Source organism: Colwellia sp. NW0002-52-1 (genome assembly GCF_057550865.1).
Genome location: NZ_BAAJLU010000018.1, coordinates 1 through 57,671 on the forward strand (window position 1 = coordinate 1; position 57,671 = coordinate 57,671).

38 protein-coding genes, 5 tRNA genes and 1 pseudogene (1 of these 44 running past the window's edge) are annotated in these 57,671 nt (G+C 37.7%); 15 read left to right on the forward strand and 29 right to left on the reverse strand.

Annotated elements, in window-relative coordinates; translation table 11 throughout:
• The first annotated feature begins 12 nt into the window (after nucleotides 1-12).
• The 3 genes from AC27H3_RS15180 to AC27H3_RS15190 all read left to right on the forward strand — a co-directional run bounded on the left by AC27H3_RS15180 (nucleotide 13) and on the right by AC27H3_RS15190 (nucleotide 2,744).
• Nucleotides 13-1,224, forward strand: a complete 1,212-nt coding sequence (locus tag AC27H3_RS15180; protein ID WP_487107566.1) for a NupC/NupG family nucleoside CNT transporter — start codon at nucleotides 13-15, stop codon at nucleotides 1,222-1,224.
• 86 nt (nucleotides 1,225-1,310) lie between these two features.
• On the forward strand, nucleotides 1,311-2,084 hold the full coding sequence (deoC, locus tag AC27H3_RS15185) for a deoxyribose-phosphate aldolase (protein WP_487107471.1): 774 nt from the start codon (nucleotides 1,311-1,313) through the stop codon (nucleotides 2,082-2,084).
• A 72-nt stretch (nucleotides 2,085-2,156) separates the two neighbouring features.
• Complete coding sequence (locus AC27H3_RS15190) at nucleotides 2,157-2,744, forward strand: thymidine kinase (protein WP_487107473.1); 588 nt, start codon at nucleotides 2,157-2,159, stop codon at nucleotides 2,742-2,744.
• A 101-nt stretch (nucleotides 2,745-2,845) separates the two neighbouring features.
• Here the strand turns inward: AC27H3_RS15190 and AC27H3_RS15195 are convergent, their stop codons facing one another.
• The 11 genes from AC27H3_RS15195 to AC27H3_RS15245 form a co-directional block, all read right to left on the reverse strand.
• Nucleotides 2,846-11,998: a choice-of-anchor L domain-containing protein gene (locus AC27H3_RS15195; protein WP_487107475.1), complete on the reverse strand. Its 9,153-nt coding sequence runs from the start codon at nucleotides 11,996-11,998 to the stop codon at nucleotides 2,846-2,848.
• Between the two features lie 807 nt (nucleotides 11,999-12,805).
• Nucleotides 12,806-14,791 (reverse strand): cytochrome c/FTR1 family iron permease, encoded by a 1,986-nt coding sequence (locus tag AC27H3_RS15200; protein WP_487107477.1) that lies wholly within the window; start codon nucleotides 14,789-14,791, stop codon nucleotides 12,806-12,808.
• 419 nt (nucleotides 14,792-15,210) lie between these two features.
• On the reverse strand, nucleotides 15,211-15,594 hold the full coding sequence (locus AC27H3_RS15205) for a cupredoxin domain-containing protein (protein WP_487107479.1): 384 nt from the start codon (nucleotides 15,592-15,594) through the stop codon (nucleotides 15,211-15,213).
• 21 nt (nucleotides 15,595-15,615) lie between these two features.
• A complete protein-coding gene (locus AC27H3_RS15210) occupies nucleotides 15,616-17,859 on the reverse strand; it encodes a heavy metal translocating P-type ATPase (RefSeq protein ID WP_487107481.1) in 2,244 nt (747 codons plus the stop codon).
• Between the two features lie 19 nt (nucleotides 17,860-17,878).
• Nucleotides 17,879-18,283 (reverse strand): MerR family transcriptional regulator, encoded by a 405-nt coding sequence (locus AC27H3_RS15215; protein WP_487107483.1) that lies wholly within the window; start codon nucleotides 18,281-18,283, stop codon nucleotides 17,879-17,881.
• A 203-nt stretch (nucleotides 18,284-18,486) separates the two neighbouring features.
• Nucleotides 18,487-19,305, reverse strand: coding sequence for a formyltransferase family protein (locus tag AC27H3_RS15220; protein WP_487107485.1), 819 nt, complete (start codon nucleotides 19,303-19,305; stop codon nucleotides 18,487-18,489).
• A gap of 317 nt (nucleotides 19,306-19,622) precedes the next feature.
• Nucleotides 19,623-22,763: an efflux RND transporter permease subunit gene (locus tag AC27H3_RS15225; protein ID WP_487107487.1), complete on the reverse strand. Its 3,141-nt coding sequence runs from the start codon at nucleotides 22,761-22,763 to the stop codon at nucleotides 19,623-19,625.
• A gap of 17 nt (nucleotides 22,764-22,780) precedes the next feature.
• On the reverse strand, nucleotides 22,781-24,673 hold the full coding sequence (locus tag AC27H3_RS15230) for an efflux RND transporter periplasmic adaptor subunit (RefSeq protein ID WP_487107489.1): 1,893 nt from the start codon (nucleotides 24,671-24,673) through the stop codon (nucleotides 22,781-22,783).
• On the reverse strand, nucleotides 24,666-26,129 hold the full coding sequence (locus tag AC27H3_RS15235; RefSeq protein WP_487107491.1) for a TolC family protein: 1,464 nt from the start codon (nucleotides 26,127-26,129) through the stop codon (nucleotides 24,666-24,668). Before AC27H3_RS15235 ends, AC27H3_RS15230 begins: the two co-directional genes overlap by 8 nt.
• A complete protein-coding gene (locus AC27H3_RS15240; RefSeq protein ID WP_487107493.1) occupies nucleotides 26,129-26,725 on the reverse strand; it encodes a DUF411 domain-containing protein in 597 nt (198 codons plus the stop codon). Before AC27H3_RS15240 ends, AC27H3_RS15235 begins: the two co-directional genes overlap by 1 nt.
• 183 nt (nucleotides 26,726-26,908) lie before the next feature.
• Complete coding sequence (locus tag AC27H3_RS15245) at nucleotides 26,909-27,271, reverse strand: hypothetical protein (protein ID WP_487107495.1); 363 nt, start codon at nucleotides 27,269-27,271, stop codon at nucleotides 26,909-26,911.
• 496 nt (nucleotides 27,272-27,767) lie between these two features.
• On the opposite strand from AC27H3_RS15245, the gene AC27H3_RS15250 reads away from it, so the two are divergent.
• From AC27H3_RS15250 to AC27H3_RS15280, 7 genes are all read left to right on the forward strand, one after another.
• Nucleotides 27,768-28,307: a manganese efflux pump MntP gene (locus AC27H3_RS15250; RefSeq protein WP_487107497.1), complete on the forward strand. Its 540-nt coding sequence runs from the start codon at nucleotides 27,768-27,770 to the stop codon at nucleotides 28,305-28,307.
• 137 nt (nucleotides 28,308-28,444) lie between these two features.
• Nucleotides 28,445-29,110 carry a response regulator transcription factor gene (locus AC27H3_RS15255; protein WP_487107499.1) on the forward strand — a complete coding sequence of 222 codons (666 nt, stop codon included), beginning with the start codon at nucleotides 28,445-28,447 and terminating at the stop codon, nucleotides 29,108-29,110.
• A 9-nt stretch (nucleotides 29,111-29,119) separates the two neighbouring features.
• Nucleotides 29,120-30,550: a sensor histidine kinase gene (locus tag AC27H3_RS15260; RefSeq protein WP_487107501.1), complete on the forward strand. Its 1,431-nt coding sequence runs from the start codon at nucleotides 29,120-29,122 to the stop codon at nucleotides 30,548-30,550.
• Nucleotides 30,551-30,711: 161 nt separating this feature from the next.
• Nucleotides 30,712-32,400: a phosphoethanolamine transferase gene (locus AC27H3_RS15265; protein WP_487107503.1), complete on the forward strand. Its 1,689-nt coding sequence runs from the start codon at nucleotides 30,712-30,714 to the stop codon at nucleotides 32,398-32,400.
• Nucleotides 32,400-32,765: a diacylglycerol kinase gene (locus tag AC27H3_RS15270; protein WP_487107505.1), complete on the forward strand. Its 366-nt coding sequence runs from the start codon at nucleotides 32,400-32,402 to the stop codon at nucleotides 32,763-32,765. Before AC27H3_RS15265 ends, AC27H3_RS15270 begins: the two co-directional genes overlap by 1 nt.
• 291 nt (nucleotides 32,766-33,056) lie before the next feature.
• Complete coding sequence (locus AC27H3_RS15275) at nucleotides 33,057-33,701, forward strand: substrate-binding periplasmic protein (protein WP_487107568.1); 645 nt, start codon at nucleotides 33,057-33,059, stop codon at nucleotides 33,699-33,701.
• A 105-nt stretch (nucleotides 33,702-33,806) separates the two neighbouring features.
• Nucleotides 33,807-35,795, forward strand: coding sequence for an LTA synthase family protein (locus tag AC27H3_RS15280; protein ID WP_487107507.1), 1,989 nt, complete (start codon nucleotides 33,807-33,809; stop codon nucleotides 35,793-35,795).
• A 190-nt stretch (nucleotides 35,796-35,985) separates the two neighbouring features.
• On the opposite strand, the gene rnk is transcribed toward AC27H3_RS15280, so the two are convergent.
• Both rnk and AC27H3_RS15290 read right to left on the reverse strand, forming a co-directional pair.
• Entirely contained in the window at nucleotides 35,986-36,363 is a 378-nt protein-coding gene (gene rnk, locus AC27H3_RS15285) for a nucleoside diphosphate kinase regulator (protein WP_487107509.1), read from the reverse strand.
• A gap of 58 nt (nucleotides 36,364-36,421) precedes the next feature.
• The gene (locus AC27H3_RS15290) at nucleotides 36,422-36,649 is read right to left on the reverse strand and encodes a hypothetical protein (RefSeq protein WP_487107511.1); all 228 of its coding nucleotides are present in this window, start codon (nucleotides 36,647-36,649) and stop codon (nucleotides 36,422-36,424) included.
• Between the two features lie 670 nt (nucleotides 36,650-37,319).
• Between AC27H3_RS15290 and AC27H3_RS15295 the strand changes: the two genes are divergently transcribed.
• Nucleotides 37,320-39,698, forward strand: a complete 2,379-nt coding sequence (locus AC27H3_RS15295; RefSeq protein WP_487107513.1) for a putative bifunctional diguanylate cyclase/phosphodiesterase — start codon at nucleotides 37,320-37,322, stop codon at nucleotides 39,696-39,698.
• Nucleotides 39,699-39,729: 31 nt separating this feature from the next.
• Here AC27H3_RS15295 and AC27H3_RS15300 read toward each other — a convergent pair whose 3' ends face one another.
• The 5 genes from AC27H3_RS15300 to AC27H3_RS15320 all read right to left on the reverse strand — a co-directional run bounded on the left by AC27H3_RS15300 (nucleotide 39,730) and on the right by AC27H3_RS15320 (nucleotide 44,149).
• Entirely contained in the window at nucleotides 39,730-40,509 is a 780-nt protein-coding gene (locus AC27H3_RS15300; protein WP_487107515.1) for a ZIP family metal transporter, read from the reverse strand.
• A gap of 53 nt (nucleotides 40,510-40,562) precedes the next feature.
• Nucleotides 40,563-41,837 carry a mechanosensitive ion channel family protein gene (locus AC27H3_RS15305; RefSeq protein WP_487107517.1) on the reverse strand — a complete coding sequence of 425 codons (1,275 nt, stop codon included), beginning with the start codon at nucleotides 41,835-41,837 and terminating at the stop codon, nucleotides 40,563-40,565.
• 275 nt (nucleotides 41,838-42,112) lie between these two features.
• Nucleotides 42,113-42,427, reverse strand: a complete 315-nt coding sequence (locus AC27H3_RS15310) for a hypothetical protein (protein WP_487107519.1) — start codon at nucleotides 42,425-42,427, stop codon at nucleotides 42,113-42,115.
• Between the two features lie 443 nt (nucleotides 42,428-42,870).
• Nucleotides 42,871-43,845: a transposase gene (locus AC27H3_RS15315; RefSeq protein ID WP_487107521.1), complete on the reverse strand. Its 975-nt coding sequence runs from the start codon at nucleotides 43,843-43,845 to the stop codon at nucleotides 42,871-42,873.
• Between the two features lie 79 nt (nucleotides 43,846-43,924).
• Nucleotides 43,925-44,149, reverse strand: a complete 225-nt coding sequence (locus AC27H3_RS15320; protein WP_487107523.1) for a hypothetical protein — start codon at nucleotides 44,147-44,149, stop codon at nucleotides 43,925-43,927.
• 127 nt (nucleotides 44,150-44,276) lie between these two features.
• Here AC27H3_RS15320 and AC27H3_RS15325 point away from each other — a divergent pair, with 127 nt between their 5' ends.
• Nucleotides 44,277-45,431, forward strand: coding sequence for an IS110 family RNA-guided transposase (locus AC27H3_RS15325; protein ID WP_487107525.1), 1,155 nt, complete (start codon nucleotides 44,277-44,279; stop codon nucleotides 45,429-45,431).
• A 465-nt stretch (nucleotides 45,432-45,896) separates the two neighbouring features.
• Here AC27H3_RS15325 and AC27H3_RS15330 read toward each other — a convergent pair whose 3' ends face one another.
• Nucleotides 45,897-46,130 carry a hypothetical protein gene (locus tag AC27H3_RS15330; RefSeq protein WP_487107527.1) on the reverse strand — a complete coding sequence of 78 codons (234 nt, stop codon included), beginning with the start codon at nucleotides 46,128-46,130 and terminating at the stop codon, nucleotides 45,897-45,899.
• A gap of 242 nt (nucleotides 46,131-46,372) precedes the next feature.
• Here AC27H3_RS15330 and AC27H3_RS15335 point away from each other — a divergent pair.
• Nucleotides 46,373-47,344 (forward strand): annotated as a pseudogene (locus AC27H3_RS15335) (integron integrase).
• A gap of 278 nt (nucleotides 47,345-47,622) precedes the next feature.
• Here the strand turns inward: AC27H3_RS15335 and AC27H3_RS15340 are convergent.
• The 9 genes from AC27H3_RS15340 to AC27H3_RS15380 form a co-directional block, all read right to left on the reverse strand.
• Nucleotides 47,623-47,699, reverse strand: a tRNA-Asp gene (locus tag AC27H3_RS15340).
• Nucleotides 47,700-47,749: 50 nt separating this feature from the next.
• Nucleotides 47,750-47,826, reverse strand: a tRNA-Asp gene (locus AC27H3_RS15345).
• Between the two features lie 66 nt (nucleotides 47,827-47,892).
• Nucleotides 47,893-47,969: transfer RNA gene (locus AC27H3_RS15350), tRNA-Asp, on the reverse strand.
• Between the two features lie 66 nt (nucleotides 47,970-48,035).
• Nucleotides 48,036-48,112: transfer RNA gene (locus AC27H3_RS15355), tRNA-Asp, on the reverse strand.
• 65 nt (nucleotides 48,113-48,177) lie between these two features.
• Nucleotides 48,178-48,254, reverse strand: a tRNA-Asp gene (locus AC27H3_RS15360).
• 173 nt (nucleotides 48,255-48,427) lie between these two features.
• Nucleotides 48,428-49,657 carry a TIGR03503 family protein gene (locus AC27H3_RS15365; protein WP_487107529.1) on the reverse strand — a complete coding sequence of 410 codons (1,230 nt, stop codon included), beginning with the start codon at nucleotides 49,655-49,657 and terminating at the stop codon, nucleotides 48,428-48,430.
• A gap of 179 nt (nucleotides 49,658-49,836) precedes the next feature.
• Nucleotides 49,837-50,571: a DNA polymerase III subunit epsilon gene (gene dnaQ, locus AC27H3_RS15370; protein ID WP_487107531.1), complete on the reverse strand. Its 735-nt coding sequence runs from the start codon at nucleotides 50,569-50,571 to the stop codon at nucleotides 49,837-49,839.
• Nucleotides 50,564-51,109, reverse strand: coding sequence for a DUF2919 family protein (locus AC27H3_RS15375; protein WP_487107533.1), 546 nt, complete (start codon nucleotides 51,107-51,109; stop codon nucleotides 50,564-50,566). Before AC27H3_RS15375 ends, dnaQ begins: the two co-directional genes overlap by 8 nt.
• Nucleotides 51,110-51,115: 6 nt before the next feature.
• On the reverse strand, nucleotides 51,116-51,880 hold the full coding sequence (locus tag AC27H3_RS15380; RefSeq protein WP_085306224.1) for a DUF599 domain-containing protein: 765 nt from the start codon (nucleotides 51,878-51,880) through the stop codon (nucleotides 51,116-51,118).
• 693 nt (nucleotides 51,881-52,573) lie between these two features.
• Here AC27H3_RS15380 and AC27H3_RS15385 point away from each other — a divergent pair.
• On the forward strand, nucleotides 52,574-54,862 hold the full coding sequence (locus tag AC27H3_RS15385) for a carbohydrate binding family 9 domain-containing protein (RefSeq protein ID WP_487107535.1): 2,289 nt from the start codon (nucleotides 52,574-52,576) through the stop codon (nucleotides 54,860-54,862).
• Nucleotides 54,863-55,093: 231 nt separating this feature from the next.
• Here AC27H3_RS15385 and AC27H3_RS15390 read toward each other — a convergent pair whose 3' ends face one another.
• Nucleotides 55,094-56,482 (reverse strand): RDD family protein, encoded by a 1,389-nt coding sequence (locus tag AC27H3_RS15390; RefSeq protein WP_487107537.1) that lies wholly within the window; start codon nucleotides 56,480-56,482, stop codon nucleotides 55,094-55,096.
• A 330-nt stretch (nucleotides 56,483-56,812) separates the two neighbouring features.
• Here AC27H3_RS15390 and cysK point away from each other — a divergent pair, with 330 nt between their 5' ends.
• Nucleotides 56,813-57,671, forward strand: partial view of a cysteine synthase A gene (gene cysK, locus AC27H3_RS15395; protein ID WP_487107539.1) — the 5' portion only. The gene runs 119 nt beyond the window's last position; the window shows 859 of its 978 coding nt (coding positions 1-859); the start codon lies at nucleotides 56,813-56,815; its stop codon lies off the right edge, out of view.

Here is a 57,671-nt window from a genome sequence, read left to right on the forward strand (position 1 = left end):
GGAGTCTTTGGTATTTTCGCTTTATTAGCATTAGCATTTTTCTTATCAAAAGATCGCAGTGCAATAAATTGGCGAACCGTGGGTTTTGCTTTTTCATTACAAATTATATTAGGTGCTTTTGTACTTTACGTGCCTTTTGGTAAAGATGTATTGGGCTCAGTTACTAATGGTGTACAACAAGTTATTAATAGTGCTGAGGCCGGCATAAGCTTTTTATTCGGCGGCTTAGGTACAGATGCCATGTTTGAAAATGGTGTTGGCTTTGTTTTCGCTATTCGAGTGTTACCGGTAATTATTTTTTTCTCATCCTTGATTGCTGTACTTTATTATCTGAACATTATGCAATGGGTAGTAAAAATTATTGGTGGCGGTTTACAAAAGCTGTTAAAAACATCAAAGCCAGAATCACTGTCGGCTACCGCCAATATTTTTGTTGGTCAAACAGAAGCCCCGCTAGTTATTCGTCCATATATTTCAAGAATGAGTCAATCTGAACTTTTTGCCATTATGGTTGGTGGTTTAGCATCCGTTGCTGGTTCGATTTTAGCCGGTTATGCTGGGCTAGGCGTTAAACTTGAATATCTTATAGCCGCTTCTTTTATGGCAGCTCCTGGTGGCTTGCTTATGGCTAAATTATTATTACCTGAAACCGAAGAAATTAATAACGATTATAGTGATGTTGAGTTAGCTGAAGCAGGCGATAAACCCGCCAATGTTATCGATGCAGCTGCAACGGGTGCCGCTTCAGGCTTAAAGCTTGCAGTTAACGTTGGCGCCATGCTACTTGCCTTTATTGCTATTATTGCGTTACTTAACTCTATGGTTTCTGGCTTTGGTAATTTACTAGGGTTTGAAGGCATCACCATTGAATGGTTGCTTGGCTATATTTTTGCACCATTTGCCTTCCTTATTGGTGTTCCTTTTGAAGAAATGCTACAAGCAGGTAGTTTTATTGGGCAAAAAATTGTTGTTAATGAATTCTTCGCTTATGTTAATTTTGTTGAAATAAAAGAAACACTTTCACCAACAACCCAAGCTATCGTAACCTTCGCTTTATGTGGCTTTGCTAACTTATCATCTATTGCTATTTTACTTGGTGGTATAGGTTCAATGGCGCCGAATCGCCGTCCTGATATTGCACGTTTAGGTATGAAAGCAATGCTTGCGGCTACTATGGCTAACTTAATGAGTGCTGCTATTGCTGGTGTATTCGTAAGTTTATAACTTAAAGCATTAACATTATAATTTAACAGCCTGGCTTTTCGCTAGGCTGTTCCAATTCTAAACCAAGAAAACTACAGAGAAACATCATGAGTACATTAGAAAGTTACGCACAACGCGCATTGCATATGATGGATTTAACCAGCTTAACCGACATTGAAACTGCTGAAGATATTATAAAGCTTTGTCAAACGGCTAGAACTACCTGTGGCAATACCGCCGCTATTTGTATTTATCCTCGCTTTGTTCCATTAGCAAAAAAAATGTTAGCTTTACAAGGTACGCCTGAGATTAAAATAGCGACAGTGACAAACTTTCCTCACGGAAACGATGACGTAACTATAGCCGTGGCTGAAACAAAAGCCGCGATAGCCTACGGTGCTGATGAAGTTGACGTGGTATTCCCGTATAAAGCCTTAATGAATGGCGATGAAAAAATCGGTTTTGAACTTGTAAAAGCTTGCAAACAAGTTTGTGGTAAAAACACACTGTTAAAGGTTATTATTGAAACTGGTGAGCTTAAATCTGACCTACTTATTACCCAAGCTAGTGAAATTTGTATTGCTGCAGGTGCTGATTTCATCAAAACATCGACCGGTAAAGTAACAATAAATGCTACGCCAAAAGCTGCCGAGTTAATGCTAAAAGTTATTAAAAATAAAAATACTCAGGTTGGTTTCAAACCTGCCGGTGGCGTTAAAAATGCTGAAGATGCCAAGGTTTACTTGGATCTAGCGAATGATATTTTAGGTACAGATTGGGCCACCAAAAACCAATTTCGCTTTGGTGCCAGTAGTTTATTGACTAACCTACTAAATACTTTAGGGGCGAGTACTGAAGTAGCAAATCCTTTGAGTTATTAATTGATATTAAAATTAATAAAAAAATAAATAACATAAACAATTAAACTCCCATATTTAGGACATTATTGAGCAATGGCACAATTATACTTTTATTATTCAACTATGAACGCCGGCAAGTCGACTCATTTATTACAATCTTCTTATAACTACCAAGAACGTGGCTTAGATACTTTGTTATTTACGGCACAAATTGACGATAGATTTGCTAAAGGTAAAGTGTCGTCAAGACTAGGTATTCATGCCGACGCGCTACTTTTCGATGATAACACTGATATATTCAGCCAAGTAAAGCAGCAAGTTAGTCAACGTAAAATTGCTTGTATCTTAATCGATGAAGCGCAATTTTTAACTAAACTACAAGTAAAAGAATTAACCGACATTGTTGATGAATTGAAAGTGCCGGTATTAGCATACGGTATTCGCACTGATTTTCTAGGTGAGACTTTTAAAGGCAGTGCGGCATTATTAGCTTGGGCTGATAAGTTAGTCGAATTAAAAACAATTTGTCATTGTGGTAAAAAAGCCAACTTTGTTATGCGTTGCGATGAAAATGGTCAAGCGGTACAAGGCGGAGAACAAATTGAGGTGGGTGGTAATGAACGTTACGAATCTTTATGTCGTAAACATTTCAAAGCACAAGTTTGGAATATGTCTGTTTAAATCTTATTAATTAACTAATACAAATAAAAAAGGAATGCGCTAACATTCCTTTAAATATTATTAAAACTTATGTTTAACGGTAATAATTAGAAAGCTTCGTTTTAATGTCCTTCAATAACCACTTCGACTCTGCGGTTGTTATATCGACCCGCTTCAGTTTCATTGGTGTCGATAGGTTGAAGTTCACCGTAACCTCTGACCGAAATAGCAGATTCAGATAAATTGCTAGATTGCATAAGAGCCTTTGCAACTATATTTGCTCTTGACTCTGACAATGGTTGATTTGATGTTTGCTTTCCACGCCAGTCTGTATGCCCCTCAAGTGTTAAGTTAACTTCGTTATATAACGTTAATTGCTGGGTTATTTCATCAATCTTTTGCTTAAATTCGCTACTGATAGTTGTAGAGTTATTATCAAACTGAATGATAAATTTTTGCGTTACCGGACAACCTTTTATATTTACAACTAAGCCTTTAGCGGTATTTTTACATTGATCTGCTTGATTCAGAATTCCATCGGCATCTGAGTCTGGATTATTAACTGGTACAATGGTCGCCTGTGTTTTGGGTACTGTTTTCGACTTTGATTCAGATTTTGATTTAGTCTCCGGTTTTAGATTGCTAATTGAACGAGATAAAGTTTTAGCTCGCTTAACTGTTTTACTTTCACCGAAGAATTTGCTGATACTTAACCCTAGATAAATCGCATCTTTATCATAACTGTCAACTTCAAGCCGTGTCATCCAACTATCATTAAACCGCCACTGAATCCCTCCACCGAATACAAATTGGCTACTATTAAGTTGATCATGGTATTGTTCAAAGTTACTACTTGAATCTATCAATGAAACCCCTGCTCTTATAAAAGCATTCCATTCATCTCCTACTGGCTTAAACCAATAACCGGCTTGTGCAGCAATACCTGTGTACTCTACTTTCAAAGTATTTATAATATTTGGGTTAGAATTATTTAAACGTGCTTCGCCTAAGTCGGTATAGCTCAACTCAGCAAACCAATGGTCGTTAAATGCATAACCACCATAAAGTTTATAAGAACTGCCATTATCATCAAAGATTTTCCAGCCGGAGTCATTTTCATTAGGATCAAGAAACGACATACCAAGTGAGCCTGAAAGGTACCAGCACCCCTCATCTTCTAGGTTTTGACAGTTTTTCTCAGCTTGGCTAGAAAAACTCATCGATATCAATAAAGCTATTGCCATGAATTGGCGTTTCCTACGCATTACTACCATGAGTAACATTCCTCCAATAATTAAAAATCCACTACTTCCTGCACCTTTTAAGGTCGACTCGACTTCACGAGGTTCCTGTAAGTTATCGTTGATACCATCATTGTTAAAGTCGCCATTTTCTTGGCTATCTGGTATGCCATCATTATCACTATCAAGGTCTTTATAATTAGGTATTCCATCTCCATCTGAATCTATATCACCTTCTACGTTATCGCTTATTCCATCACCGTCACTGTCAAGGTCTCGGAAGTTTGCTATACCGTCACCATCGATATCAATCAAGTCAAGTGCGTTGTCATCAATGCCATCAAGGTTAGCATCATTGCCAAGGGTAAAGTCAACATCAATAGCATCATCAATACCATCATTGTCACTGTCTACTCCACTAAGTTGCGCAAGTACTTGTTCTTGTGAATCGTTTATACCATCACCATCAGAATCTAGATCAAGGTAATCAGGTATACCGTCATTATCAGTATCTGCGATAACAAATATATCATCTATACCATCACCATCATTATCTATACCCCCAGTAGTATCTACATCATAGGCATCATCGATACCATCGCCGTCTGAATCCAGACCTGTAGGTGCAGGTCTATCTGCTTCAAAAGCATCTGGTAGTCCATCATTATCACTATCAACATCTAAATAGTCTGGTATTCCATCTCCGTCACTATCGCCGACTCCTTCAACTATATCTGCGATGCCATCATTATCGTCATCTTTGTCAACATGTGATGGTATCCCGTCCCCATCATCATCTGTGCCAGGGCTAGTGCCTCGACCACCTGGGTTAGCGTCGTAGCTGTCATAAATCCCATCACCGTCAATATCGTCTGCTGGATCAATCATGCCATCATTATTTACATCTAAGCCAGAACCCGGTGTGCCAATAATGTCAAAAACACCATCATTATTACTGTCTAGGTCGCGATAATCAGGTGTTCCATCCCCATCTGTATCTATTGGGCTTATAACTAACACATTAGGATCATCAGCAAAGCCATCACCATTTTCGTCAGTAACACCAGCTTCTTGAGTATCTAACAGGCCATCGTTATCGCTGTCTAGATCATGCATATCAATAATATCGTCTCCATCAGTATCCGTTAAATTGATATCATCATCTATACCGTCGTTATTAACGTCCATGCCACCGGTAAAGTCGATATCAAATGCATCATCAATACCATCCATATCGGCGTCAACACCACTAACATCGGCTTCTACACCATCGCTAATACCATCGTTATCGCTGTCTAGGTCTAAGTAGTCGGCAATTCCGTCACCATCAGTATCAGTGAAGGTAAGTAAGGCATCATCAATACCATCACCGTCAGCATCAAAACCACCTGTAACATCAACATCAAAGACGTCATCGATTCCATCGCCATCAGAATCAGTACCACCAGTTGCATCTACATCATATTGATCAGCAATACCGTCTGAGTCTGAATCGATTGCATTTAGTTCCGACTCTACAACATCGGGAACACCGTCATTATCGCTATCTACATCAATATAATCAGCTACACCATCATTATCAGAGTCTGTTGGTAATACATCATCATCAATACCATCACCGTTAGCGTCTACACCACCAGTTTGGTCGACATCGAAGCTGTCATCTATGCCATCGCCATCAGTGTCGATCCCACTATTACCTGCTTCAAAACCATCGACAATGCCATCATTATCAGAGTCGGTATCTAGATAATTTGGAATACCATCCATATCGTCATCGCCAGTACCTTCAACAATATCTGGAATACCGTCACCATCTTCATCTAGACTAGTGTCTAAGTAGTCAGGTGTTCCATCGCCATCACTATCTCCAGCACCTTCATCAGCGTCACTAATGCCGTCGCCATCAGAATCACTATCTAAGTAATCAGGAATACCATCTCCATCGGAATCACCATTACCTTCATCAGCATCATTGATACCATCGTTATCAGAATCACTATCTAAATAATCTGGAATGCCATCACCGTCACTGTCACCGTTGCCCTCGTTTGAATCATTAATGCCATCACCATCAGAGTCATTGTCTAAGTAATCTGGAACACCATCACCATCGGTATCACCATTACCTTCATCTGCATCGCTGATACCGTCACCATCAGAGTCATCGTCTAAATAGTTAGGAATTCCATCGCCGTCTGTATCACCATTACCTTCATCTGCATCGCTTATTCCGTCACCATCAGAGTCAAGGTCCAGGTAATCAGGTGTTCCATCACCATCTGAGTCAACATTGCCTTCAGAAGCATCATGAATACCATCGCCATCTGAGTCGGTATCTAAATAATTAGGGATACCATCACCATCGATATCGCCAGTTCCCTCATCAGAGTCGTTGATACCATCGCCATCAGAGTCAGTGTCTAAATAATTTGGAATACCATCGCCATCAATATCGCCATTCCCCTCGACAACATCAGGAATACCATCTCCGTCTGTATCTATATCACTATCTTGGAAGTCAGGTCTGCCATCTTCGTCGCTATCTGGCAGAGCAATATTGTCGTCTACACCATCATTATTAGCATCAACGCCACCGGTTTCGTCTACATCAAAAGCATCGTCTATACCGTCATTATCACTATCGATACCTGTTGCACCAGACTCAACACCATCATCTATGCCGTCGCCATCACTATCAGTATCTAAATAGTCAGGAGTACCGTCCATGTTAGTATCAGAATTACCTTCTAAAACGTCTGGTAAACCATCATTATCGCTGTCGGGGTCGAGATAATCAGGACTGTCGTCCATATCTGTATCAACGGGTGCAACGTTGTCATCTATACCATCAAGGTTAGTATCTGTGCCGCCCGTTTGGTCTACATCTAAGCTGTCATCAATACCATCACCATCAGTATCATTACCGCTCAAACCTGCTTCAACGCCATCGTTTATACCGTCATTATCACTGTCGGAATCTAAATGGTCAGGTGTACCGTCACCATCTGAGTCTAGTGCGTATGGGCTGGTATTGTCGTCCATACCATCACCATCGCTATCAACACCACCAGTTTGGTCGACATCAAAGGCATCATCGATACCATCACCATCGGTATCTACACCTGTGGCACCATTCTCAATAACATCAGGTAAGCCATCATTATCACTATCAGGGTCTTGGAAATCTGGTATGCCATCGTTATCAGTATCAATTGGCGTTACTGCATCGTCAATACCATCACCATTCGCATCAATTCCGCCGGTTTCATTAACGTCAAAGTAATCGTCAATACCATCGCCGTCAGTGTCTACTCCGAGAGCACCCGACTCAATGGCATCCGAAATACCGTCATTGTCACTGTCTAGATCTTGGAAATCTGGTGCAGTGTCAATATCACTATTTGCAGGGGTTGTATTGTCATCAATACCATCACCATTGGCGTCTGTTCCGCCGGTAATATCTACATCGAAAGCATCGTCAATGCCGTCCATATCAGAATCGACATTTAAAGCACCAGACTCCCAAAAATCAGGAATGCCATCGCCATCACTATCAATATCAAGATAATCAGCGGCTAAATCACCATCGGTATTCGCTGCTACAACATTGTCATCAACACCATCACCATTGGCATCAACACCGCCGGTTTGGTCAACATCAATCGCATCATCAATACCGTCATTGTCGGTATCATTGCCGCTTGCCACTGCTTCATTCGCATCGGTAATGTTATCGCCGTCTGAATCAGTGTCTAAATAATCAGCTATACCATCAGCATCACTATCAGTTATACCTGTAGCAGGGTTATTGTCAGCATCTAAGTTAGCATCTTCATTTGCAGTTGCTATACCATCGTTATCGTCATCGGGGTCAATTGCATCAATTACACCATCGCCATCACTGTCATTAGGATTATTGACATCGCCAATTTCAGTGCCATCAGGAATGCCGTCTTTGTCGCTATCGTTACTGGTAGGATCAAGCCCAAGTGCTATTTCATCTTCATCACTAATGCCATCACTATCTTGGTCAAAAATAACCACAACTGACGTCGCGTTTGTATCGTTTCCGGTTGAGTCTTGGCCTGCACCTAGCGCTAAACTTATTGCTACATCGCCGCCGCCATCAGGTGTAACTTCAACGGTATAAGTGTTGCCATCAATTATTGTGAAATTCGCTAAAGTAGAGTTTGTGAATTCAACATCACTGACATCAAAGTTTACAACGTCTTCGCTAAACTCGAAGGTCAGTACAAAGGTATTCGTATTGTTGACCGTGGCAGGCGCATTTAAGATAGATACAATAGGTTGGTCTTCATCTTTATTTGCAGTGAGTTGTGTAGCATTGCCTATATTACCAAAGGTATCAGTTTGGTTGGCATCAACAACAATTACATCTGTGCCATCAGCTATTGCGCTTATATCGAAGGTAGCATTCCATGTGCCATCAGGATTACAAGTAACTGCTTGGCTGCTAGGCGTAGCCCCTACAAGATCGACCGTGACATTACCGTCGCCTATAGTACAGGTACCGGTTACAGGGTAGCTCGCTTTATTAACAATATTACCATCGACTAATGTATCAATTACAACAACGGGTAGCGTACTATCTTTATCACTTGCTTGGTTAGCAGTAGTGGTTGTATTACCAGATGCATCGGTTTGGTTCGCATTAACAACAATATTTTCTTCACCGTCTGCAATTGCACTGACATCAAATGTTGCGCTCCACGTTCCATCTGGATTACACACTACACTTTGACTAGCAGGGCTTGCTCCCGCTAGCATCACAACAACATTACTATCTCCTATTGAACAAGTACCCGTGACCGGATATGTAGTTACATTATTGGCATTAACTTCAACTAAAGGATCTACCGTCACTGCCGGAACAACCGTGTCTTTATCTGCTGATAATTGCACCGCATTACCCGTATTACCTGAATCATCAGTTTGATTTGCATTGGCAACAATGGCATTAGTGCCATCTGCAATTGCCGAAACATTAAAGGTCGCAGTCCATGTTCCCCCTGCAGAACAGGCGACTGCTTGACTACTCGGTGTTGCACCAGTTATTGAAGTCGTTACGTTACCATCATTTATCGTACACGTACCCGTAATCACATACGCCGAAGCATTACTGGCATTAGCATCGCTGAGTGCGTTAATCACAACACTCGGTGCAATAATATCTTTATCTGCAGTCGCCTGTGTTGCAGTTCCTGTATTATTAGCAGCATCTGTTTGAATTGCATCAACTACAATAGCATTAGTTCCGTCTGCTATCGCACTTACATCAAAAGTGGCTGTCCAAGTTCCACCAGGCGAACAACTAACGGGCTGATTAGCGGGTGTTGCCCCAGCAATAAACACGGTGACATTACCATCATCAACAGAGCAACTACCACTTACAGTATAAGTACTAGCGTTAGCGGCATTTGCATTGTTTAAGGCATCAATACTCACGGTAGGAGGTACAATATCTTTATTCGCACTTTGCTGAGTAGCATTACCGGTATTACCCGCGGTATCAGTTTGGTTTGCATCAGCAACAATTACGTTAGTGCCATCTGCAATCGCGCTAACATTAAATGTTGAACTCCATGTACCTGCCCCAGTACAACTTACCGCTTGGCTTGCAGGCGTAGCGCCAGCAACAGCAACGGTTACATCACCATCGCCAATGGTACATGTGCCGTTTACAGGATAGCTATTTTGATTTGCATTGTTACCTACTGTTAAAGCGTTAATAACAACTGTAGGTAATACCACATCTTTATTTGCTTCGTCATCAACTGCTGAGTTATTGCCACTTAAATCGGTTTGCTCAACAAATACGGCAATAACATCAGTGCCATCTGCAATGGCAGTGACATTAGTGGTTGCCGTCCACATACCAGCATTACAAGTAACACGCTGGCGCTCAGGCGTTGCACCTGGTATATACACAGATACTTCTGTGCCAGCACTTTCACACATGCCAGTTACGTTATAGCTAGCCTGATTCGAAGCATTAGCAGCAGTTAATGAATTTAAAGTTAATGCTGGGCCAGTAGTATCTTTATCTGCATTTTTTTGTACGGTACTACCAGAGCTATCATTGGCATCTGCAACAATTACTCCAGCACCATCTGCAATAGGACTTACATCAAAAGTTGCCTGCCAAGAGCCATCTGCACATACCGCAGTTTTTGAAGGTAAGCCAGAAATTAACACTGTTACAGGGGTGTTAGCGTCAACACAGCTACCATTTACTGTATATGCGAATTGATTTTCTGTTGTCGCTTTACCTAAGTTATTCAGTGTTATTGCTGATGTGCTATCTTTATCGGCAGCTTTTTGTGTTGCATTGCCTACATTGCTATTTTTATCTGTTTGTGAGGCATTAATAATCACTTGGCCCAAGCCGTTATTAACACTAGAAACATCAAATGTAGCGGTCCAAATACCTTCTGCACTACAAATAGGCGAGCTGGTGAGCCCTGAGGGCGTACCATCTAAATCATCTACTACAACAGTAACCACACCGTCTCCGACAGTACAAGTACCTGATATAAAATAAGAAGTATCATCGGCTGCAGTAACTAGTGTTGGATCGTCAATAGTTACCACTGGTGCTGTGGCATCAGCCGCACCAGAAATAACAAAACCATAATCCTCAACTTCACCAGAATTAAAACTGCCACCAAAGTCGCCAGATGTTAAAGGTGTATTAGAAATACGAATACGGGCAAAGCTGTCTCCTGTTTGAGTGCCAGCAGGAATAGAGTCCCATGTAATGGTGATATCTTCTTCGTAGGTACCTGCAGCAATTTCATCTGTAGCTTCATTTACAACAGCACCAGCGTCTGAAATCTTATTGGTAAATTCGTCGGCTTCAAACGAGCCATTACCATCAAAGTCAATCCAAGCCCCAATGTAAGCAGTTTGACCATTAAAGGAAGTTACATTGGCTGTTATAGCATAGGTGGTATCGGTATCGTCTAACTGTGGGAAAGTGGCAATACCGTCATCAACATCATCTCTTGCTGTACCATTACTATCATCAAAACCATCACGAAAGCCGTCAATATCACCGCTAGGCTGAGTGCCCAAATGTATGCCTTCTACAATAGTATGGCTTGGGCCAGATGAAGATAAAAGTGTTTGATAAGAGTCTGGCGCATCGCCTAAATCACCACCTGGCTCTGCACGTAAGCTTTTTGCTCTAAAAAAAGCCCATGAGTCTAGAGTTGCATCCCCGTCATCGGTCACGCCAACAATTACACTCACTTCTTGATTTGGTGTTACTGAAGCACGACAAGTAACTCTTTTAGTAAAACCGTCCATCTCAGTGGTAAAATTTGCGGTACTGACTTCACCAGAATTTGCTCCTGGATCATTATTTATAAACAATTCTGGGTTAATAGAAGGGCCAGCTGTTCCCACTGCAGGAGGAAACTCCCCTGCTCGGTTAACGGTATCTATACTAAACGCTTGATTATCGGGTGTGAGGGCACAATTTGTACCATCAACCATGATCTTTAGTTTATCATTAAAGCCTGAATTTACATATTCATTATATTCTTCTGAGCCAAAAACAAAGTCTAATATCAAGGTATCAAACTCAGGCTCAATAGTGAATTGCAGCTTTGCATGATCAAAGCCAGATTCTTCTAGCTCATTATCCAATGAACCCGTTCCACTAATAGTAGTACTTTGATTATCTGCAGTATTGGAGCCCCCCGTTGCGACTACCGGCTCGACTGAACCAGTACTGAGAATAACGCCACTGGAAAAGTCATTAACGCCAGTTGGGTCTAACAAGAAGCCAAAGTTATCAAAGACACCAACCTGAATATTATCACCTACAAAGTTTGAGCTAGTAATTGTTATCCCACTTCCGGTAAGTCGATTAACAAGATCAGTGGTTGTAATTGTTGAATCATCTTTTTGGGCTACACTTTCTCCTTTAGTTCCGACAGTTTCTGCCAGAGTAACCCCTGAATTTAATGATAATGTAACCAATACAGCAACTAATGACTTTTGCATATAATCCTTCCTGATAATTCATTGTGCAATTTCTAAATGAGTTAAAAAATTTATGTAACTAAATTAAAATTATTTAATTTTAAAATTCCCATCTACAGCTAAACCTACATTTATTTTCGGCATACTATTATTCCCTTCAATCAACTGCTTTAGATTGAAACAAACAAAACTCAATGGCATTTGTGTAAAAGGGAACGCAAACTAAAGCTATACTTAGGTATGTTTTCAGCTTACAGGGAGTTAATTGTAACGAAGGGAAGCTTTTAATCCGTGTTTGACTCATGACTACTCCATTTGATCATTAGAAACATTTGTTCTACAAGCATAAAATTAATACTAGTAAAGGATTTTCAAATCACAAATTAAAATTCAATTAAATTGTAACCCAGAGATTTATAGTTAATTCAGATGGTTATCTTGGCTATATAAACTTGCCTGTAACCATTAGTATTTAAGGATTAATAACAAACATTAGGCAATTAACTTATAAATAAACTGATTAAAACCTAGATTAAATAGTGTCGAAAATGGGGGGGATTAAAACTTTTATTGATGAAAGGGAAAGATTCATTATCACTAGCTGATGTACGAATTGATAAAGCATTAATTAAACAGAAATACTGTTATGTAGCTGGATAAGTTGATTGCTGGCCAGTGCAAATGGTTAGCCAAAAATTAAATAAAAAAACAAAAGAGCTTGATGCCCCAAAATAGGTTAGCTTACTCAATTTACGTTGTAAGCTAACCTTTAATTAACGATGTAAACTCGTTCTATTTTTGAATAAAAAGTCTTAGTAACTTATAACATTAAGTCACTTCTATTGCTTTTTTCTGGGCAGACATTCGATAAAAGGCAAAAAACAAAATAACCGCAATTTGCGCAATAGCTCCCTGCCAGGTTGAACCTACACCAATCCAAGGTAAATCAACATGTATTGGCAAGGCCGAAATACTGATCACTGCCGCTTCTTGTAAAGCGCTAATCGCTTTACCCATTAATATAAATGCTAATGCGAGTAACAAATATGTGGTCATAGAGAAAAAACGCGCAATAGGTAATTTTATTGAATACTTTAATATCACCCAAGCTACCACCGCTAAAATAACGGCACCAGTAACAAAGCCAGAAACCGCAACAGAATATTGCTCTGAAGCCGCTTGTGTTAACAACGACTGATAAAATAAAACCGTTTCAAACACTTCACGATACACGGCAATAAATGCAAGTAAGGTTAATCCCCATAATGTACCAGCACGTAACTGGGTATTTATATGCTTTTGAATATAGGCTTGCCACTGCTCAGCATTGGTTTTACTGTGCATCCATATACCTACATATAACAGCATAACTGCGGCTAGTAGTGCTGCAACACCTTCCATTACTTCACGGCTTGCACCACTTATGTCTATAAGAGACTGTGCTAAAGCCCATGTTGCAACGCCGGCTATTAAAGCTAATATCCAACCAGCATGTACATATTTAACTGCATCACGTCTGTTGGTTTTAATTAGTACTGTCATGAGTGCAATAACTACTAATAATGCTTCAAGCCCTTCACGTAGTAAAATCACCAAACTCGCAGAAAACAAAGCACTGCTTGATAATGCTGCCCCTGTTAAAAGTTGCTCGGCTTCATCTAACTGAGTAAATATTTCAGCTGATAATTGTTTGAGTCGTTCTTCTTCCCCTGCCGTATTAATAACTTGTCGCAAATTAATAAGATTTACTTCAATGTTCTTACGTAAAACTTCGTCTCTTGCATCTAAACTATTTTCAATTAATTCAAAACCATCAAGATAAGCACTCACGGCAAGGGTATTAGCTTTGGCATATTCATTATTATGAAAGGCACTAATGGCAGCACTTAGTTGGCTTTTAGTGATATCAATTGGATTTTGTTGTTTATTAAACAATAAAGAAGGCGTTGAACGATATGTATCAATAAAATTGGCGTTAATATTTTCATCACTATTGATTAATTGGCTAGGATTAAAGTTTATCCAGTTTTGCAAATCAATGTCTTGTGCTGAATTTGTTGAAGACTTTATTGAAGGTTGTATTGCGTTAGTTTTATCTTTAAAAGCAAGTCCACCAACATAAAATGCTAATGACCAACGCTGCTGTTCTTTCAGCTGTGTAAACGCTGGCATTGCAGTATCATCTAAGCCGTTAGAAATAGCGTCAAATAAGCCTAATAATGAGCGGTTTACAGCTCTTGTTTTATCAGTAAAGTTGGTTGGCTCTGGCGATAAGCCCTTTGCTAAAATACCATCACCTTTGCCGGTCGCACCATGGCAGCTAACACAGTTTTCTTGAAATAAAGTTTGTGTATCTTTTTCCGGTAATAACCTATTCGGTAATAATGACTCAGGTAATATAGCTAACAACTGACCACGAATTGTTGCGCTTATTTGGCGAATGTTACTTACAGACTCTTTGTTTTTAATCGCCTGTTCTAACGCTAACGATTCATTATAAATTGCTGCTTTTTGCTCTTCGCCAATTTGACTCGAAACTCGCTCAACTATTATAGATGAAAACTCAAGCATTTCTTGGTATTCACCTTCATTAATCACTAAGGCATTTTCAACCGCATCAGCGTAATCAACACCTATATATTCGGCTAACTGAGCTAGTTGGCGTAATTGAGCGGTATCGTTAGTTTGGGCAGAAGCCTGTATTGAAAGCAAATTAAGCGACAGAAAAATCACCGCCGCTATGCTGAATAACTTGTGTTTAATTTTTAATAATAAACTATTGGAATGACAAAAATAGGTAGCGCTTTTCTTCATGTTAAATAACCTTAACCACATTGCGTAATGATAACTATTATCAATTGTAAGCTATGTATTAACAAATGTAATTAATTAAATTTACTTAAAATGTAGCTAAAGTGTAATAGTCTAAAGTACTAATGTTTAAAGATTATTCTGACGGCTATTTATTCACGATATTATTAAAATATCTTGAAGGTAATAATCAACATTAGCTCGATTTAACGCTATGATAAATATCAAGTAAGTTAATCAATAAAATGTTATGTGGTCTATTCCATTTGCAACTTGCTGCCTCATTAAGTCATACCTTAGGTCACTCAAATTAAAGCGGTTAACTTTTAACGCTAACCTGACTTGAAGCCACACAAACCCCTGATTTCCATTGGTTTTCAGGCGAAACACTCATGCTGACATGGGTTATCTGTAAGACTGGTTTATTTAACTAATAGTGTTCCGTTATACATTTTCATTTGACAATGAAATACATATTCACCTTGTTGCATAGCCGGTAGATGTATCTTTACAAGTTTATTAAGCGGTAGTTCTGCGCTTATATCAAAGTCAGGGAACATCACAGTCGCAGCACACGAGCTAGAGTCTTTGCGAATAAAGTTAATATTTAAAGGCTTATTTTCCGGCAATAAAAGATGAGCAGGTTGATAAATGCCTGCATCAACCACCACAATAACTTCATTACTTTTTGAGCTATCAGTGCTATCACTTTTAACATCTACCACTGTTGCTCTCGGTTTATATAACCAGAACCACCATATAATTAAAATGATTAACCCTAAGCCTGTTAAATTAATTATTAGCATGTGTTTGCCCTTTCATAAGTATTATTGTGGTTTGAATAAACGTAAACGATTGGCATTACTTACCACCGTTAATGATGAAAATGCCATTGCAGCACCTGCGACAACGGGATTTAACATTAAACCAAAAAATGGATACAAAATACCTGCGGCAAAAGGTATACCTGCCACATTATAAATAAAGGCGCCAAACAAGTTTTGCTTAATATTTTTCAATGTTGCTTTACTCACCACAATAGCATCAGCAAGGCCATGTAAAGATCCTCGCATTAATGTAATGTCGGCACTTTCAATCGCTACATCTGTCCCTGTGCCAATAGCAAAGCCAACATTAGCTAAGGCTAAAGCGGGTGCATCATTAATGCCATCTCCTGTCATACCTACAATTTCGCCTTGCGCTTGTAACTCAGCAACTTTGTTAGATTTTTCTTCCGGTAGCACTTCAGCAAACACTTCTTTAATACCAACTTGCTTTGCTACTGCATTTGCCGTTGCTCTGTTATCACCCGTTAGCATTACCACTCTAATATCTTTAGCTTGTAGTCTTTTAATGGCAGCCACTGAGTCAGTTTTAATTGGATCAGAAACCGCTATAATTGCCACTAACTTATTATCAATAGCTAAATACATAGGCGTTTTAGCGCTATCAGCAAGTTGCTGCGCACTTGCTACAAAGTCATTTAACGCTATAGCGTTTTTTAACATCAGCTTTTGGTTGCCAAAAATTAATTGCTGATCGTTTAACTTAGCTTGTACTCCATAACCTGCAATAGCTTGAAAATCTGTAGTGTTCTCAAGCATAAGGTTTTTAGTCAATGCTGAGTCAACAATAGCTTGGGCAAGTGGGTGTTCAGAGTTCCTTTCAATACTTCCAGCTAAAGTTAAAATTTGTTGCTCGCTATAATTTCTGTCGGCAATAATAATATCGGTGACTGTCGGTTTACCCTCAGTAATTGTGCCTGTTTTATCTAATATCATTGCAGTAATTTTAGAGGCCGTTTGTAGCGCTTCACCATTGCGAATCAAAACCCCCGATTCTGCTGCTTTACCGACACCAACCATAACAGACATAGGCGTTGCTAAACCCAGGGCACATGGGCAAGCGATAATTAACACCGTTGTTGCTGAAACAACGGCATAAGCAATAACAGGATCTGGTCCAAAGTTAAACCAAACTAAAGCGCTTACAATTGCAATTATCATGACAACAGGAACAAAATACGCTGAAATTACATCGGCTAATCGTCCAATTGATGGCTTAGAGTTTTGTGCTTTTTTCACCATATTAATAATGTGTGCTATGGCTGTGTCTTTACCTATTCTCGTGGTTTGAAATAAAATTGAGCCTGATTTGTTAAGTGTGCCAGCAACAATTTCATCGCCCTTACCTTTTTCAATAGGCATAGGTTCGCCTGTTAACATTGATTCATCAATGGCAGTATTACCCTGTATTACAACCCCATCTACAGGCACTTTTTCACCTGGGCGAACGCGTACAATGTCACCAAGTAAAACCTGTTCAATCGCAATATCAAGCTCTTTATTGTCCCGTACAACCCTCGCGGTTTTAACTTGTAAGCCAATTAAACGTTTTATCGCTTCACTGGTTTTTCCTCTGGCTTTGACTTCAAGCGCTAAACCTAAATTGATTAAACCAATAATCATGGCGGTGGCTTCAAAATAAACATGGCGAGCCATCTCTGGCAACACCACAGGAAATAAGACCACTACCATAGAATATACCCAAGCAGTGCCTGTTCCTAAGGCAATTAAAGTATCCATATTAGCGCTATGATTAACCAGTGACTTCCAAGCACCTAAGTAAAAATGTTTACCCGAAAAGTACATGATGGCCGCACACAAAACCCCAATAAATAACCAAACAGTTCGCGCTAAAGATGTGTCAATCGTCATTGCCCCACCAGCCAGGCCATAAACCATTAACGGTATACCTAAACCTAAGGCCATCCACATTTGTTTGATTAGGCTGTTATAGTATTTTTGATCAGCAATTTCTTTCTCATCGATTAATTCATTATCGCTGCTCTCATTAACACTTTTGGCGTTATAACCAATAGATTCAATCGCATTAATCAATACTTTTGCGTTAACATCGCCCGTAATTGAAACCATACGTAAAGCAAAATTCATCTGTGCATCCTCAACACCAGGGGTGTTGTTTAACGCTGTTTCAATCTTACTTACACAACTAGCGCAACCTGCTCCTTCAATAATTAATTCTTGAGTCGATTCAGTTAATTTGCTCATCACAATCTCCTTTAATAAATTAATATTTCCCTGCTTCTATTAGGTGACATATCATTTGTCCAGTTGGCGCTTTATCAGGCTTACTTTGCCAATCATCAATCGCGCTTCTTAGTTTTTCTCGTAATTCAAATGCCGCTTGAAATTGCTTTTCTGTTTCAGCCAAATGATTTTCGATAATTCCTCTAACCAATGGACAAGCAGAATGTCCTTTATCGGATTCCAATAAAATATTTTTTATTTCTGCAACCGAGAAATTTAATTGCCGAGCACTTAAAATGAATTTAAGTCTATTCTGGGCTGTTTTCCCATAATTTTTATAACCATTCGTTGGGTTTTTACTTGCCGTTATAAATTCAATTTTAGTGTAATATCGAACGGTATCAGGCGTGGTATTCATTGCATTCGCTAGCTCAGTAACTGTCATGGCATTAACCTTTTATCGATAAATTAAGTAGCTTAATTTTAATAATTTGAATAGATTTTACAGCTGTGTCTAAGACACAGGTCAAGCTAATAGCATAAAATAATTACCTATCAAAACAATTACTATTTAACATACCAGCGCACTAGTCCACTTCAGCTTATTTTTTATGATTATTATCACATTAAATACCTAGACGTCCCTGGCTAAGTTGGCAGTAAGGATAGCGATGACTTATGTATACACACAATACCATCCAAGGCATTAACAGCGAGTAAGCTTTCGTCTTCAAAGGCTACATGTCCAGGTTGTGCAGTAGGCTTATATGCAATTAATTCAATATGAGTGGCAGTCCATAAATCTTTATCTAACTTAATTAACAGCCCCATATGCCCGAAGATCTTAACTTTTTGGTCAATATCATTTATCGACATTTTAAAATCTAAAATTCGTTCAGCAACATCTGTTCTAGGCCAATACGAGTGGTTAATTTGTGGGCGTGCAGCGTTATAGTAATGTTCGATATTGTCAAAAAAACGTTGTAACAAATTTACGGATTCAAGATGTACTTTTATCATCAAGGTGGTTAGCGTTTCATTGGCAGATTGTGACAACTGGCTCTGTAATATAATGTCACCACAATCAAATTTTTCAGCAATTTTATGTAACGTTATTCCTGAAAACTTTGGCTGTGTTATTAAAAAAGGCAAAGGTGTTGGGCCTCTACCTTCAGGCAATAATGTCGGATGAATATTAATGGCATACTTTACTTTGGTTACGGGTAGTAAATAAGAGTATTCAGCAACAATAAACATCTCTGCCCCGAGTGTTATTAATTGATTTAATTCACTCTCGCTCGGTTTATGGCTATGTAAAGGGATACAGTTGTCAGCGCATACGCTATCGATAATCGAAGAGTTACGTGCTGAATTATTTTTATATACTCTGAGTATTTCATGACCTTGGGCCATTAAATGCTTTAAACATGAGGAAAATAAATTATTCCCAAAATAAACAATTTTCATAATCAAATTTCAATATAGTGGTTCAAAGTAAAGCTTTTAAATATTTTATAAAGAATATTTAGTTTAGCTCTCTAAGTTAAGTAAAGATATTGGCGAACTTATCATTAATTTTGCTGCAAATATTTTACGAGCTACTTTAGGTTTAAAGCCAAAAATAAGCATATGTTTGAACACCTTGCACAGCTTATTCAGTAATAGGACCTTTAATTAAGCATTAAAATTACCATAACAGGATTATTCGTTGATAACCCTGTTTCCACACGTAACTTATTTATAACTTTAGCTAGCCCTGTAAATATAAAAAGTTCATCAGCCCATTATTTATTTTTGCAATCTCTAGCGTTAATCGATGAACAGCGCCATAAATAAAACAAAGCAGGTAAAACAAGTAAGGTTAATATCACCGCACTTAACATGCCGCCAACCATAGGAGCTGCTATTCTACTCATAACTTCAGAGCCCGTACCTGTGCCATATAAAATGGGTAGTAAGCCAACAATAATGGCAGCAGCAGTCATCATTACCGGGCGCACGCGCATGCCAGCACCATGTAACACCGCCTGAAATAAATCTGCTTTTGTCGTGGTAATATTTTTTAAGCTATGATCATCTAACATCGCTTTATAGGCTTGGTTTAAATACACCAACATAATCACACCAATTTCAACCGCCACCCCTGCGAGGGCAATAAAACCAACCCCTACTGCTACTGAGAAGTTAAAGCCCTCTAAATACATTAACCAAATACTGCCTACCATAGCGAGCGGTAATGTTCCCATAATCATCGCTACTTCAATGACATTTCTAAAGTTTACATAAAGTAAAATAACAATAATGAATAACGTCAAGGGCACCACATACGCCAACTTAGCTTTTGCTCGCTGCATATACTCGTATTGGCCTGCCCAAGCAACAGAGTAACCTGCAGGTAGCACTAACTGCTCAGCAACAACTTGTTTAGCCGCTTCAACATAAGTACCAACATCGACACCTTCAATATCGACATACGACCAACCATTTAACCGAGCATTTTCAGATTTAATACCTGGTGGCCCCTCTTCAATATAAATATTGGCAACATCGCCTAAGGCAATACGCTGACCATTGGGTGTCACTAGAGGTAATATTGATAATTGTTCAGGCGAGTCACGGTAGTCTTGCAAGTAACGTACATTAACGGGGTATCGCTCTAAGCGCTCAACGGTTTGAGTAACATTCATGCCGCCAATCGCAGTGGCTACTACTTGCTGAATGTCAGCAATGTTTAAACCATAGCGAGCAGCTTTTTCTCGCTGAATATCGACTTTAATATAACGGCCGCCCGCAACGCGTTCAGAGTAGACAGACGTTGTACCAGGTACATCTTTTAAAATAGTTTCTAACTGCAGACCTATATCTTGAATAACAGATAAATCTGGCCCTGCGACTTTAATGCCGACAGGTGTTTTAATACCTGTTGCTAACATATCAATACGAGTTTTTATTGGCATAACCCAAGCGTTAGTTACCCCTGGTAGTTTGACTAAAGCATCAAGCTCTTTTTTCAGGCTCTCTGCTGTTACACCTGCTCGCCATTGGTCTTGAGGTTTAAACTTAATGAAAGTTTCTATCATAGTGAGTGGGGCTGGATCGGTTGCGGTTTCTGCGCGCCCTACTTTACCAAATACCGTTTTTACTTCTGGTACCATTTTAATCAACTTGTCAGTTTGTTGCAGAAGTTGGCGAGCTTGGCCAATTGAAATACCCGGATACGTGGTTGGCATATACATTAAATCGCCTTCATCAAGCGGTGGTATAAACTCACTACCAATTTTATTAATCGGATAAATACCAATAGCCAAAACAATTAATGCCGCAAATAGCGTTACTTTAGGAAAGTTTAAAACGGCCTTAAGTGCTGGCATATAGATAAAGGTTAAAAATCGATTAACCGGATTCTTATGCTCGGGTAGCACTTTGCCTCGAATAAAATAGCCCATTAATACCGGCACAAGTGTAATAGCTAATGCCGCACTTGCCGCCATGGCATAAGTTTTGGTAAAAGCGAGTGGCGCAAACATGCGCCCTTCTTGCGCTTCTAATGTGAATACCGGCACAAAACTTACGGTAATAATAAGTAAACTAAAGAATAATGCTGGACCAACTTCACTGGCTGAGTCAGCCACTATTTGCCAGCGATTCTCTTTTGTTAGTGGGGTCTTCTCCATATGCTTATGCATGTTTTCTATCATCACGATAGCCCCATCAATCATCGCTCCTATGGCAATGGCAATACCCCCTAGCGACATAATGTTGGCGTTAAGTCCTTGCATATGCATGATGATAAACGCAGTTAAAATACCCACGGGTAAACTGATAATCGCGACTAATGATGAGCGCACATGAAATAAGAAAATAATGCACACTAAAGCCACTACACCAAACTCTTCTAATAACTTAAATGCTAAGTTATCGACAGCGCGTTCTATTAATGCAGAGCGGTCATAAACCGGCACAATTTCTACACCATCCGGTAAACCTTTTTTAAGTTTTTCAAGTTTGGCTTTTACGCCATTAATAACTTGTTGAGCGTTTTCACCAAAACGCATAACCACAATACCGCCAACCGTTTCACCTTCGCCGTTAAGCTCAGCAATCCCTCTGCGCATTTGCGGCCCTGTGCCAATATCAGCCACATGTTTAAGCAATAATGGTGTGCCATTTTTATTTAAACCAAGCGGAATGTTTTCAAGATCTTCAACGCCTTTAATATAGCCTGTTGCTCGCACCATATATTCTGCTTCAGCCATTTCAACCACCGAAGCACCAATTTCTTGGTTACCTTGCTTAATGGCGGTTTGAATAAGCGAAAGTGGAATACCATAAGCACGTAATTTGTCAGGATTTACGTTAACTTGATACTGTTTCACCATGCCGCCGAGTGCGGTAACTTCAGACACACCCGGTACCGTTTGTAATTCAAACTTTAAAAACCAGTCTTGAATGCTGCGAAGTTGGCTTAAATCATGTTGGCCAGTGGTATCGGTAAGCGCATATAAATAAACCCAGCCCACCCCTGTGGCATCAGGTCCAAGTTGCGGGCGCGCATCACTGGGTAAGCTAGGTGCAACTTGGCTTAGATATTCAAGTACTCTAGAACGTGCCCAATATAGATCGGTATCTTCATCAAAAATAACGTAAACATAAGAGTCACCGAAAAAAGAATAGCCGCGAACAGTTACCGCGCCAGGCACAGAAAGCATCGCAGTGGTCATTGGGTAAGTTACTTGGTCTTCAACCACTTGTGGCGCTTGTCCGGGATAACTTGTTTTTATAATAACTTGCACGTCAGATAAATCTGGCAGTGCATCAATCGGCGTTTTACTGACCGAAAACAAACCAACACCTACCAATAAAACCGTTGCCAACAACACTAAAAAGCGATTGACAATCGACCAGCGAATAATAGCAGTAATCATTTTGTGTTTACTCCTAGTTAGTGGTTTGAATGATCAATCGGAGCTACTTTCAGCGCAGCTTCAGAGTTGGTATTTTCATTTTTAGACAATGGTGAAAATTCAGACAATGGCGAAATGTCAGTAATAACGAAGTCTCCATCACGTATTTCAAAGGTAAAGCTCACTTGCATCCCTTTGTTGAAATTCGCTAAGCTCACATTTTTGGCCGTAATAAAATCAACCGTTGCGGCAGGTCTATTCCATTTTTCAATCGCTGAACGGCTGATATTGATCATACCGTGATCTTTCATCAGTGAATTAATGGTACCTGTGACTGTTGCTGAACTGACTTTCTTAACCGATTCGTTTTCCATGTCACTATCCATTTCCATTGCACTTTCCATTGCACTTCCCATTGCACTAGTAGTATCAGGAATGTGTATATTGGTAATTATGTATTCGCCTTCTGCGGTTTTACTGATTTCTACATGTAAAGTTAACCCGACGTTTAAGCGTGAAAAATCAACGGTATCAATGGCGATAAAGTCCATTACCATCTCAGGCCAGCCCCACTGTTCAATAGCATCATGCTCAAGCGTTAACATCTTGTGCCCTGCCATAAGGCTGGTTATTTTTGCTTGCACCCAAACAGACACCGGCGCTGGTTCTTCGCTAGCTGTAGCATCACTTCCTTCGTTATCAGCGTACATACGTTTAAAATCTGATGATTTACTTGATTCTGAATCTAATAAAAATTGTGCTGAACTAACAACCTTATCGCCTTCACTCAGACCAGTAATAATTTCAACATTTTCATTGTCAAATCGACCTACCGTTACCGCAATTGATTTAAAACTGCCATCACCTAAAGCCAGAACAACGCGATCTTGTTTGCCAGTTCGTATCAATGCTTCTTTAGGAATAAGCAAGGTGTTATCTGTGTCTGTTGAATGAATAATAATTTGTGCAAACATATTAGGTTTAAAAGCACCATTTTCATTATTAAAACGTAACCTAAGTTTTACCGTTCTGGTTTTAACATCTAAAGTTGGATAAATTAAATCAACTTGCCCTTGCCATGACTGCCCCGGTAAATAATCTAAAGTCATGGTTACAGGTGCGCCTGCCTTAACTTGATTGGCTTGGCGCTCAAATACTTCTGCTTCCACCCAAACCTGCGATAAATCGGCAATAGACATAACCGTTAATCCCGGTTGAACATAAAATCCTTCACGGATGTTCAAGGTTTCAACCACCCCGTTTTGGGGCGAATAAAAGGTTATGGTTTGCTGCACTTGTTTGGTTTTTATCAGTTTAGATATTGCTGATTGAGGAATTTGTAACGCTAATAAACGATTTTCAGCGGCTTTGATTAGCTGACGATTACTACGATTTAGTGCTAACACTAGCTCTTCTTGAGCATTGACTAGCTCTGGCGAATAAATTTCATACAGCGCTTGGTTTTTTGTTACCGACTCACCTACCGCTTGAACGTAAAGCTTTTCTACCCAGCCTTCTACCCTAGGATGAATATGCACCATTTTTTCTTCATCGTAAGCAATATAGCCAACGGTATTTATTTCAGCATCTAAGGATTTTATTTCTGCCGTGGCGGTTCTAACGCCCAAATTATTTATCACATCAGAAGAAATACGAATGGTACCAACACCTGCATCTGGGCCATTGTTACTATCTTGGTATACCGGCACTAAATCCATGCCCATGGGTGATTTTCCCGCTTTGTCTCTTCTATAATTAGCATCCATAGGCGCAACCCAATAAAGCGGTTTATCTTTTGCTGACGATGCCGTTGAATCTTGCCCACTATTGTCTGAAGGGAAGTAATACAAACCACCCCAAGTGATTAATCCACCTATCAACATGCCAGTAATAATCGGCTTGAACATATTTTTTTCCACTTTATTACTCATTAATTAACTCCGAAACAACAGCGACTTGACCGCTATTGTTTATAATTTTGCTACTGCGTGAGATTGCAGTGTTGAGGTTGCCGATAAAAAGATAGTTAAGTTCTAAACGTATTTTCTGCTCTTCAACATTGAGTGTTAACTCGTCTATTTCACTATTCAGTACCGCAATACGTGAGCGAACCACTTCAGAGAAGTCGCCATCGTCATTGGTATAAGCTGACAACGATGCTTGGGCTTGGTCATGAACTTGCGGTATTAACTTGTTTTTATATAAGTCTTGGCGCTGTTTTAAGCTGACAAGTCGACCTTTTGCACTGGCATAAGATGCCATCAACTCACGCAGTAACAATATTTTTTCAGTTTTTATCGATTCTGACTCGTATATGGCAGACTCACGTTCTTTATCTTGTTTATTTTCAGTAAAAAGTGGCAAGTCGAAGGTTACACCAACTGAAAATAAATCAGCGCGACTACTGCCCATTGCATCGTCTGCACGATAACCATAACTGGCATTTACTCCCCATTGCGCTTTATATTTTTGCTCAGCTAATGAAATACCTGCGGTAGTAGCCGCTATTTTTTTCTCAAGAGCCAAAACCGCGGGATGATAAGAAAAGTAAGGCAGCAGTGCCATAGGTTTAAGCCACTGTTGTTGCCAAACTAAATCAGCATTAATTAACTCTATTTCTGGCAACTTAGGATGAGTAATAATGTTATGGATAGAAAAATCAGATGCTGAAATTGCTGAACCCATTGAACTCTCTACACTAGAAAACTGACTTAACCACTGCGAAAGCATGCCCTGATAGCGATTTTGTTGCTGTGCAAATACATTCAACCTGTCATCTAAACGGGTAAGCTCCAGTTGTGAGCGAACAATATCTTGTTGACGGGTTTTACCTAACGCTGATGAATAACTCACTTGTGCAACTTCAGCTAATTGTTCGAAAAGCGATCTGTTTTTTTCGATTAACGCGATACTTTGTTGTACACGATAAACATCTAGCCATAAACTACCAACCGTAACGGCCACTTGTGCTTCACGATTTGCTCTTTGAAATGGCAAGGCTTCACTTTGGGTTTTTAATTGGCCACTTTTTATCGCTAAGCTATCACCACGAGGAAACAACTGTGCAATACCAAATTTTGCTTGAGTCATACCCTCTTGAGCAAAGTCAAAACCATTCACCGGCAAGTTAGCTAAGCTGATTGACACCATAGGATCAGGCAAGGTATTAGCTGCTTGACTCATTGACTCTATCGCTTTTTGCTTATGCACGTTGCCCGTTAACCAAGGGTCATTTTTTTGCGCTGTTTTAATAGCACTCTCAAATGATAACTCGACGCTGTTATTTAGCTCTGTTGCTTGTGTTGCATTAACATAAAGCACAGATAATGCTAAAATTTTTGTATAATATTTAATGCTAAATGTAACTGTTTCGTGTTGTTTAGCCATTAAAATTGTTCCTCATAAGATTGAACATTAGCGTAAACCTCATAACTACCATCAGCTTTCAATTTTAAAACTTTATACGGCTGAAACTTGCCTTCAACTTCCATTCCTGGACTTCCAACAGGCATGGCAGGAACAGATAAGCCGATCACATCAAGGTTATGAGTTTCGTGGAGAAATTGTTGAATATATTTTGCAGGCACATGCCCCTCAAACACAAAACCATCGTTTGAAATAGCGGTATGACAAGAACGGTATCTTGGTGCTATTGATTTTGCTTCTTTAATACCTGGAAAGTCATCAAAACTATGCACTTTAGACTCAAATCCATGATTTTCAACATGACTTATCCAAGCTTTACAACAACCACAACTTGGGCTTTTATAAACATCTAATACGATAGCTTTTGATACATTAGCTGGCTCGATAACATTTGGCGACGAAGCGGTTGACGACTCAGCGACTGACATCGTGTTGCTTGGCTCTGGGTTGTTTTCTGAACAACTCGCTAACACCAACACAACTATACAGTAAGCAGAAATTCGTAACTTAAGGCTGACTTTTAATTTGCCGTTTTTAAATATAAATTTTTTAAACATATGGTTTCTAAACTTAACTTTTTTTAAACTTAATACCCCTAATAGGGATACCAATAAATTTGTATATAAAAGGTTATTTTTGAAGCGTGTAGAAACAAAGTTTCTAAACATTGAGCTCAAAAAAGCCTATTACAGCGTGTAGTTTTATAAATACACCAAAATCTGGGCGCACTTATGCTGTAGTTAGCTTAATATTGGCGGACGGTAAAGCGAGTTAAATTGTTGGCGTAAAGCCACACGAGAAGTGTTTAATATTTTGTCTGGATTATCAATAAAGAGGTTAGGCGCTAAGTTATTCATTATAGTTGCAACATTTGAACAACCACCGGTATAGCATTGGCAAATACTGTTGCAACAATCTTGGTTTGAGCTTTCATCTGAGTCATCAACACTTAAAGATTTAGCTGAGGTGTCATCTGATGAGTTAGTCGACATATTATGGTTACTGTGATCCATCATAGTCATCATATTTTGTGATTCTTCGGCTGACTGTGAGCTCATATTCATCATACTTATCATTTGATAAGACATAATAGTAGACGCCATTGCCTGACCTACAAAGGCTAAACATACGCACAGTACTATTGATGTTTTAGCTAATGATTTAGCGTAGTTTGAGAACACAAGTAACCAACAAAAGATGATAATTAACGCAATAATCGCACAGCTTGAGGTTATATTCAACGAAATAAGTAACCACTCAAGTTTTATGAAGTGCATGCGGCTCAGAAAATCTGTTTAATTTGCTAGCACCCATACTAACAATAGGTTTAAGATAGCGCCCTTTTGAAGTACTTGGCTAGATAACGTCTGCTAGCAGCATTTTAATCTAGCTAACTTTTGAAGATTATTCATTTTATGTATTTAGGTTTGTTACATGGTTGTTGTAAGATTTTTTACAGAACAAAGTGATTTTTAAAAACGCTAACATCCCTCAAGTACAAATTATATAACACCAGTAACTTAACCTGATGCACTCATTAAAACGCTTTTTATATACCCAAAAAAAAGCACATTACTATTTATTATCTGGACTTAAAAAATGTTTGAAATTGTTATTTTATCGTTAGCTTTAAGTATGGATGCATTCGCTGTATCTATAGGATTGGGCGCTAAACATGCTTTAAAAACTAGATCGCTTGCTATTACTTGTGGACTATATTTTGGTTTTTTCCAAGGATTAATGCCATTAATTGGTTATATGGGCGGTCGAGGAGTTTTAGGCTGGGTAGAGTCTTACGCGCTTTGGATTGCCTTTTTACTACTGGTATTAATTGGCTCAAAAATGATTTATGAATCCTTCTCTCAGAGCATCGAAAATGATATCGCAAAAATCACTCATAGAATAATGTTAGTACTTGCCATAGCAACAAGTATTGACGCTATGGCTGCTGGATTTTCGTTAACCTTACTAGACATCAACCCGTTAATTGCTTGTGCCATCATAGGTTTTACCACACTATTTTTCAGTGTGTTAGGGGTTTTTATTGGCGCAAAAAGTGGCACATGGCTTGAAAGCAAAGCTGAACTCTTAGGTGGTGTTGTTTTAATTCTTATTGCGATAAAAATATTATTTATTTAAAGCATAATTAATCCAATCAGAACTTAGTTAGGGCTTAGATAAACAACAAATAACTCGGTAATTTTATTGCAATATTCAGCTAATCTTAAGTTTAGTCTGCTATGTTATAAGTACTGTATTTTTATTGCGAATTGCTTGTGAAAGTTTTAATTATTGAAGATTCAACATCTTTGAGAAGAAGTTTAAAGATTGGCTTATCTAACCTAGGTTATACCGTAGATGACACCGGCGATGGTTCTGAGGGCTTAAGTATGGCACTCTCTGGCGACTATTCTCTACTTATACTTGATTTAATGCTGCCATCTGTTGACGGTACCTCAATTCTAAAAGCGATAAGAAAGGCAAATAAAGATCTTCGGGTTCTCATTTTATCGGCACGCGATTTAACCGAAGATAAAATTGAAGGCTTACTAAATGGTGCTGACGATTATCTTACCAAGCCATTTTCTTTTGATGAACTACATGTTCGACTACTATGCTTAATGCGCCGAGGCTCATTAAACGTTAATGACAATACTATTAATATTGGTATGTTTTCATTAGATCTTCATTTAAAACAACTTTTTTGTAATGGCGTAGATACAAACCTAACCCCCAATGAATATAAATTAGTGGAGTGTCTTTTTAGTAATCAAGGTAAAGTTATATCTCCTGAAAAATTAAGCGAATACTTAGCCGGACAATACGACGCCGTTGCTAAGAATTCAATTGAGGCGCATTTGTCTACGGCGCGTAAAAAAGTTAAGTTGCTCGGCCACGATTTACCCATTAAAACTAAGCGTGGCTTCGGCTATTTTTGTTGAGATTAATGAATGATTTCTATTAAAAAAAAGTTAAGCCGCTATATATCAATTTCAATATCGATATTATTAGTGTCGATATTATTGATCACCGATATAGCGGTTGATAGCTGGATTGATGTTGAATTTGACCGAGCAATGACTAACAAGGCTAACTTACTTACCACGTTAATAAGTGAAGATAGTGACGAAATACATGGTATTGAATTTGATTTTGCAGATGAGTTTATGCCTGAGTTTTCTGGGAATAATGATCCAGAATATTTTCAACTATGGCTTGATAATAAGGTATTCGAACGTTCTAAAACATTAGCGTTGTTTGATATTAACGATCTCCCTCGAACAACAGTTAAATTAAACCAATCCGTTATTATTGACATAACCTTACCTGATGGTCGCTCAGGTAGAATGTACTTTACTAAATTCAAACCTCAAATAGATACTGACGATAGAGAAGGTCTTGTTGATCTCCTCCAAGTAGTACAAAATCAAAAAACCATGGAGTTGGCTTACGCGGTGAGTAATGAAGGGTTAAACCAAATACTTTGGTTTGTTGATATTATTTTTATCTTAACTTCGCTTGCTGCTGTTTTCGCGGTTAGGTTAATTGTTTTTAAAGTTGTAGATCGCGGTTTAAAGCCTATTGAACAACTTAATAATGAGTTACAAAAAATCAATTTAAACTCTGAAATTAGTGCCATAAACACCGCCAATTTACCAGACGAATTAATTGTAATTGCTAACGGTATTAATCATTTTATTCGAGAAAACAAAAACCTTTACTCGCGAGAAAAACGCATAACTTCCGATATTGCACATGAATTAAAAACACCCATAGCTGAGTTATTAAATTTAAGTGAAGTGGCCATTAAATTCCCACACGAGAAGCAATTATCTGATAATTTTAAAGTTGACGTTCTTAACATTACTGAGCGCTTACGCAATATTGTAAACAGCATACTCTTACTGCAAAAAAGCACGAATAGCATCAAGCTAGCAAAACAAAAAATTGAACTAAAGCAATTAATTAATAACGTTATAAAAATTGAAAATAAAGCAAAGCGAACGATAAATTTCACTTTGGATAAATCATGCGAAAGTATTCAAGCGAATGAGTTCGCATTAACAACCATTTTATGCAACTTAGTAAATAATGCACTTTTTTATAGCCCAGAAAACACACCAATTACTATTTCAGTGTTACCTCATTCTGAAAACGATCAAGTTATCATCAGTTTAACTAACGTTAGTGAACACCATTTTTCTGAACAAGATTTTGCTTTGTTTTTCGATCCTTTATGGCAAAAAGACGCTTCACGTACCTCAACTGACCGATATGGTTTAGGCTTAGCTATTGTTAAATCTTATTGTGAAAATATATCGGCCACTTTACAGGTTGCTATGTCAGCAGAAAAAGAAATAACCTTTACAATTATTTTATAAATGCCAAGTTAATTAACAATAACTCAATAGCAAATAAGCATGGCATATAAACGATATACTTAACGAAATGTTAAGTTTATTCTAAGCCAAATATCAGTTTCCCCTAAGCACTTCTTAAGGTTAGCTCATTAACATATAAACACTGACCAATAAGTGTTTATATGATGACATTTTTAGATAAAATTAAAAATTTAACCTTAACAACCAACCAGTTGTTATTTTTTACTTGCTGCTATATTGCGCTAATTTTAAACCTGCCCTTTTTAACTAAAGCTACTAACGCTATTACCGCTTTAGATCATTACAATATTATGTTTTTAATCTCTTTACCGGTATTTTTATTATCTTTAACTGTATTAGTTCAAGGGGTGTTCGCATTTCGATGGCTAACCAAACCTTTGCTTATAGTTACGGTACTTATCTCATCACTGATATTCTATGGCACGATAACTTACGGCATTGTTTTTGATTATACTATGGTACAAAATACCGTTGAAACAGACACTGCTGAAGCACTATCTTACCTTAACGTTTACGCTAGTTTATTTTTCTTATTTTTTGGTATTTTGCCTGCTTTTTTAATCTATAAAGTAAAATTAACCTATAAGCCTTTTATTAGAGAATTATTAAGCCGTTTAAAAGTTATTAGCTTGAGCTTGGGGACAGTATTATTAATCGCCAGTGTTTTTTATTCTAACTACGCTGCTGTTGGCAGAAACAATAAAGATTTATTAGGCTATATTACGCCCTATAAAATGATAGATGCCAGTTATAAATTTATTAGAAATCACTACTTTTACCCGCCGCTTAAGTTTCAGGTGTTAGATACTTTACCTACTATTGTGCGCGATAATTCCCGTAAACATGTGACGGTTATGGTACTAGGTGAAACCGCAAGAGCGCAGAGCTTTTCACTTAATGGCTATAGTAAGCCGACAAATATAAATACTGAAAAGCACGGGGTAATATCGTTTTCAGATGTTAGTTCATGTGGCACAGCTACTGCGGTATCTGTACCTTGCATGTTCTCTAGATTAAACAAAAAAAACTACAATAAACGTAGTGCGATAGCGCAACAAAACGCCATAGATTTAATACATTTAGCAGGCGCCGATGTATTGTGGATCAGCAATAATAATGGCAGTTGCAAAGGTGTGTGTACCCGTGTAAAAACAATTCAAGTGGCTACTGATAAATCTAACCCTTTATGTGATGGTGAATATTGTTTTGACGAAGCTTTACTTGCGCCTTTAAAACAAAAGCTGAACTCACTTACACATGATAATACGTTGATAGTGCTGCATATGATAGGCTCACATGGTCCAACATACTTTAAGCGTTACCCTAATGATAAGCGTATTTTTATACCTGACTGTCAACGCAGCGACATTCAAAATTGTAGCCCTGAGCAACTGCTTAATAGTTACGATAATACTATTGCCTATACTGATTTTGTTCTCTCAAAAGTTATCAACGAATTAAGTATTTTAGATAAAAAAGATAATATTGAATCTTCAATGCTTTATATATCTGATCATGGCGAATCGTTAGGCGAAAGTGGTGTATATTTGCATGGTCTGCCCTATGCATTCGCCCCCGTAGAACAAACACATGTCCCGATGATATTTTGGACCGACAATGCCCAAGCTGATTTTAATACAGAGTGTTTACGAGATTTATCAAAATCACCTATGAGCCATGACAATATTTTTGATACTTTGCTCAGTATTATGTCAGTTAAATCGAAAGCATATCATATTGAAAACGATCCGTTTATTGACTGTAAATCCGAGCATGCTATAGCGCGAACTACCGCCACAACCCCATTAGACATGGAGATTACCAACTAGTGTTTGACAATACCAAAAAGCCTAAAGGCTTAAAAAGAATAATGTTAGCTTCGTTTAACTCATTTCGAGCAATAAAATGGTTATATCACAATGAATCAGCATTTAGACAAGAGTTATTATTGCTGATGATTGCCATTCCAATATCTTTTGCATTCGACATCAGTGCTAAAGAGCAAGTAACGTTGATACTAGCCGTACTGTTTATTATTTTTACCGAAATAGTCAATACCGCAATTGAAGCAGTAGTCGACCGAGTTGGTTTAGAGATACATCCATTGTCTGGGTTAGCAAAAGATTTAGGCTCAGCCGCCGTTTTATTAAGCTTAATAATTGCTAGCAGTATTTGGTTAGTAGTTTTACTTTAAACCTGTAACAGCGCTGTTTTAATACAGGTTTTTGCTGAATATTTCACAATAAAAACCAGAAAAACTTTCTCATTAATAACTTACTTAAATGCATTTATGCAACCACTTAAGTAAGTTATTAGTTTGACCCTACTCGTTTTTTGATGTTTAAATATAATCTCTATTAACTTCTTTATCTAACTATAAAGCTTAGCGATAAGGTTAAGGCTGCATTATGTTAAAACAAGCTAATATTTTAATTACAGTTTTTTTATTTTCATCCCAACTCAAGCTATAGCTGCTTTAAACAAAATAACCTGTGCTACAACTCACTACCCGCCTTATACTATTTTTAACAAATCTAGTCAGACATTTACTGGATTAGATATGGCTATAATTACCCCCTTATTTATACAACTAAATTATGATGTCAAAATAATTAACCTTCCCTGGGCCAGACTTAAAAAAGAAATAGTTAAAAACACTTATGATTGTTATTTTTCATTAGCTAAGTTTAAATATAGGGAAGAAACACTAGAGTATTCTTCAATACCAACCCATGTTACTCGTGTGTCTATTTTCCATCCGAAAAAAGAAAAAAACATTAGTTTTAAAAATAAAAATGTCGGAATACACCGCGGTATTAATTTTCATAATGATATTCTCTCGTTTTATGACTTACGAGATGCGAAATTTCATCGACTACCTTCAAATGAAGCACTTTTTCAGATGCTTTACCGCAGGAGGATTGAAGCGGTAGTAACAAGTAAATTAGTCGGAGAATATATTTTAGCAAATCAATATGCTAATTTTTCTGTCGATGTTTTAGATATAGAAGAATATAAATTACCTGTTTATATTGCATTTAAAAAGGGAGTTGTAAACATAAGTCAAGTAAATGAAGCGCTTACGAAGATATTAAATGAAACTGAGCCTAAGGTTCAAATAAAGCCATAGCCCCTAAAGATTATAAAGTACCAGCTTAATTTCAGTTTAAATTAAGCTTTTCTTAAGTTTCGTTTAATAAAGTAGCACCGTGTTCTAATTGCGGTATTACTTTTAATGTTCAAAACAACGATTTATTTACTTCGCCCATTTATTCTATTTTCTGCATTACTTTTACTAACGTTATTCATTTCTCGAATGGGGTTGGCGCTTTGGCAGATTGAACGGTTCGAAAACTTTAGTGCTCTATTAACGCTAGTTATACACGGCTTTAGGATTGATTTAAGTGTTCTGGGTTATTTACTGGTTTTACCTGCCATTTTACATCCTTGGTTCATGCTTTCTAAATATCATAAAAAATGGCTAATAATCTTAAAAGGACTATTTTTCTTTATTTTTATCTGCGTATTCTTTTTTGAACTGGCCACCCCTGCTTTTATTAATGAATATGGCTTTAGGCCTAATCGGTTATTTATTGAGTATTTACCCTATCCTAACGAAGTATTCAAAATGTTAGTTAACGGCCATTTACTCACCTTAGTTGTCGTTTTATTAACGTTAGGATTAAGCGCAAAATACCTTAGTTCTTATTTAAATAACGTTATACAGCATAAAAAACAGCAGCATAAAGCAACAATATTGGCATCGAGCTTGTCATCTGTATTTTTATTATTAGTGTTAGTCCTTTGTGCTCGTGGTACGCTTGGACATCGCCCTATAAACCCAGCATTAGTCTATTTTTCAACTGACCCGTTAATTAACTCATTAACGTTAAACTCTATTTATAGCGTGGCGCATGCCTTTAAACAATTGGGTGATGAAAAGAATGCTTCAAAACTTTATGGCAATATGACTACTGATAAAGTCATTAGACTCGTGCGACAAGAAACGGGGTTAGCTATAGAAAACTTTAGCAATAAATCATTGCCTTCACTCGCGTCACGTTTACCGATTTATCAAGGTAAACCTAAAAATTTGGTTATTATTTTAGAAGAAAGTTTAGGAGCGCAATTTGTTTGGTCTTTAGGCGGTTTACCTTTAACACCAGAAATTGATAAACTTAATGGTGAAGGCTGGGCTTTCAAAAACTTATATGCCACAGGTACGCGCTCAGTTCGAGGTATAGAAGCAGTAATTACAGGTTTTACACCAACACCTGCAAGAGCTGTTGTTAAGTTAGATAAATCTCAAACCGGCTTCTTTACTATCGCAAGTTTATTGGCCAAACAAAACTATAAAACACAATTTATTTATGGCGGAGAAAGCCATTTCGACAACATGAAAAGCTTCTTTTTAGGCAATGGTTTTAGTGATATTGTTGATTTTAAAGATATTCAAAATCCAAATTTTGTTGGTTCGTGGGGCGCTAGTGATGAAGATTTATTCAACCAAGCGGATGTTGAGCTCAATAAACTTCACAACAGCAAACAACCTTTTTTTAGTTTTATTTTTTCATCGAGTAATCATGATCCTTTTGAAATTCCTGAAGGTATAGTTACGCCAATTCAATACAGCAAAGAAGAATTAGCTCGATATAACGAAAAAGAGTTATCGCGCCACAAAGCAATACAATATGCCGATTATGCTTTAGGAAAGTTTATAGCAAAAGCCAAGCAACAGCCCTATTGGCAAGACACTATATTTTTAATCGTCGCCGACCATGACGCTAGAGCTTTAGGTAGTGACCTTGTACCGATCAAAAACTTTCATATTCCTGGCGTTATTCTTAACTCAGACAAACAACCTTTTATTGATAACAGAATCGTCAGCCAAATCGACTTAGCGCCAACATTATTATCGTTAATGGGTGTTACCAACTTTTCTCCAATGCTAGGGCATGATCTTAATAGAAGCGATATTTCTGAACGGGCTATAATGCAATACGCAGATAATTTTGCCTATATGAATGCCAAAGGCGTGAGCATTTTACAACCACAAAAAAAGCCGCTAAGTTTTAATTACGACTTAGAAAATCAGCAACTAATGCCGGTATTAGATAACAAAGCCTTAACAGATATTGCTTTAGCACATGCTTTATGGGGAAGTTTAGCTTATGAGAATAAGTGGTTTTCTCTGCCTGATGAAGTGATTAGCAATATAAAATAATAGTGTTGATTACAGTTCAGCCGTAGTTAAATTAATACATCATGTATAGATCAGAATTAACGAAAATTGGTAAATAACCTGAACTCTGGATAAGCAGCACTCATTATCCAGCGTCAGGTTAAATATCAAATTAACGTTAATTCTGAAAGTGATCAATAAAGCTTAACTGGCATTTATGCTGATAAGCCATTTACTCCTTATATTCAACAGTATCGATATGCACAACAGTTGATTTATTTTTGTCTAGTGGCCACTCAATTTCTTGGCCAATTGATAAGCCAATTAATGCACTTCCAACGGGAGTTAGAATTGACAAAGTGCCACTTTCCTTAACATCTCTAGGGTAAACTAATGTTAAAGAGAAGGTTTTATGTGTTGATTGCATGGTAAATGTCACGGTTGAATTCATCCGCACTACATTGATAGGTAGCTTATTGTTCGGGACAATCTTTGCTCTATCTAGTTCGTCTATCAGTAAGTCATGTGAAGGCATAAAGTCTTCTTTTTCTAACATAGCCTGTATGCCATCGTAATCTTCATTGCTAACAATTATTTTTGGTTTAATCATTATATACCTCTTATTTATTAATTATTTACCCTATAAATATTTTCATTTTAAAGCCGCTTCAAAAATCATTTTTTAAACTTTTTGAAAGTGCTGAAATTAACTTAACCGCAACAAACGCTTCATAAGAATCTACGGGGTCAAAACAGCGTTCGTATAACACCTCTAGTGTATTTAGTCGTTTAGTAATTAAGGCAAGGCTTGTTTGATTGTCATTTGTTGCATCGTTTGTTGCATTCTCGATTAGCTCTGATGTTTCATAGAGATAATTCCAAAAATTATTTTGCATATAGCGGTTCTCAGAATTAAATGTTCTGTAATAAAGTCACTTATATAAGTTCAAGTGACTTATATAAGACCAAGTAGATTTTAAAGCTAAAATTATTATTTTGAAATAATGTAAATATATTGAATTTCAGGTGACTAAGTAGAAAAAGCTTAGCCACCAAAATTGGGGAAGATGAATACAGATAGTACCCATTTGATAGTTAATACATTAACTAGGATAAAATAATGTGTAAACATTGGTCTTTTTTAACCTTTTTGTGCTAACTATTTTGTTGAATTTTTTAATAATGCTACGATTGTTATTACCAATATGGTGCTTAACAAGTATTAATTCAAGCTTATTTGGTATTAAATTAAACCATTGATGAGAGCTAAAAACAGCTGGCGATTCCCAACACTATAAATACTCTACAACGCAAAATTTAATTAGCCAATTAATTAAATTTTAACTTACACTAACATGTTATTGCATACTGTAATAATATGTTTATATCTAAAAAATAAAGCTTGTTTACACTTTATAAATGTTTAACTTAGACGCAATTTATACTAAAGATTGACTATAGGTTTAGCTCGGGTAAGCTAGTGATGTTAATCTTAGATTTCAATAAATTAGATATTTATAACTGCATTAAGTGTCGTGTATTATTATTGTTCAATAAAGGGTAACCATGCGAAGCGTATTGGATACAAAAAATAAAAATAAATATAGCCGCTATCGTTTAAAACTTACGGGTTCATTGTTGGTTTTACTTGGTGCAATTGCTATTGGCTTTACCTTGTCAATCATTCAGATACAGTCTGGCATTGCTGTTTATTTAGCTGCATTAAATAATTGGTCTAATGGAGTAAGTGAATCCATTAGACAATCTAAAAGTTACCTACACTCAACTGATCCTACTGAACTACAATTAATTCGAGAAAAATATCAAATTCCGCTAGGAAATCTCCATGCACGCCTTTTTATTGAAGCCGAAACTTTAGACTATAAGTCGGCATATCGCAGATTTTTACAAGCGGGTAATCACCCTGACGATATCGCTCGTATGATATGGCTATTTCGGTTATTTCAAAATGCGCCTTATTTTAACGAGGCGATAAAAGCTTGGCGCAGCTCTGACCCATGGGTGATAAAGTTAGGCGATATAATAGAAAACCTACCTAAAGTTTCTCAAAACTCTGAATCTGAAATACAAGCAGTTAAGTTAGCGTTAGATGAAATTACCAATCGTTTAGCTCAGCCGCAGAGTGAATTTCAAATAAAAATGAGTTTAGCCAGCCGCGTAATAACTACGCTACTCTCTATTGCCAGTGTTATATTTTTTATTCTTTTAGGCGGTATTGCTGCCCTGCTACTTAATAAATTAACTGCTGCAATGCGTGTTTCTGAGTACAAATTTCGTAGCACTTTTGAAAATGCCGCCATAGGAATTGCTCAATTAGATGCTAATGGCCAAATTATTGAAGCTAACAATGCTTTATGTAGTATTTTAAAATACAACTATAACGTATTATCACAACTCAGATATAACCAACTGATTCATCCGGATGATTGCAATATATTTCATGAAGAACGTTCTTTACTCGATCAAAATTTAAGTGATCGAGTAACTTTCAAACAGCGTTTACATAGTATGGATAAAAGCGTTGTTTGGGTACAAACCACTATGTCGCGTTTCGAATGGGGTAACCCATCTGAAATACGTTACATTTGCATAATTGAAGATGTTTCTGAACAACATAGGCTCAGTAACGAATTAAGTTATCAAGCGCGCCACGATGACTTAACTGGATTAATCAACCGCAGATCATTCGACAGTTATTTAAGCGCGGCTTTACTTAAGGCACGCACTGAAAACTTATCACATTGCCTATGTTTTATAGATTTAGACCAATTTAAAGTTATTAACGACACACTTGGCCACTTTGCTGGTGATCAGCTTTTATTACAAGTTACTCAATTATTCAGTCGCCAACTCAGAAAAAGTGACTTATTGGCTCGATTAGGTGGTGACGAATTTGGCTTAATTCTTGATTGCTGTGAGCCAGAACAAGCACTTAAAACAGCTGAAAGCCTGCGTAACAGTTTATGCGAATTGCCATTTAGTTGGAATGGGCGTGCGTTTAATATTACCTGTAGCATTGGCATTACCCCCATTCTAACAACCAGCGAAGATGAAGCTGCATTATTACAAGCCGCAGACTCAGCTTGTCATATGGCAAAAGAGCAAGGCAGAAATCGCATAATAATGACATATCAAGATGATATTGAGCTTGCAGCTAGACGCGTTCAAATGGAGTGGATTGAACGTATTCGAAGAGCAATTGAAACTGACAAGTTATATCTAGATGCACAAAAGATTGTGTCTTTATCGTCTGATAATACTAGCCACATTGAAGTATTGGTTCGTATGCTAGGAGATAATAATGAAGTGATACCTCCGAATGCATTTATCCCTGCTGCAGAGCGTTTTAATCTCGTACATTTAATAGATCGCTGGGTTATCCATAAAGTGTGCTCACACCTGCAAAGTTACCCGTTAAAACTGAATAATATTGACGTTTGCCACATTAATATTTCCGGCAAAAGCTTTGATCACGAAGATTTTACACAATTTACCATCGAAACAATTAAACAATACAATATTCCAGCCAATAGCCTCTGCTTTGAAATAACCGAAACGGCAGCTATCAGTAACTTAACGCAAGTATGCGAATTTATGGAGCAACTCAAAGCTATGGGTAGTAGCTTTGCTTTAGATGATTTTGGTGCCGGCTTATCTTCATTTGCCTATTTAAAACAATTTCCCGTTAAATATCTCAAAATAGATGGTGCATTTGTTCGAAATATGGCGAACGATAATACCGACAAGGCAATGGTTAACGCTATCAGCAACATAGGAAAAACCTTAGGTAAAGTTATTGTTGCTGAATTTGTGGAAGACGAACAGGCCTTAACTTATCTAAAAGAAATGGGAGTGGAATTTGCTCAAGGATATTATTTACATAAACCCGAAAGGCTGGATGGACTTGTAAATATTACCCCATAAAGTTTACCTATTTTATACATAAACTAAAGCATTAACTAAACATTTCACTGGCACTATAAGCGACTAAAAAACCTATGGCCGCAATAGGGCCAGTTATATCATGCATATCTTCAAATGCTTCTGGGATCATGGTTTGAATTATCATCACCAAAATAGCCCCTGCTGCCACCGCGGTTGCAAATCCAATATACTCATTGCCATATTGCCCTAAAAGCGTAAAACCTAAATAAGCTGACAGCGCCAACACTATGGTAATAACTATCCAAAGTGTAAAAACAAAACTTGCACTTTTACCTGCTTTTTTCATACCTGCCGAGCTTGATAAGCCTTCAGGAATATTTGACATAAATACGGCGAAAACCGTAACCAAAGCTACACTGCCGCCTTCTAACATACTGACACCAATAGCCGCAGATTCTGGAATACCATCTAAAAGCGCACCTAAAGCAATGGCCATACCGGCAGATGAAGCTACCCTAGCTTTATCCGTTTTTACTGTCACAACCTTTGGTACACCTTGTGATCGCTTTCTGTGAAGCCCACCACCATGAGCTACAAAATAGTTAGCAATAGAGTAGACTAAAACACCTGCAGAAAATCCACTCACCGCATATAACAGCCCCCCTTGATCTGTCGCCTTAGCCATTAACTCAAATGATAACGCTGAAATTAGAACACCGGCACCAAATGCCATAATGCTAGAAATAACTTTATGCGGTAACTTGATAAAATAACCAACTATCGAGCCAAGTATCAGTGCAAGGCCTGAAACGCCACCCCAAATTGCAGCTTCTAATGCTTGATTAACCATGGTAAATCCTACTTAATATCTTGTTAACTTATAGCCCTACCGACTTGATTATACTAAATATTTTTAACTAATGAACGTATATCGTTACCTGTTGGCGATTCATGAACTCGCAATGAAAATGCAGGTAAAACCGCAATAATATGATCAAAAATATCGGATTGAATATCTTCATAAGCGTTCCAACTTGTGGTGTTAGTAAAGGCATAAATTTCAATGGGTAAACCATTAGTGGTTGGCTCTAACTGACGAACGATTAACGTCATACTTTGATGGATTTTAGGGTGGCTCTTTAAATAAGACACCAGATATTTTCTAAATGTTCCAACATTGGTCATCCGGCGGCCATTTTGCATCACGGTCATATCAGCTTTTTTATCGGCATTTTCTTTTTCAATTTCTGAAATTGTACTGGTAATATAGTCGCTCAATAATTGTGCTTTTTTCAATTCATTTAATTGCTCTTTATTTAAAAAACAAACACTGCTCATTTCAACATGAATACTGCGTTTTATTCTTCTACCACCAGCTTCAGACATGCCACGCCAGTTTTTAAAAGAATCTGAAATAAGTGCATAAGTTGGAATTGTCGTAATAGTTTTATCCCAATTCCTTACTTTAACCGTGGTTAATGCAATATCAACCACATCACCGTCTGCGCCATATTTCGGCATTTCTAGCCAATCACCAACAGCAAGCATGTTATTGGCAGACAACTGTATACCGGCAACTAAACCTAATATAGGATCTTTGAATACGAGTAATAAAACCGCCGACAAAGCCCCTAACCCGCTCAATAAAATAAGCGGAGACTTATCCATCAGTAATGACACGGCCAAAATTGCGGTTAACACACTCGCCACAAGTTTAACGGTTTGTAATAAACCTCTTAGTGGAAAATGTGCTCGCGTTTCTCTTTTATCAGAAATTGACTGAAGAATATCTAATAAAGTAAATAGGGATAATAAAGCAAAAAGAATAATCCATTGGTCGGTTATCACCTCAATAACATGCAGAAACCATACACCTTCAGCTATCCAGAGCTTCGCTTGTATAACAACTAAAGCACCTTGAAACGCAAATGAAAGCTGCCTAGCTAGTCGTTGAATCAATGTTGTTGTTAAGTTTTCTCCCTGCAACGTATTTTTATTAGTTATTTTATCCGTAATAAACCGCTTAGCGGCCCCTCTAATAAAATAATGTAAGGCAACGGCAAAAGCAGTTATCCAGAGAATAACTATAGTGTCATACCAAAAAAAAGCATTACCAGGGAGGTTTGCTTCAAACCAAGCTAATAAAAACTCTTTTATTTGTGCTCTTGTTTCAGTCATTATTTAATTACCTTATCCTTTACTTCGCTATTTAATTTACTATTTAATTCACGAATAAACATAAACAAAAAAGTCATCGTTTGATAGCTGATATTTTTCCAAGTTGAGTTTTAAAGTTATATTTAGAGTTTGAGTTTGAATGTGAGTTTGGAATGATACTAGTCTTAAAATAATTTTGGGTCTTCAATGTAGAATGATTGTCTTTGTTAATTTGCCCAAGGTAACGCCCCGATAACATCAAAACAACACGCACATTTCGAACAGAAATCAGCCAACTATTTTTTATTATAATATAGTGTTTGCTGTGTGCTTGATTTACTTGGCCAAAATTGCGCTAAACTACCAATAGCAAAACAAATACCAACATACAGCCAAACAGAGCTAGCCACAAACTGCCAAATATCAAAGCCAATAGAAACAACAAGTGACGTAATTCCAAGTAAAGCACGCAAGATACAAAGTAATGCAATAGTAATTAAAGCTGGCTTCAGTAGAGGTACTTTACGAATGAGACCTGCGCCTGAAAATGCAAACATAGTACAAGCAAACATTAGCGTGGCAATTATTATTGTACCAATAGGGGCAAGCATAGTTCCTTGTTGAGCGAAAATTAAAAGTGACACTCATTATTAATTTAAAAGTGACTCATTATAAATATGACCTAACTACATCACATCTAAATTTAAAGAAATCAACTATTGTTATATTTAAACGACACATTTTTAACAAGTAGAGACAAAATTACAGATTGATCCCCCAACCTGCATCAAAACATCAATTTTATGGCAAAAAATTAAAAGTGACACTCATTATTAATTTAAAAGTGACTCATTATAAATATGACCTAACTACATCACATCTAAATTTAAAGAAATCAACTATTGTTATATTTAAACGGCACATTTTTAACAAGTAGAGACAAAATTACAGATTGATCCCCCAACCTGCATCAAAACATCAATTTTATGGCAAGTTTAAGCCTCAAGTAAGGACTTGTTGACTTTATGGTGTTTAAAATCGGTAAATCGTGAGTTTACGCAAAGAGTTTTTTGCAGTGGCTTAAGTTTTGTCGTCGTTTGAGTTGTTGATGTTCGCAATAATCACTGAGTACATCTTCGCGGCCTATTGCACCATGAAACTGTGTTTTAAATTCAGTGGTGATGGTTATCCAGTTTTTCGGTGATATGTTTAATCGGCTCAGTATGCTTGGTAGGTTTTCGTCGATGTAGCCGGGCTTATCTTCTCTGATACAACGGCCGGTGAGTTCGATTAATTGTAGATAGTCAGTCAGCTCAAACGGTAGGCCTTTAGGCATGCTTTCTCTGGGATTTCCAACAAAGGGCATGAGGGTTTTGGGTTGTTGGCTTTGTGTGGCTTGCTCGCAGCGTAGTTTAAAGCTGGTGTGCGTTGAGTCTTCTGGGGTGTTGGCGATATTGGCGCGAATGGGGTTTAAGTCCACATAAGCCATACAAGCGGCGAGTGCGGCTTCATCTAGTAAGGCTTGAGATTTAAACCGACCTTCCCAGAACCTGCCTGTGCAGTTATCTTCTTGGTTGGCGGCTCGTGCAATATGTTCGTTGATATAGCCCATAAACCAGCTGATTTTCATCAGGCGTTTGCGATACACTTCAGCAGTGGATTCAACGATAGCCATTGAGTGTTTTGGGAGTACATCACCACGACAGAATTGTTGTGTGAGTATTGTGCCCTTGTATAAGCGGTGCCAGCGCTCAATCACCTCTTTCATGCTCCATTGTTGGGCTTTTTCTTCATCAATAAATAACACCACATGATAATGGTTACTCATTACCGCATAAGCACAAACGTCAATGGCGAATACTTGGCTGAGAAAGTGTAACTTCTCTTCTATCCATTCTCGGCGGTGTTCAAAGCTTTGTCCGGATAAGGTATCTTCACCGCATAAAAAAGCGCGTCGAACACAACGCGCCACACAATGATAATACGGGGTGTCGATTAAACTGATTTGCTGCTTCCTTGGCGTAGCCATAACTCACCTGAGATAATGTTGTGGGGTTTTCTTAGTTTAGTTCAGTGTTCTGTAATTTCAATTTAGGATGGGTGTCCTGTTAATTCCTAATAAATCGCAATTTAGCCATATATGTAACATTTTTTTGCTCTTTAACAAGACTGATAAATTTGTTTATAGTCTGAGAAGCAAGTGCGTGAGCTTTTGTTATTTCAACATCTTCTCTATTTATATTGGTAAATTGAGGCGCAACTTCGGTGTTTGTTTGAGCAGCGAAACTACCAAACCCGATTAGCCCTAACAATGAGACAAAAAAACTCTTCAAAATAACTCCATACTACGCAATGCACCTAGACATAATGACTCCCCACAAGGTGCTAGCCTCCAAATTCGTGGGTTAGTAAAACCAGAGCCATACTTAGTGTGTTAAACAACTAAAAATGGAGACTAGCATGAGTAAACATAGCATAATTTATATTGGTTTAGATACCCATAAAGTATCTACTGAAGTTGCACATATTGAAGACCAACGTGGCGCAAAAACGGTTCATCAAGGAAAAATTAAAACAACCAAAGCCGCCATCACGAAACTTGCGAGGCAATATCAATCTAAATATCCCAATGCGACATTGCATTTTGTTTATGAAGCAGGTCCCTGTGGCTATTGGATTTACCGACTACTGACGAGCTTAGGTCATTGCTGTTATGTCGTTGCGCCTTCGCTTATCCCTAAAAAGCCAGGGGATAAAGTCAAAACTGATAAACGTGATGCAATGAAGTTGGCCAAACTCCTTAAAGATGAGGAGCTAACCCCAATTTATGTCCCCGAGCCTGAAGACGAAGCGATACGTGATTTATCAAGGGCGAGAGAAACCGCAATGAAAGACTTAAAGGATGCAAAATTCCAACTTAAAGGCCTATTTCTTCGCAACAACATCACCTGCAAAGTGAACGACAATTGGTCAAATCAACATTTACGTTGGCTAACCGAATTAGTTTTGCCGCATCCAAGCCAACAAATAGTACTGCAAGAAATGATACAAACCATTACCGAGCGTATTAAGCGCGTAGAACGGTTGGTTAATGAATTAGCGCATCAAGCAAGATTATGGCGCTATTACCCGGTTGTTCAGGCATTGCAAGCAATGCGAGGTATTCGTTTTTTAGTTGCTGTAGGCACCATTGCAGAGTTAGGTGATTTAAGACGCTTCGACCATCCGAGAAAACTCATGGCTTATTTAGGATTAGTCCCCAAAGAAAACTCAAGTGGCGATAATCGAAAGCAAGGCGGCATCACTAAATGTGGGAATGGCCGAGCACGGCGGTTATTAATTGAAGGGGCTCAAACCTATAAGCACAACGCCAACGTGTCAACCGAGCTACAAAAGCGCCAAGAAGCACTGCCTAAGGTCGTTATTGATATTGCTTGGAAAGCCCAACTAAGGCTTTGCCGACGATACAAACGCCTGATACAACGCGGTAAGCATCGTAATATTGTTGTCGCTGCCATTGCTCGTGAAATGCTCGCTTATATTTGGGCGATATCACGAGAAGTAATACTAGTGCCTGTTGACCCAAGCACGCGTATTTCAAGGGTACTAGCATAATCAAAAAGCGAGTCGCAAATAAAGGCAACAACATGAAAAAGAGAAAAGATTAAATGAGAAAAAGTTTTGAGTTAGCGCATGGAGTCAAGCATCGGGTGTGGCACAACCACCGAGGGCGTTAGGATGGCAATAGCCTAGCGGCTATTGAACCACGAGCATAGACTGAAATTAGGTGTCACGACGGAAAAAGTAAGGTAGGCGCTGTTAGCCAATAGGTTAATAATCCACGAATATCAGCATGATAACCGACGAAATTACTTGCTTCATTCTATGCGTTAACTCACTCAACTTGAAAAGAGAAAAAATTATGGCTCGAAAAAAAGCAGGATATTTTGCGGTTTAACTTGACGTGGGGAGTCATACCAACGCCCTCGTTAATGGGCAAAATATAGTTGGCTAGAATAAGCGACGAAGGAGCAAAAGCCAACTGTATTTTGTCCTTATTTAACAGCTTGTTATATGCAATTACTTGTTGCAAGCACAAGCTAACTTCCCATTTTCTTGATACCACTCTTGGTAATCACCATTAACACCACAATTTCGCTTTACTCGAGGGCACTGATTTTCTCTATAACTAACATCAGCTCCTGTAACAGCACTTGTTACAGCCCCCATAGTTTTTTCAGTAAACTCTTCCTTAAAAGTTGATGAAGAACAACTCGATAAAAATACAATTAACATAATTGGAGTAAATTTCATGCGTATTCCTTTTGCATATAACAATTTAATAGGAGGCAACTTGCCTCTTTTACAGCAAAAAAGTTTCCACCTTATTTATTTTACATATTAATAACAAATCTTTGCAGCCAATACCACTACTAATCTAAAGATGAAAACAAAAATTTCGCTAATAGACGAAATGAGGCAAATTGCCTCATTTCTTGACTTGGGTGGAAATACTGCAATGCTGTATAAAAACACAGCACATCGAGATAAATAAAATGAGAACCAAATCACCTTTTCTAAATAGTGTTGTCGAGTATATGTATAGTCGCCATTATGCGAAAAAATCTATCGAGACTTACATTGGTTGGATAGCAGCTTATATAAACTTTCACAATAAGCGCCATCCTGCTTCTATGGGAAATAATGAAGTTGAATTATTTTTAAATCATTTGGTCGTCACTAAAAATGTTGCAGCTCGAACACAGGCTACTGCGCTTAATTCTCTAGTATTTCTGTACAAGCATATTATACAAAAAGAATTAACACTGGAGTTGAGCTTTATAAAGAGCAGCAGACAGCAAAAGCTACCTATAATATTGACACCATCTGAAGTGTCTCGGCTTATGCTATATTTAAGCAAGCGTAACCTTTTGGTTGTTAGTTTATTGTATGGTAGCGGGTTACGCCTAATGGAAGCAGTGAAATTACGGGTTCAAGATATTGATTTTGAATATAAATGTCTTCGTATTTGGAATGGTAAAGGCACCAAACACCGCATCGTAACCTTAGCTCAAGAGTTAATACCTGCCTTGAGAAATCAAATTTGTCAGGTAGATGAGTACTTACAGTTAGATTTAGCAAATAAACTGTATGCTGGAGTCTGGATGCCTCACCTGTTAAGTAAAAAGTACCCTCATGCTAACAAGTCTCTGTAATGGCAATTTATATTTCCCTCCCACAAACTTAGTGTAGATCCTGAAACAGGAGAAATTAGAAGACATCATTTTGATCATACAGCATTAAGAAAGGCTGTAAAATCTGCGAGCGTTAAATCACAAATAAATAAGCCTGTAACACCCCATACTTTTCGTCATTCATTTGCTACGCATCTATTACAAAGTGGCGCAGATATTCGAACAGTGCAAACGCAATTAGGCCATAGCGATGTTAAAACAACTCAAATTTATACGCATGTATTACAACAGGGAGCTAATGGGGTAACTAGTCCATTGAGTCATTTACAATGAAATAACTGAATGATTAAACAATTAGAGTTTTTAGGCTTATTTGAAAATAAAATTAAAGATAAGATTCAAGAAATTTAGCAAAGTGGGCGGACGGAAATCGATCTCATATCTTTTACATGACAGATCGCTTATATAACAAAGAGGTAACCAACTGAACTATCAGATGTAATTATACGCTGAGTATATTAAGTTTTGATGTAGATTCTTTCTTAGATTTTTCTGAGGCTTTACTTGAGACTTTTATTAATTAGTGGGGTCTAACTAATAGTTAAATAAATTGGCGGAGTGGACGGGACTCGAACCCGCGACCCCCGGCGTGACAGGCCGGTATTCTAACCAACTGAACTACCACTCCGCGTATTTATTTCTGTAAATTTTTAAAGGATTTACAACCTTTGAAACAATTGGCGGAGTGGACGGGACTCGAACCCGCGACCCCCGGCGTGACAGGCCGGTATTCTAACCAACTGAACTACCACTCCGCATATTACTTTCGTAACTAATCGCTTCTGTAAATTTTGAAAGGATTTACAACCTTTTGAAACAATTGGCGGAGTGGACGGGACTCGAACCCGCGACCCCCGGCGTGACAGGCCGGTATTCTAACCAACTGAACTACCACTCCGCATATTACTTTCGTAACTAATCGCTTCTGTAAATTTTGAAAGGACTTACAACCTTTTGAAACAATTGGCGGAGTGGACGGGACTCGAACCCGCGACCCCCGGCGTGACAGGCCGGTATTCTAACCAACTGAACTACCACTCCGCATATTACTTTCGTAACTAATCGCTTCTGTAAATTTTAAAAGGACTTACAACCTTTTGATTAATTGGCGGAGTGGACGGGACTCGAACCCGCGACCCCCGGCGTGACAGGCCGGTATTCTAACCAACTGAACTACCACTCCATACTTTAATCTCTGCTTTCAACAACAACTCGTTGAATGCGGCGGGAATAATACGGTTAAGATTCGATGCAGTCAACCAGTTTTTTTCATTCATTTGTTCATATGTCTAATTGATGACCAATCAGGCGTTTTTAACAGCAAAACTGGCGAAATAATTCGATATCTCGCCTTTATTATTTCTTTTTACGTCGAATAAAAACAAACATTACAGCAGCTATTACTATGACTAAAGTATTTCCGCCAATAATATAGATGAGTGTTTCTTTTTCTTTTTGGGCTATTTTAGCTGCTTGCTCTGCTTTTGCTTTAGCTAATTCTTGGACACGTTTTTCTGCTTCTTGTGCTGCAAAGGCAATCGCTTGTGCTTTTTGTTCCGCTAAAGTTAAATTGCTCTTATCGATATTTAATGCAGAAATATCTTCATTTACTGCTCTTTCAACGTTAAATGTAAATTCAGACAGATTAGCCCGAAATTCTCTACCATTAATAGTATCGCCATATATTCCTGTTTCTATACGGTGCACACCTGGTTCTGTGTATGCAATTTCGTGGCTACGCTTTAAGCCTTTTTCATGTTTTACTGTAAAAGGCTGCACTTGACGGTCAGGAAAAGTAACGTTGCCTTGAATTAAAATACTGTCGGCTTTAACGAGTGTGTCGTCGATGGTAAATGTGACAACATGTGCGCCATTTATATTCTGTGTTGTTGTTACAGATACAGTTACAGGGTTTTTATGTACTACAACGGGCTTTTGTCTCAGCTCTCTTGTGGCCATTGGCATTTTTACAATATAAATAGGCTGCCATTCACCTGGGGCAAAATCTAATTCAAATTCGCCGGTAAATTTTGAATCATTGGCATGTTCATCAAGATCTCTGCCGTCATCACGAAATGACGATAACTTAACGGGTGCAGCACCAAAATTGTCGAATGCTGAATTATTTGTACTGAAAAAGTCAACATCAAGCATAAGTACATCTTTAAACGAAGGGTTATCAATGGCCATATCACCGTTAAAGAGTCGCCCTGACATTTTTAATGTTTCGCCCTGCAAAATAATTTCTGGCAATGGGGTTACTACTAAGTTTATTTCTGACACAACCATTATTTTACTGTTAGGCTGTACCTCTCCTATAACTTGCCAAGGGCCTATCATAGGTGATTTTATTTTTATCATGTCGAAAGTACTGTCATCAAACCATTGCACTTTATCAACAGGGTAGTTATTAATATTTAATTTGGAGCCGTCTGGTCGAACTAATATGACGGGTTGTGCGCCATTTCGGTGATAAAACAGCAAGGTAACTTCGTCAAGTTGCGCGTCTATACGAAAACGGTTATCAAAATAAGGAATTTGATTGGTCACATTATCGTCTTCGTAATACTCAATTTCTGACGGCATTTCCTGGGCATTGGCATGTAAGCAAAATAATAGGGTAATGCATATCGTAGATGAAATTTTGTTAAGAAATGATTTACAGTAAAAAAAACGCCATACAGCGTTTTTAGTTACAAGATTTGTGATGTTAATGCTACTGCTGAGCGCCTTGGTTGCTTTTGCTTGGTTTACTCTCTTCCTATTTACTCTAGCCATAGTGGCGCAGCCCCTTTGTCTTTGACAATTGCTAAACGGTTTTCGTGCTCAGCTACTTCATCGGCAGTAGCAGCTAAAACCTTTAATTTGGGACGGTCGCTGGTTAATCTTCTAATGGCATTGGCATCGCTACCCTCACCTTCGCCTTGATTTAAGTTGAAAGTAGCCTGTTTACGTGTCATTTCGATATAAACAAACGCTAACAGTTGGGCATCAATTAACGCGCCGTGATAGGTACGATCAACTAATTTATCGACTTTATAAAATCGGGCTAAATAATCTAAGGTTTTAGGCGAGCCAAATTCATCTTTTGAAACTTTCAATGTATCGGTAATGGTACAAACATCTGCTGTTTTAGGTAAACCCGAGAGCATTGAAAACTCGTGATCCATAAAACCAACATCGAACTTGGCGTTATGTATAACCAAACGTGCCCCTTTAATAAATTCTATAAACTCGTGTCCTATTTGTTCAAATCTAGGTTTGTCGCTTAAAAAGTCGTCGGTTAAACCATGAATGTTAATAACTTCTTGGTCCATGACCATTTGCATGCCGTGCGCCATAGGCTTGACATAAACATGGTAGTTTCTACCTGTTAGCTGACGGTTAATCATTTCTACACAACCAATTTCAACTATACGATGCCCTTCGCGCGGGTTAATACCGGTGGTTTCTGTATCAAGTATTATTAACCGCTCGTCTTGTGTGTTTTCTTCAATCAATTTCTAGGCCTTTAGTTTTTCTGTGTTTACGTGTGTTATGTTCAGGGAGTACTTCGGGAAATTCTGCAATATTTATTGAAAATCTTTTGCTTTTTATAATATAGACAATAGCTGATATTACCAATAAACAATGCATTAGAAGCCAAAGCGACGACTGTAATTGCCATACCATATAACCTAGTACACCAATCGCTAAATCAAATACTAGGGCTAAAATAAGTAAGGTTTTACATTTTTTCCAACAGGTTTTCACCCATATTGGTGCGTTAGGTCGCCTTAAGCTTAATATAAGTACAACAAATAAACCGATAACACCTGAAGCTAAATTTAAGTAAAACAATGCTGTTTGCGGGTATACCCATTGAATAAACCCAACATTGTCACGCATGTTAGTTACCGACATAATCCAAATAATATAAGCACGTAAAACTAACAATAAAATGGCATATATACCGGGTGCTAATTTTAAACAGTCAAAACTATCAAAATGCTTTGGTAAAAATTTTGCGTAATTTTTTGCGTAATTATTCGCTGACATAAGGCTTTATTTATTAGTTACGCTGATATCAGCTTTTGCATTGTTTGTATTTTTTGAGTGTTTAAGGGCAAACTCTTGCTCAAGACATTGTTGCCCAATGGTGATCGCTTTTACCGCTTTTGAGCGAAACTCTCTGTTGAACAAAGTATAAACAACAAATAAGCTAGCAAAAATAAAAATTAATGGATGGAAAAACCAACATAACGCGGCAATAGAAAAGTAAAATGCCCGTAATCCGTAATTAAAAGCATGTGCAGCTTGGTCTTGCACAGTAGCCATTTGTTCAGCGTACTTATTTAAATTTTCATTTTCACCGCTATCGTCAAATGGACATGCGCCAATCATGATATTAACAAAACCGTATTGCCTTAAAGACCAAGTAAAATGTAAAAATGCCATAACAAAAATTAACGCCAGCAAGCTTAGTTTTAATTGCACCATGGCGTGGTTAGGCGCATCGGTAAACGGAATTGAGCCAATAACAGATTCGAGTTGCTCAACCTGAGCAAATAGGGTGAGAACACCCGCTAAAATTAACAAGGCTGAAGAAGCAAAAAAAGAAATATTGCGTTCTAAGTTAGCTAGTAATGCGGCTTCTCCGACCCTAATGTCGCGGCCTATAACTTCATACATCCAATGCACTCTATGCTGATGTAAGCAACGAGCAATACAGTTTGTTGTTTTTGCTTTTTTTCGTGCAAAGCCAGTGTACCCTGCCCAACATATAATAAAACAGCTGAGAGCGATCACATCAAGTAGATAAATAGGCATAGTATTTATTAAGTCTAAACGTTGATTCTGAAGATAATGTTATTATGCTTTAGAAATTTTTAATATTCGAGGGATTATTCTTTTATATTGCAAACAAAGTACAGTGAAATAAGCAATTAAACGGGTTGAGTTATTCCTCGCTAGCAATGTTTAAAATATCAAAAATAAACGATGAGTTAGGTCTTTTAAGCAGCTAAATAGTTAAACTGTCGAATATGTTTTAATACCTCGCCCTTGATTAATTCACACTGAAGCACTCTTAATGGAAAGTGAAAGTAAGTTTGTTGAATACGGATTTATTGTTGAAATAGCCCTGCCCTTAAGAAGATTAATTGTTTAAGAGTCTCAGATAAAATTAATCCGCAAACAGTATTTTATTTAGGTTATTCAGATCAACATTACAGCGATGAAACGATACATGATTAAAGCCAAGAACAACGCAGTGTATTTCTAAAATTAGCTATGCATGGCTTAAATTACATCAAGCTAACAGCATAGCAAGCATACAAATACCCACTTTTTTATACTGAAAATCTATCCATCTGGTGTATCCGTTTAATTTTCATACCAAATTTGAACTATATATTGCCATCTGTTAGCAAATTTGTAACAATTTGAAAAAAGGAATTAACGTTAACGTAATGTTAGATATGTTAAGAATATAAAAATAATAATAATATTGGAGTGGTAAAATTGAAGTTTAGTATTCGTGGCCTATTTGCAGTTGCCACTGCTTGTATACTATTTATAAAACCAACACATGCACAAGAAAACACTATACAGTTGGCACAATTAAATATCCCTCATGTTGACCTTAAATTAACCATTGACGGTGAGCTAGACGATCTTGTTTGGCAACAAGCGCTTGATGTGCCAATGAATATTGTTAACAGCCCATGGAACAATAAACCTAGCCCAGTTTCAACAACCGCTAAAATTGTTGAAAATGGCGAATTTCTTTACATTGCTTTTATTGCACAAGACCCTAATCCTGAATTAATTCAAGGTTTTTTAGGTGATCGCGATACTCGCTGGTTTGATGATTTAGTCGGTTTTAAGTTAGACACTTATAATAATCGTCGTTTAAATTATGAGTTTTTTGTTAACCCTTATGGCGTGCAACATGACGCTATTTTTAATGAAATGACCATCAATAAAGACGCAGCATGGGATGGTATTTGGCATTCAGCGGGGAAAATAACTGAAAATGGTTATCAAGTTGAAATAGCCATTCCTTATCATATTTTAAATTTTAACGATAACGATGACATTAAAACTTGGGCAATAGAGTTAGTTAGAATATATCCTCGAGACACGTCTTTAAGAATTTCTCATATTAAACTTGATCGTAACAACCCTTGTTGGCTTTGCCAAACTCCAGAAGCAACTGGTTTTAAAAGCGCTAAAGCAAGTAAAAATATTATGCTAACCCCTACATTAGTCGCCAGTAGAAGTGAAGACCGTGATATTTTCACACCAACTTCTGACTGGGAAGCTGATAATGATATCGATGCTGGTTTAGATTTACGTTGGGGTATTAATGCCAATACCTTGTTAAATGTTACCCTAAATCCTGATTTTTCAAATATTGAATCAGACTCAGGTCAACTCAGTGTTAATAAAACTTTTTCGCTTTTTTATGACGAAAAACGACAATTTTTTGTGGAGAACTCAGAGTATTTTTCAAGTAATTTCGATCTTGTATACACCCGTAACATTGCTGATCCTGAGTATGGTGCTAAATTAACGGGCACTGAAGGTAAGCACACTTACGGTGCTTTTATGACGAATGACACTCAGACTAATATTATTCTGCCAGGCAATACGGGGTCTAGATTAATTTCGTTAAGAGAAGAGAGTGAATCTGGCGCATTAAAATATCGCTACGATGTTAATGAAGATTTTTCGGTAGGTGTTATCAGCACAATTCGACAAACCGATAATTACCATAATTTTGTCTCGGGAATAGACTCAAAATACCGCTTTAGTGACTCTACCTCATTGAAAGCACAAGTACTTATGGCTGATACTAAAGACTCTCCTCAATTGTCTGCTAGCGGGCAAGAACAAAATTTTACCGACCATGCCTTTAAATTAGACTTCAAACATGACTCAGAGTATTGGGAAGTTACTGCAGAGCATCAAGAAATAGGGGAAAAATTTCGTGCCGATCTTGGTTTTATGCCCCGTGCAGATTATCAAAAAAGTAAAGTGTTAGTTAATCGACTAGTGTATGGCGAGCCTGAAAGTGCTTGGCAAAAAATGACCTTTGCTGGCCAATGGCAGATATTACACAATGAAAACGGCGAACTATTAGAGCGCTCTGTCGCCACTAGCTTTAATATTGATGGCCCTATGTTATCAGTTTTTGATATTTTGCTTGTTGCAGCAGATAAAGTGGGGTTGCGCCGCCATGAGTTAAACTTTGATTTACCAATAGATAACAGCATTGACGGAAATACCGATCGCTTTCAAGAAAATCAAGCAATTATCTATGCCTCTATTCAACCTACAGCACAAATTTTTACTGATATTGAGTTAACCATAGGCGATAAAATTGATTATGAAAATAATAGACTTGGCGATTATACAGCTGTTTATGGCAGTATAAATTACAACGTGAATAAAAATTTACAGTTTGAGCTTGCTCATACTTATAGTGATCTCAAGGCTGATAATGCTAATGTATTCACCGAAAATTTAACTGAGCTTCGTATTTCTTATCAATTTAACGTTAATAGCTACTTAAAGTTCAACATAGTTTATACCGATATTAATTTTAACTTAGATAACAACCCGAGTGCGTATACTGCAAAAGATAATAATTTATCAACACAGCTTATATACGCTTATAAAATAAACCCTCAAACGGTGTTTTACTTAGGGTATTCAGATAACAGTTATCAAGATGATAGATTAAAAAGCTTATCGCGTGAGCAGCGTACAATCTACAGTAAAGTTAGCTACGCTTGGTTGCCATAAACGTTGCTAAGCTTCTAAAGTACAACGATATTTACATGCAAGGAAATGATAATAAACATTATTATTGATTCCTTGCATGGTGAGTTACAAAACACTGATTGACTCTTTATACTGAATTTAGCAGTTTATTTAGCCTTAGGTTCAACTTTCCACAAAGTGTAGTGTCGAGTAAAATAATGCGGCCTATTTTATAAGTTAGACATACCAAAATTATGTAACTTAGCCAGTTAATTACTCTGCTGTATTTGTACTTTTCTCAGTAATATTTTGTTTATATTTTTTTCTACCGAAGTCTTTGTCGTTTATAACGATTGTTGAAGAAATTTTATCATGTATTGCCTGCCTATTCGGATCCCAAAATATCTGTGCAAAACCTAGTAATCCGGTAGCAATACCTGCACCATAACCGCCATACCTGCCGAAGCTATCCCAAACAGACAATGGAGTGCCATCAAGTTGTATAACCCGGATATTAAAAAGTTTTTTACCTGGTGTTTGGCCATACCAAAGCGCGGTAAACATGGTAAAATAGAACGCAGCCCAACCAAAACCTAACCCCAAGTCTTCAACTAAACCTTTTAGCCAAGCAAGACCTTTATAAACTTTAGGGTTTACTGGCTCAAGTATTACTGGTTCAGAGCTTTCTAGTGCAGTATCGTTAGCCTCTTGTAAAGATTTATCTTGCTCAGGTTTCTCTTGTTTAGCGATCTCTTGATTAGGGCTCCCTTCATTCACATTACTTAACAATGTCAGCGGAGCATTTTCAGTTACACCTGCTTTATGAGCTATTTCTGATATTTCAACGCTGTTGTTATCGCTAGTGGATAATAACTTTTGCTCTTTTAGTAGTTGTTCAACTGCACTGTTATCATTTAACGCTTGTAGCTTTGCCTTTATGGTCGCTATTTCTTGTTCAGTTAAGGTACTTTTGTCAGCTATATTTTCTAATAAACTCACATTAAATTGCTCAGCTTCTTGCTTCGATGTACTTTGCTCGATATAACCCAAAGCTAAGTCTTGACTAAGTTCTTGCCAACAAGAAAACTTTACACATTCACTGTGAGAAACAGCAAGGTTAGCAGCTAATGTTAGCGTGACTTTAATAAAGTCATTACTGGTACTGTTTTGGTTAATTTCGTTATTATTACCTGAAGAAACTCCTTCACTTTTATTTGCCTGCTCAACGTTATTGTTAAAGGTTTCAAGTTTAGAAAATAGCTGAGGTAACACATCGATTAGCACCACAAAAACAATACAAGCAGCGACTAAACGTAGAGTGGTTCGCCTGATGGCGTTAGTTTTTCCAGATTTCTTCGCTCGCTTTTTACTGCCAACATTAAAAAGCGTTACTGCCACTAGCAGTGCTAAAAGCTCTCCTGGCACTTCACTTAATAAAGCGACCAGAAACAAATCAATCGTTAGTGCGGCTCCGCGACGCCAAGGCACCGCAAGTGCCATACCAAATAACGACTTATCAATATTAAAAGCAAGTGGCGTTAATATTTCTCGTGTTTCTTCATTAGTTAACTCATCGACACTCGTTTCATTTTGTGTCGATTTAGGTAAGGGTTCAAAATGTTCTGCTTTATTATTAGTTTGACTATTTACAGTATCGGTCACATTTATTCCGGTAATATTGGCTGTGATATTTAAGCATACAATAAAGCTAACAATATCAATCAACTGAATATACAGCAAACTATTTCATCAAGGGTAAACTGTGAATAAAACCAGCAACTAGCCGGTAAAAAAATGTAATATGCCCTGCTTAGTTAAGCATCTATTCTTTTTTTGCATATAAGATATCGAAATATCACTTCTTTTTCTGCCATAAAGGGTTAATCTATTTACAATTGTTGACTAAACTAAAATAACTTTAGATAGTTAACACATAGAAATAAATAATCGGTATGACATACTAAGTTATACCGTAATAACAGGATTAAAATAATGTCGACTATATTCGAAGATAACTCAACGTCAATTGGTAATACTCCTTTAGTTAAGCTTAACCGAATTGTGAGTGGCGAGAACACAGCCAATATTTATGCAAAAATTGAAGCGCGTAACCCAAGCTTTAGTGTTAAATGTCGTATTGGTGCCAATATGATTTGGGATGCTGAGAAAAAGGGTTTGCTTAGCGAAGGTAAGTCTATTGTTGAACCAACCAGTGGTAATACGGGTATTGCGTTAGCATTTGTTGCCGCAGCACGTGGATACGGCATAACACTTACTATGCCTAACACTATGAGTATGGAACGTAGAAAGTTACTTATCGCTTTAGGGGCTAAATTAGTGCTTACAGATGGCGCTAAAGGCATGGGTGGTGCAATAGCTAAAGCACAAGAAATTAAAGATGCTGATCCAGACAATGTTGTATTGTTAGGTCAATTTGATAACCCAGCTAACCCAGAAATACATGAAAAAACTACTGGCCCAGAGATTTGGAGCGATACAAAAGGTAATGTAGACTTTTTTGTTGCGGGTGTTGGTACAGGTGGCACTATCACAGGTACAACTCGTTTTCTTAAAAGCGTTGCTGAACATAAAATTACTTCAGTTGCTGTTGAACCAACAGATTCGCCTGTTATTACTCAAGCTATGGCGGGTGAAGAATTAAAACCTGGTCCACATAAAATCCAAGGTATTGGTGCTGGTTTTATTCCTGGTAACTTAGATCTTTCTATTATCGACATGGTTGAGCAAGTATCTAATGATGATGCTATGGCGATGGCACACCGCTTAATGAAAGAAGAAGGTATTTTAGCCGGTATATCGTCTGGTGCTGCGGTTGTAGCTGCAAAACGAC

Bases quoted from the DNA above. Each gene is read 5' to 3' on its own strand.
- deoC (WP_487107471.1), top strand. From the start codon at position 1,311: ATGAGTACATTAGAAAGTTACGCACAACGCGCATTGCATATGATGGAT.
- AC27H3_RS15190 (WP_487107473.1), top strand. From the start codon at position 2,157: ATGGCACAATTATACTTTTATTATTCAACTATGAACGCCGGCAAGTCG.
- AC27H3_RS15195 (WP_487107475.1), bottom strand. From the start codon at position 11,998: ATGCAAAAGTCATTAGTTGCTGTATTGGTTACATTATCATTAAATTCA.
- AC27H3_RS15200 (WP_487107477.1), bottom strand. From the start codon at position 14,791: ATGAAGAAAAGCGCTACCTATTTTTGTCATTCCAATAGTTTATTATTA.
- AC27H3_RS15205 (WP_487107479.1), bottom strand. From the start codon at position 15,594: ATGCTAATAATTAATTTAACAGGCTTAGGGTTAATCATTTTAATTATA.
- AC27H3_RS15210 (WP_487107481.1), bottom strand. From the start codon at position 17,859: ATGAGCAAATTAACTGAATCGACTCAAGAATTAATTATTGAAGGAGCA.
- AC27H3_RS15215 (WP_487107483.1), bottom strand. From the start codon at position 18,283: ATGACAGTTACTGAGCTAGCGAATGCAATGAATACCACGCCTGATACC.
- AC27H3_RS15220 (WP_487107485.1), bottom strand. From the start codon at position 19,305: ATGAAAATTGTTTATTTTGGGAATAATTTATTTTCCTCATGTTTAAAG.
- AC27H3_RS15225 (WP_487107487.1), bottom strand. From the start codon at position 22,763: ATGATTACTGCTATTATTCGCTGGTCGATTGTCAATCGCTTTTTAGTG.
- AC27H3_RS15230 (WP_487107489.1), bottom strand. From the start codon at position 24,673: ATGAGTAATAAAGTGGAAAAAAATATGTTCAAGCCGATTATTACTGGC.
- AC27H3_RS15235 (WP_487107491.1), bottom strand. From the start codon at position 26,129: ATGGCTAAACAACACGAAACAGTTACATTTAGCATTAAATATTATACA.
- AC27H3_RS15240 (WP_487107493.1), bottom strand. From the start codon at position 26,725: ATGTTTAAAAAATTTATATTTAAAAACGGCAAATTAAAAGTCAGCCTT.
- AC27H3_RS15245 (WP_487107495.1), bottom strand. From the start codon at position 27,271: ATGGCGTCTACTATTATGTCTTATCAAATGATAAGTATGATGAATATG.
- AC27H3_RS15250 (WP_487107497.1), top strand. From the start codon at position 27,768: ATGTTTGAAATTGTTATTTTATCGTTAGCTTTAAGTATGGATGCATTC.
- AC27H3_RS15260 (WP_487107501.1), top strand. From the start codon at position 29,120: ATGATTTCTATTAAAAAAAAGTTAAGCCGCTATATATCAATTTCAATA.
- AC27H3_RS15265 (WP_487107503.1), top strand. From the start codon at position 30,712: ATGATGACATTTTTAGATAAAATTAAAAATTTAACCTTAACAACCAAC.
- AC27H3_RS15280 (WP_487107507.1), top strand. From the start codon at position 33,807: ATGTTCAAAACAACGATTTATTTACTTCGCCCATTTATTCTATTTTCT.
- rnk (WP_487107509.1), bottom strand. From the start codon at position 36,363: ATGATTAAACCAAAAATAATTGTTAGCAATGAAGATTACGATGGCATA.
- AC27H3_RS15290 (WP_487107511.1), bottom strand. From the start codon at position 36,649: ATGCAAAATAATTTTTGGAATTATCTCTATGAAACATCAGAGCTAATC.
- AC27H3_RS15295 (WP_487107513.1), top strand. From the start codon at position 37,320: ATGCGAAGCGTATTGGATACAAAAAATAAAAATAAATATAGCCGCTAT.
- AC27H3_RS15300 (WP_487107515.1), bottom strand. From the start codon at position 40,509: ATGGTTAATCAAGCATTAGAAGCTGCAATTTGGGGTGGCGTTTCAGGC.
- AC27H3_RS15305 (WP_487107517.1), bottom strand. From the start codon at position 41,837: ATGACTGAAACAAGAGCACAAATAAAAGAGTTTTTATTAGCTTGGTTT.
- AC27H3_RS15310 (WP_487107519.1), bottom strand. From the start codon at position 42,427: ATGCTTGCCCCTATTGGTACAATAATAATTGCCACGCTAATGTTTGCT.
- AC27H3_RS15315 (WP_487107521.1), bottom strand. From the start codon at position 43,845: ATGGCTACGCCAAGGAAGCAGCAAATCAGTTTAATCGACACCCCGTAT.
- AC27H3_RS15325 (WP_487107525.1), top strand. From the start codon at position 44,277: ATGAGTAAACATAGCATAATTTATATTGGTTTAGATACCCATAAAGTA.
- AC27H3_RS15330 (WP_487107527.1), bottom strand. From the start codon at position 46,130: ATGAAATTTACTCCAATTATGTTAATTGTATTTTTATCGAGTTGTTCT.
- AC27H3_RS15365 (WP_487107529.1), bottom strand. From the start codon at position 49,657: ATGCCGTCAGAAATTGAGTATTACGAAGACGATAATGTGACCAATCAA.
- AC27H3_RS15375 (WP_487107533.1), bottom strand. From the start codon at position 51,109: ATGTCAGCGAATAATTACGCAAAAAATTACGCAAAATTTTTACCAAAG.
- AC27H3_RS15380 (WP_085306224.1), bottom strand. From the start codon at position 51,880: ATGCCTATTTATCTACTTGATGTGATCGCTCTCAGCTGTTTTATTATA.